This is a genomic window from Enterobacter sp. CGMCC 5087 (assembly GCF_003144775.1).
In the GTDB taxonomy this organism is placed as follows: Bacteria; Pseudomonadota; Gammaproteobacteria; order Enterobacterales; family Enterobacteriaceae; genus Enterobacter; species Enterobacter cloacae_M.
On sequence record NZ_QFXN01000152.1, the window covers coordinates 57,672 to 102,141 of the forward strand.

At 55.6% G+C, this 44,470-nt stretch carries 41 protein-coding genes and 1 riboswitch (1 of these 42 running past the window's edge); of the genes, 14 read left to right on the forward strand and 27 right to left on the reverse strand.

The genetic code is table 11. From position 1 onward, the window contains the following. Positions 1-194 carry the 3' end of a cell division protein ZapD gene (gene zapD / locus DEO48_RS14540; RefSeq protein WP_023310405.1) on the forward strand. 550 nt of this gene lie to the left of the window's left edge, so only the last 194 of its 744 coding nucleotides appear in the window; the start codon falls outside the window, past its left edge; the stop codon is at positions 192-194. A 9-nt stretch (positions 195-203) separates the two neighbouring features. Beyond that, positions 204-398 carry a DNA gyrase inhibitor YacG gene (gene yacG, locus DEO48_RS14545; RefSeq protein WP_023310404.1) on the forward strand — a complete coding sequence of 65 codons (195 nt, stop codon included), beginning with the start codon at positions 204-206 and terminating at the stop codon, positions 396-398. Positions 399-432: 34 nt separating this feature from the next. On the opposite strand, the gene mutT is transcribed toward yacG, so the two are convergent. The 23 genes from mutT to leuO all read right to left on the reverse strand — a co-directional run bounded on the left by mutT (position 433) and on the right by leuO (position 27,610). After that, positions 433-825 (reverse strand): 8-oxo-dGTP diphosphatase MutT, encoded by a 393-nt coding sequence (gene mutT, locus DEO48_RS14550; RefSeq protein WP_023310403.1) that lies wholly within the window; start codon positions 823-825, stop codon positions 433-435. Positions 826-882: 57 nt separating this feature from the next. Next, entirely contained in the window at positions 883-3,588 is a 2,706-nt protein-coding gene (secA, locus tag DEO48_RS14555; protein ID WP_023310402.1) for a preprotein translocase subunit SecA, read from the reverse strand. Positions 3,589-3,646: 58 nt separating this feature from the next. Continuing rightward, the gene (secM, locus tag DEO48_RS14560; protein ID WP_181367015.1) at positions 3,647-4,150 is read right to left on the reverse strand and encodes a secA translation cis-regulator SecM; all 504 of its coding nucleotides are present in this window, start codon (positions 4,148-4,150) and stop codon (positions 3,647-3,649) included. A 279-nt stretch (positions 4,151-4,429) separates the two neighbouring features. Further along, positions 4,430-5,347 carry a UDP-3-O-acyl-N-acetylglucosamine deacetylase gene (lpxC, locus tag DEO48_RS14565; protein ID WP_008501977.1) on the reverse strand — a complete coding sequence of 306 codons (918 nt, stop codon included), beginning with the start codon at positions 5,345-5,347 and terminating at the stop codon, positions 4,430-4,432. Positions 5,348-5,448: 101 nt separating this feature from the next. Next, the gene (ftsZ, locus tag DEO48_RS14570) at positions 5,449-6,600 is read right to left on the reverse strand and encodes a cell division protein FtsZ (RefSeq protein WP_008501978.1); all 1,152 of its coding nucleotides are present in this window, start codon (positions 6,598-6,600) and stop codon (positions 5,449-5,451) included. Between the two features lie 63 nt (positions 6,601-6,663). Beyond that, the gene (ftsA, locus tag DEO48_RS14575; RefSeq protein WP_023334508.1) at positions 6,664-7,920 is read right to left on the reverse strand and encodes a cell division protein FtsA; all 1,257 of its coding nucleotides are present in this window, start codon (positions 7,918-7,920) and stop codon (positions 6,664-6,666) included. After that, entirely contained in the window at positions 7,917-8,759 is an 843-nt protein-coding gene (gene ftsQ, locus DEO48_RS14580; protein ID WP_023310399.1) for a cell division protein FtsQ, read from the reverse strand. Before ftsQ ends, ftsA begins: the two co-directional genes overlap by 4 nt. A 1-nt stretch (position 8,760) precedes the next feature. Continuing rightward, positions 8,761-9,681 carry a D-alanine--D-alanine ligase gene (locus DEO48_RS14585; RefSeq protein ID WP_109845569.1) on the reverse strand — a complete coding sequence of 307 codons (921 nt, stop codon included), beginning with the start codon at positions 9,679-9,681 and terminating at the stop codon, positions 8,761-8,763. Beyond that, positions 9,674-11,149, reverse strand: a complete 1,476-nt coding sequence (gene murC / locus DEO48_RS14590) for a UDP-N-acetylmuramate--L-alanine ligase (protein ID WP_023310397.1) — start codon at positions 11,147-11,149, stop codon at positions 9,674-9,676. Before murC ends, DEO48_RS14585 begins: the two co-directional genes overlap by 8 nt. Positions 11,150-11,205: 56 nt before the next feature. Beyond that, a complete protein-coding gene (gene murG / locus DEO48_RS14595) occupies positions 11,206-12,270 on the reverse strand; it encodes an undecaprenyldiphospho-muramoylpentapeptide beta-N-acetylglucosaminyltransferase (protein WP_039260813.1) in 1,065 nt (354 codons plus the stop codon). Next, on the reverse strand, positions 12,267-13,511 hold the full coding sequence (gene ftsW, locus DEO48_RS14600; RefSeq protein ID WP_023310395.1) for a cell division protein FtsW: 1,245 nt from the start codon (positions 13,509-13,511) through the stop codon (positions 12,267-12,269). Before ftsW ends, murG begins: the two co-directional genes overlap by 4 nt. Further along, positions 13,511-14,827 (reverse strand): UDP-N-acetylmuramoyl-L-alanine--D-glutamate ligase, encoded by a 1,317-nt coding sequence (murD, locus tag DEO48_RS14605; protein ID WP_045355138.1) that lies wholly within the window; start codon positions 14,825-14,827, stop codon positions 13,511-13,513. Before murD ends, ftsW begins: the two co-directional genes overlap by 1 nt. A 2-nt stretch (positions 14,828-14,829) precedes the next feature. Next, a complete protein-coding gene (mraY, locus tag DEO48_RS14610; RefSeq protein WP_008501985.1) occupies positions 14,830-15,912 on the reverse strand; it encodes a phospho-N-acetylmuramoyl-pentapeptide-transferase in 1,083 nt (360 codons plus the stop codon). Then, positions 15,906-17,264, reverse strand: a complete 1,359-nt coding sequence (gene murF, locus DEO48_RS14615; protein WP_109845570.1) for a UDP-N-acetylmuramoyl-tripeptide--D-alanyl-D-alanine ligase — start codon at positions 17,262-17,264, stop codon at positions 15,906-15,908. The genes mraY and murF overlap by 7 nt, the downstream gene beginning before the upstream one ends. Beyond that, positions 17,261-18,748 (reverse strand): UDP-N-acetylmuramoyl-L-alanyl-D-glutamate--2,6-diaminopimelate ligase, encoded by a 1,488-nt coding sequence (gene murE / locus DEO48_RS14620; protein WP_047742825.1) that lies wholly within the window; start codon positions 18,746-18,748, stop codon positions 17,261-17,263. The genes murF and murE overlap by 4 nt, the downstream gene beginning before the upstream one ends. Next, a complete protein-coding gene (locus DEO48_RS14625) occupies positions 18,735-20,501 on the reverse strand; it encodes a peptidoglycan glycosyltransferase FtsI (protein ID WP_109845571.1) in 1,767 nt (588 codons plus the stop codon). The genes murE and DEO48_RS14625 overlap by 14 nt, the downstream gene beginning before the upstream one ends. A gap of 15 nt (positions 20,502-20,516) precedes the next feature. After that, entirely contained in the window at positions 20,517-20,882 is a 366-nt protein-coding gene (gene ftsL / locus DEO48_RS14630; protein WP_008501989.1) for a cell division protein FtsL, read from the reverse strand. After that, positions 20,879-21,820, reverse strand: a complete 942-nt coding sequence (rsmH, locus tag DEO48_RS14635; protein WP_023310390.1) for a 16S rRNA (cytosine(1402)-N(4))-methyltransferase RsmH — start codon at positions 21,818-21,820, stop codon at positions 20,879-20,881. Before rsmH ends, ftsL begins: the two co-directional genes overlap by 4 nt. A gap of 2 nt (positions 21,821-21,822) precedes the next feature. Then, the gene (mraZ, locus tag DEO48_RS14640) at positions 21,823-22,281 is read right to left on the reverse strand and encodes a division/cell wall cluster transcriptional repressor MraZ (RefSeq protein ID WP_021240528.1); all 459 of its coding nucleotides are present in this window, start codon (positions 22,279-22,281) and stop codon (positions 21,823-21,825) included. A gap of 599 nt (positions 22,282-22,880) precedes the next feature. Beyond that, positions 22,881-23,888 carry a catabolite repressor/activator gene (gene cra, locus DEO48_RS14645; RefSeq protein WP_008501993.1) on the reverse strand — a complete coding sequence of 336 codons (1,008 nt, stop codon included), beginning with the start codon at positions 23,886-23,888 and terminating at the stop codon, positions 22,881-22,883. Positions 23,889-24,067: 179 nt separating this feature from the next. Further along, positions 24,068-24,559 (reverse strand): acetolactate synthase small subunit, encoded by a 492-nt coding sequence (gene ilvN / locus DEO48_RS14650; protein WP_023310389.1) that lies wholly within the window; start codon positions 24,557-24,559, stop codon positions 24,068-24,070. A gap of 1 nt (position 24,560) precedes the next feature. Further along, positions 24,561-26,285, reverse strand: coding sequence for an acetolactate synthase 3 large subunit (gene ilvI / locus DEO48_RS14655; protein ID WP_029741224.1), 1,725 nt, complete (start codon positions 26,283-26,285; stop codon positions 24,561-24,563). Positions 26,286-26,665: 380 nt separating this feature from the next. After that, positions 26,666-27,610, reverse strand: a complete 945-nt coding sequence (gene leuO / locus DEO48_RS14660) for a transcriptional regulator LeuO (protein WP_029741223.1) — start codon at positions 27,608-27,610, stop codon at positions 26,666-26,668. A 606-nt stretch (positions 27,611-28,216) separates the two neighbouring features. On the opposite strand from leuO, the gene leuL reads away from it, so the two are divergent. The 7 genes from leuL (at position 28,217) to DEO48_RS14695 (ending at position 34,817) form a co-directional block, all read left to right on the forward strand. Then, positions 28,217-28,303, forward strand: a complete 87-nt coding sequence (gene leuL, locus DEO48_RS27405) for a leu operon leader peptide (protein ID WP_071786497.1) — start codon at positions 28,217-28,219, stop codon at positions 28,301-28,303. A gap of 91 nt (positions 28,304-28,394) precedes the next feature. After that, complete coding sequence (gene leuA, locus DEO48_RS14670; protein ID WP_109845572.1) at positions 28,395-29,966, forward strand: 2-isopropylmalate synthase; 1,572 nt, start codon at positions 28,395-28,397, stop codon at positions 29,964-29,966. Next, the gene (gene leuB, locus DEO48_RS14675) at positions 29,966-31,057 is read left to right on the forward strand and encodes a 3-isopropylmalate dehydrogenase (protein WP_109845573.1); all 1,092 of its coding nucleotides are present in this window, start codon (positions 29,966-29,968) and stop codon (positions 31,055-31,057) included. The genes leuA and leuB overlap by 1 nt, the downstream gene beginning before the upstream one ends. A 2-nt stretch (positions 31,058-31,059) precedes the next feature. After that, entirely contained in the window at positions 31,060-32,460 is a 1,401-nt protein-coding gene (leuC, locus tag DEO48_RS14680) for a 3-isopropylmalate dehydratase large subunit (RefSeq protein ID WP_109845574.1), read from the forward strand. Positions 32,461-32,470: 10 nt separating this feature from the next. After that, a complete protein-coding gene (gene leuD / locus DEO48_RS14685) occupies positions 32,471-33,076 on the forward strand; it encodes a 3-isopropylmalate dehydratase small subunit (protein WP_039260825.1) in 606 nt (201 codons plus the stop codon). 162 nt (positions 33,077-33,238) lie between these two features. Further along, positions 33,239-34,129, forward strand: coding sequence for a cation diffusion facilitator family transporter (locus DEO48_RS14690; protein ID WP_109845575.1), 891 nt, complete (start codon positions 33,239-33,241; stop codon positions 34,127-34,129). A gap of 106 nt (positions 34,130-34,235) precedes the next feature. Beyond that, positions 34,236-34,817 carry a cytochrome b/b6 domain-containing protein gene (locus tag DEO48_RS14695; RefSeq protein WP_045400998.1) on the forward strand — a complete coding sequence of 194 codons (582 nt, stop codon included), beginning with the start codon at positions 34,236-34,238 and terminating at the stop codon, positions 34,815-34,817. Positions 34,818-34,865: 48 nt separating this feature from the next. Here DEO48_RS14695 and DEO48_RS14700 read toward each other — a convergent pair whose 3' ends face one another. Continuing rightward, complete coding sequence (locus DEO48_RS14700; protein ID WP_109845576.1) at positions 34,866-36,044, reverse strand: sugar efflux transporter; 1,179 nt, start codon at positions 36,042-36,044, stop codon at positions 34,866-34,868. 119 nt (positions 36,045-36,163) lie between these two features. After that, positions 36,164-36,316 (reverse strand): glucose uptake inhibitor SgrT, encoded by a 153-nt coding sequence (sgrT, locus tag DEO48_RS14705; RefSeq protein ID WP_023310379.1) that lies wholly within the window; start codon positions 36,314-36,316, stop codon positions 36,164-36,166. 88 nt (positions 36,317-36,404) lie between these two features. Here sgrT and sgrR point away from each other — a divergent pair, with 88 nt between their 5' ends. The 4 genes from sgrR (at position 36,405) to thiQ (ending at position 41,483) form a co-directional block, all read left to right on the forward strand. Then, positions 36,405-38,060, forward strand: a complete 1,656-nt coding sequence (sgrR, locus tag DEO48_RS14710) for an HTH-type transcriptional regulator SgrR (RefSeq protein WP_109845577.1) — start codon at positions 36,405-36,407, stop codon at positions 38,058-38,060. A 36-nt stretch (positions 38,061-38,096) separates the two neighbouring features. Continuing rightward, positions 38,097-38,197: riboswitch (TPP riboswitch) on the forward strand. A gap of 31 nt (positions 38,198-38,228) precedes the next feature. Next, positions 38,229-39,212 (forward strand): thiamine ABC transporter substrate binding subunit, encoded by a 984-nt coding sequence (gene thiB / locus DEO48_RS14715; protein ID WP_109845578.1) that lies wholly within the window; start codon positions 38,229-38,231, stop codon positions 39,210-39,212. Then, entirely contained in the window at positions 39,188-40,798 is a 1,611-nt protein-coding gene (gene thiP / locus DEO48_RS14720; protein WP_045400990.1) for a thiamine/thiamine pyrophosphate ABC transporter permease ThiP, read from the forward strand. The genes thiB and thiP overlap by 25 nt, the downstream gene beginning before the upstream one ends. Further along, on the forward strand, positions 40,782-41,483 hold the full coding sequence (gene thiQ, locus DEO48_RS14725) for a thiamine ABC transporter ATP-binding protein ThiQ (protein ID WP_033144617.1): 702 nt from the start codon (positions 40,782-40,784) through the stop codon (positions 41,481-41,483). The genes thiP and thiQ overlap by 17 nt, the downstream gene beginning before the upstream one ends. Before the next feature lie 32 nt (positions 41,484-41,515). Here thiQ and DEO48_RS14730 read toward each other — a convergent pair whose 3' ends face one another. Continuing rightward, positions 41,516-42,283 (reverse strand): DedA family protein, encoded by a 768-nt coding sequence (locus DEO48_RS14730; protein ID WP_023310374.1) that lies wholly within the window; start codon positions 42,281-42,283, stop codon positions 41,516-41,518. A 128-nt stretch (positions 42,284-42,411) separates the two neighbouring features. Further along, on the reverse strand, positions 42,412-43,257 hold the full coding sequence (araC, locus tag DEO48_RS14735; RefSeq protein ID WP_109845579.1) for an arabinose operon transcriptional regulator AraC: 846 nt from the start codon (positions 43,255-43,257) through the stop codon (positions 42,412-42,414). A gap of 337 nt (positions 43,258-43,594) precedes the next feature. On the opposite strand from araC, the gene DEO48_RS14740 reads away from it, so the two are divergent. Further along, positions 43,595-44,470 (forward strand): ribulokinase (locus tag DEO48_RS14740; protein ID WP_109845580.1); only part of this gene is annotated, 876 nt, incomplete at its 3' end.

Below are 44,470 nucleotides of genomic sequence, written 5' to 3' on the forward strand. Positions count from 1 at the left end.
AAACCAGCCTGAATGGTTTCTTCCAGGATAACGGTGATGATGCCGATCTTCTGCGTCTCAACCTGTCTCTCGGCGAACAGCTTTACCCACAGATTTCCGGGCATAAGAGCCGCTTTGCGATTCGCTTTATGCCGCTGGACAGTGAAAATGGCACCGTGCCGGAACGTCTCGATTTTGAACTGGCCTGTTGTTAAGGAGTGCCGATGTCTGATGTCACCACCGTAAGCTGCCCAACCTGTGGCAAAACCGTTGTCTGGGGCGAAGTCAGTCCGTTCCGCCCATTCTGCTGCAAGCGCTGTCAGCTCATTGACCTGGGAGAATGGGCGGCGGAAGAGAAACGCATTCCAAGCGAAGGCGATCTCTCGGATAGCGATGACTGGAGCGAAACCCAGCAGTAATCTGTAAAGCCTGCTGGCGCTTCGCCTGGCAGGCCTACGGTTGTGCGACTAACCGCAGGATCACGGGCTCATTAGCTGGCGGGAATTTTTCGGCATCACTTGCCTGAAGTTCCACCCAGTTACCCGGCTGTCCCTCTTTTCCCCAGGGTTCACCTTCCCAGTTTTCCACCAGCCAGAACCACAGCGTGATGTGCCTGTCAGGAAACTGGTACTCAAGCTTATCAAACAGCGTTGCGCCAAGCGGCGTGATCCCCACCTCTTCCTGAAGTTCCCGAACCAGCGCCTCTTCCGGCGTTTCACCTGACTCGATTTTACCGCCCGGAAACTCCCACTTGTTCGCCATATGGGCGTCGGCAGCGCGCTGGGTGATAAAGATTTGGTTTTGCGGGTTGCGAATAATCCCGACGGCAATTTGCAGTATTTTCATATTGTCACTTCCATAAAAAAGGCGCAGATATCTGCGCCTTTTTGTTTTTTTATGAATTTAGCTCAGACGGCCGTGGCACGCCTTGTACTTTTTACCGGAACCACACGGGCACGGATCGTTACGACCCACTTTACGATCGCCGGTCTGCGCGGCGATCGCCGCTGCGGCTTCGCTGTCGTCGGTCTGATGACTCAGCTGCTGCATCTGTGCCAGACGCTCGGCTTCTTCACGACGCTGCTGCTCCATCGCTTCCACTTCTTCCGGCATACGCACCTGAACCTTGCTCAGGGTGCTGATTACTTCATACTTCAGTGACTCCAGCATAGACGCAAACATGGAGAAGGATTCACGCTTGTATTCCTGCTTCGGATCTTTCTGCGCATAGCCACGCAGGTGGATACCCTGACGCAGGTAGTCCATCGCCGCCAGGTGCTCTTTCCACAGGGAGTCCAGCGTCTGCAGCATCACGCCTTTTTCGAAGTGACGCATCATTTCAGCGCCAACAACCTCTTCCTTACGCTTGTAGACGTCCAGCGCGGTTTCAAAGATACGTTCACGCAGGGTCTCTTCGTGCAGCTCAGGTTCTTTATCCAGCCACTCTTTGATTGGCAGATCGAGGTCAAAGTCATTTTTCAGACGTTCCTGCAGGCCTTCGATATCCCACATCTCTTCCAGAGACTGCGGTGGAATATGCGCGTCGATGGTGGCTTTAAACACATCTTCACGAATGCTGTTGATGGTTTCGCTCACGTCGGACACGTCCAACAGTTCGTTACGCTGGGTGTAGATCGCGCGACGCTGATCGTTAGCCACATCATCATATTCCAGCAGCTGCTTACGAATATCAAAGTTGCGGCTTTCCACTTTACGCTGTGCGTTAGCGATCGCTTTAGTCACCCACGGGTGCTCGATGGCTTCACCTGGCTTCATCCCCAGCTTACGCATCATGCCGGACACGCGGTCGGAGGCGAAAATACGCATCAGCGCATCTTCCATAGACAGGTAGAAGCGGGATGAACCGGCATCACCCTGACGACCCGCACGGCCACGCAGCTGGTTATCGATACGACGAGACTCGTGACGCTCTGTACCGATGATGTGCAGACCGCCGGACGCCAGAACGGCATCATGACGAACCTGCCAGTCGGCTTTGATCTGCGCAATCTGTTCTGGCGTTGGGTTTTCCAGCTCCGCCACTTCAGCCTGCCAGCTACCACCCAGCATAATATCGGTACCACGGCCCGCCATGTTGGTGGCGATGGTTACGGCAGCCGGATAACCCGCCTGCGCAACAATGTCCGCTTCTTTAGCGTGGAATTTGGCGTTCAGAACGTTGTGTTTGATACCCGCTTTAGTCAGCTCGTGAGAAACCACTTCGGATTTCTCGATGGAGATGGTCCCCACCAGAACCGGCTGGCCATTCGCAGTGCGGTCGCGAATATCTTCGATGATCGCCTGAATTTTTTCCGCTTCGGTCATGTACACCAGGTCCGGCATATCCTTACGGATCATCGGACGGTTGGTTGGAACAACCACGGTATCCAGCTTGTAGATGGAGCTGAATTCAAACGCTTCGGTATCAGCAGTACCGGTCATCCCTGCCAGCTTCTCGTACAGACGGAAGTAGTTCTGGAAGGTAATAGACGCCAGTGTCTGGTTTTCATTCTGAATATCCACACCTTCTTTGGCTTCCACAGCCTGGTGCAGACCGTCAGACCAGCGACGTCCCTGCATGGTACGGCCGGTGTGTTCATCGACAATGATCACTTCGCCGTCTTTAACGATGTAATCGACGTCGCGGGTGAACAGCGCGTGGGCGCGCAGTGCAGCGGTCACGTGGTGCATCAGCATGATGTTGCTCGGAGAGTACAGGGACTCGCCCTCTTCCATGATTCCTTCAGCTACCAGCAGCTCTTCAATTTTCACCAGACCACGTTCGGTCAGGTTCACCTGGCGCGCTTTTTCATCTACGGAGAAGTGGCCTTCACCCTGGAAGGTATCCGAGTCCTCTTTCTCCTGGCGCAGCAGGTGTGGAATGATTTTGTCGACCTTACGGTACATCTCGGAGCTGTCTTCAGCCGGGCCGGAGATGATCAGCGGGGTACGCGCTTCATCGATCAGGATGGAGTCAACCTCATCCACCAGCGCATAGTGCAGTTTACGCTGTACGCGCTCTTCCGGGCTGAACGCCATGTTGTCACGCAGGTAATCGAAGCCGTATTCGTTGTTGGTGCCGTAGGTGATGTCCGCGTTATACGCTTCGCGCTTGGCTGGCGCAGGCAGGCCGGACATGTTGATGCCGACGGTCATACCGAGGAATTCGAACAGTGGACGGTTGTTTTCGGCGTCACGCTGCGCCAGATAGTCGTTGACGGTAACGACGTGAACGCCTTTACCGGTCAGCGCGTTCAGGTAAGCCGGCAGCGTTGCGGTCAGGGTTTTACCTTCACCGGTACGCATTTCCGCGATGCAGCGCTCGTTGAGCACCATACCACCCAGCAGCTGGACGTCGAAGTGACGCATGCCGAATACGCGCTTACTCGCTTCGCGCACGACAGCAAACGCTTCCGGGATCAGGCTTTCTAAGGTTTCACCTTTTTCCAGACGAGCGCGGAATTCCGCCGTTTTCGCTTTCAGCTCGTCATCAGAGAGCTTCTCCATCGCCGGTTCCATACCGTTGATGACGGCAACAGCTTTGCGCATACGGCGCAGGGTACGATCGTTACGACTACCAAAAACTTTAGTTAACAATTTGATTAGCATAATAAATTCTCAAACGCCCCAGTGTGGGCAGATAAATTAAGGTATTGAAAAAGTTAATTTAGCTGAGGCGTTGCGGACCGGCGCGAATGCCGTGGGCCTGGCTAATCCAGGTTGAAACAGAGAATGAAGCAGGTGAAACAAACGCACGCTGCGTTGTCTGACGAACCATGACCGGCGGCTGGCTGTCCTGCGTAAGCAGCGCGTTGAGCGTGTCCAGCAGGGCAAGATGCTGAGCCTGCACCGGCAGCGCCTCTTCCGCAACAGGCATGGCCTGCGGTGCCATCGCGAAGGACAGATGGCGGATAACCGTGCGGATAGCGTGCTGGTGCCAGTAATCGACGGAGAAGTTTGGGCGGCGGTTGGCTTCAAGCCACGCGAGGTTAGTGAAGTTAACCCGCGAGTTGAGATCGTGTTTGGTGGTGGAGGTTTTTGCGGGCGTCGCCGCTTCGGCACTGTTGCTGAGCGCAGGCAAGCCGAAACTCGCCGCGACCATCCCTAATAAGAGATGCGGCCAGAAGTAACGTCTGCCAAATTGTCGCCAGCGCGTCAGTATTCCGCTCACCTGCTCCACCTAATAAGCCAGCCTTGCAGAGGCTGAGTTCAGTTATTCTTTTTAGCGCCCAGATAGTACCACTAAAGCCAATATACATCAGCAGGAATGAGGTGCCGCCGCGGGGAAAAACGGTCAAGAATTCAGCTAACGCACACATTTTCTGCGTGAGACAAACGAGAGATAACGCTGGGGCAAACGAAGAGGGATAAAAATAAAAACGACTGGTCTTCCTGGTCGGAGAGAGTACCAGGTTAACCAGTCGAGTTTTTTACGAAACGGGATAAACCGTTACGCCAGAACCATGCTTGGTGCTTTGAAAGCCAGCGGCAGTTCAGCTTCGTCTTCGAAGGTCACATATTCCCAGGCTTCCTGTTTTGCCAGGACGGCCTGCAACAGTTTGTTGTTCAGCGCATGTCCGGATTTGAACGCGGTAAATGCACCAATGATGTTGTGACCACACATGAACAGGTCGCCGATAGCATCCAGCATTTTGTGACGAACGAATTCATCTTCGAAACGCAGGCCGTCTTCGTTCAGTACGCGATAATCGTCAACAACGATGGCACAATCGAAGCTGCCGCCCAGGCACAGGCCGCGGGACTGCAGATATTCGATATCACGCATGAAGCCAAATGTACGGGCTCGGCTGATCTGACGCATAAATGCATCAGCAGAGAAGTTCATCGCATAGCGTTGAGTGCTGGAATCAATCGCCGGATGGTTAAAGTCGATGGTAAAGTCCAACGAGAAACCATTGTACGGTTTGAATTCAGCCCACTTGTCGCCATCTTCGACGCGAACGGTCTCTTTGATGCGTACAAATTTCTTCGCGCAGTTCAGTTCTTCGATGCCAGCATCCAGCAACAGATAGACGAACGGTGCAGCACTGCCATCCATAATCGGGATTTCTGGCGCATCGACTTCAACAATAATGTTGTCGATACCCAGACCCGCCAGGGCGGCGTTCAGGTGCTCTACGGTAGAAATCCGCACGTCATGCTCGTTCACCAGACAAGTACAGAGCATAGTATCACGCACAGATTTGGCATCGGCCGGAAAATCTACCGGTGGATTCAAGTCGGTGCGACGATAGATGACCCCGGTATTGGCCGGCGCAGGGCGTAACGTCAGCGTGACTTTCTTGCCGGTATGTAAACCGACACCAGTCGCCTGAACGATACGTTTAAGTGTCCTTTGTTTGATCATCGTATAATCTCGCCAAATTAACTATCCAACCGAGAGTGTATATCACTAACGGTGGGCCAGTTTAGCACAAAGAGCGCAAATCCCCAAATTCCAGCCAATTCTTAGTCAGCTTGCTTACGCAGGAACGCCGGGATATCCAGATAATCTGGCTCTTTCGCCGTTTGAGGCGTTGGGTCGTTCACCACTTTCGCGGCCGGTTTCTGCTCCTGAGTCAGAGGAGACATACCGTGCTGCTGGTAACGATCCATTACCGGTTGCTGAGTCTGCTTGTTAGTCACCAGAGTGATTTCTGGGCGCTTGTCCATACCGATACCGGTCGCAACAACGGTAACACGCAGCTCGTCGTTCATTTCAGGGTCAAGAGAAGTACCGATTACCACGGTAGCGTTGTCAGAGGCAAACGCACGGATAGTGTTACCCACGGTTTCGAACTCATCCAGACGCAGGTCAAAGCCAGCGGTAATGTTGACCAGCACGCCGCGCGCACCAGACAGATCGATATCTTCCAGCAGTGGAGAAGAGATAGCCATTTCAGCCGCTTCTTCTGCACGGTCTTCGCCGCTGGCCACGCCAGAGCCCATCATCGCGTAGCCCATTTCGGACATCACGGTACGAACGTCTGCAAAGTCAACGTTCATCAGGCCAGGACGGGTAATCAGTTCAGCGATACCCTGAACCGCGCCTTTCAGCACGTCGTTTGCTGCACCGAATGCGTCCAGCAGGGAAATACCGCGACCCAGAACTTTCAACAGTTTGTCGTTCGGGATGGTGATCAGCGAGTCCACATGCTTGGACAGCTCGGTGATACCCTGCTCCGCGAAGGCCATACGCTTCTTGCCTTCAAAGTTGAAAGGCTTGGTCACGACAGCAACGGTCAGGATACCTAAATCTTTTGCCACTTCAGCCACAACAGGTGCTGCGCCGGTACCGGTACCGCCACCCATGCCTGCTGCGATGAAGACCATGTCCGCACCTTCCAGTGCAGCGCGCAGCGCTTCACGATCTTCTTCAGCCGCATTACGCCCGACTTCCGGGTTAGCCCCTGCTCCCAGCCCTTTGGTGATACCACCGCCGATCTGGATAGTCTGGCCTACAGCCGTCTTACGCAGTGCCTGCGCATCGGTGTTAACTGCGAAGAATTCAACACCTTCAATGCGTTCACGCACCATATGCTCTACGGCGTTACCGCCGCCGCCACCGACGCCGATGACTTTAATCACCGCGTCGTTGGTCAGTTCCATAGGTTCAAACATAATTTCTCTCTCCGTTGTGCCTGTCGCCCGAGACCGCTAATTCTCTCCGGTCTCTTAAAAAAATTAAAACTCTTTTCGCAACCAGTTGTTCAGTCGTTTGACCCACGACCCCACTGAGACGCGTTTTTCCACTTCTGCTTCACCACTGAGATGAGATTCCTTCCCGTAGTGGAGCAGGCCCACAGCCGTTGAATAATACGGCTCCTGAGCATAATCCGTTAAACCGGTGATATTCAGCGGCGCACCAATACGCACCTGCGTATGGAATACGCGCTGAGCGCAGGCCGCAAGACCTTCAATTTGCGCTGCACCGCCGGTTAATACAATCCCCGCCGCAAGATGATGTTTAACGCCCTGCTGACGAAGCTGTTCCTGTAACTGTAAAATCTCTTCGTTGACCAGGTTGAGCAGCTCGGTATAGCGCGGCTCAATGACCTCTGCCAACGTCTGGCGCTGCAGGCTACGCGGTGGACGACCACCGACGCTCGGCACTTCAACGCTCTCATCTTTGCCAACGATAGACCCCAGCGCACAGCCGTGGCGCACTTTAATCGCTTCTGCATCGCTCGGCGGCGTACCAAAAGCGTAAGCAATATCGCTGGTTACAACGTTCCCGGCATAAGGGATCACTTTCGTGTGGCGCAACGCACCGCCGGTATACACGGCGATATCCATTGTACCACCACCAATATCGACCACACAGACACCCAGTTCACGTTCATCTTCGGTCAGTACGGAATAACTTGCCGCCAGACCGGCGAAAATAAGTTGGTCAACTTTCAGGCCACAACGTTCAACGGCTTTTACAATGTTCTTCGCCATATCGTTGTGACATGTGATCAGGTGCACTTTTGCCTGCATACGCACGCCAGAAAGACCGACCGGGTTCTTGATCCCTTCCTGGTAGTCAATCGCATATTCCTGCGGAATGACATGCAGCACGCGATGCTCGTCGCGGACACGCACGGATTTCGCCGTGTGCACGACGTTTTCAACGTCTTCCTGCGTCACTTCTTCTTCGGAAATCGGCACCATACCGATTTCGTTCTGGCAGCTAATATGCTTACCAGAAAGGGCCAGATAGACAGAAGAAATCTGGCAATCTGCCATCAGTTCAGCCTGATCGATGGCGCGCTGAACGCATTTCACCACCGATTCAAGATCGTTTACCCCACCTTTATCCATACCACGGGACGGGCAACTGCCTACGCCAATGATATTGACCATACCGTCGGGCAGAACTTCCCCTACTAAAGCGGCAACCTTCGCGGTGCCAATCTCCAGTCCAACTACCAGTTTTCTGTCCGTCGCCTTGATCATTGTTGTTCTGCCTGTACCTGTGCCTGATTCTGTTGCTGATTAGGTTCCTCGACCGGAGCCGGTACCCAACCGACTGCTGCGCCTGAGTCATAGCGCAAATCAACGTAGCTTATCCGTTTGCCGTCAGTCTGTGCCTGCTGCTGTAAAACCGGGTAAAGTTCGACAAAACGCGCCAGACGCTTCATTGTGTCGCCGCGTCCCAGGTTGAGCTTAATGCCGTTTGTTAACGTCAGCTGCCAGGACCGGCGCGCCGTCATGGCTGCATCTTTTAACGTAAACCTGTCCTTCGCCAGCACCTGACCCATTTCGCGAAAACCCTGTAATACTTCGTTTTCGCTACCTTCCGGGCCATACAACATCGGTAAATTTTGCTTGTTGACACGATCGGCCGGGACGCTGAAGGAATTTCCGTCTGCGTCAACCATGTGCTGATCATTCCAACGCGCAATGGGCACATATTCAACCAGATGAATCTTCAATTCATCAGGCCATTGCTTTCTTACGCTCGCCTGTTTTATCCATGGCAGACGTTCTATCTGGCTCTGAATAATATTGACGTCCTGCGTCATAAAGGTGCCAGGTGAGCCCAGCGCCAGTATTGACTGGCGAATATCGTCGTTACGCGTGTAGTGACGCTCACCGGTGACCACCAGCTTAGAAAGCGGTAACCGCTGCGCATCTTCCATCCAGCCCAGGACCATCCAGCCGCTGATAAACACGGTGCACAGCACCCCGAGCAGGAAAATGATGCCTGCAAGACGCGTTCCATTACTGCGGCGTGAAGAGGCGTATTCGTCCTCGTCATCGCGGTTGCGCGTGTTCAATGCAGCCTGAGACATATCAGCCCGCCTGGTCCAGAATGCGTACGACTAACTGCGAGAAGCTCATCCCCGCCTGACGCGCAGCCATCGGCACAAGGCTGTGGCTGGTCATTCCCGGAGAGGTATTCGCTTCCAGCAGATAAAATTGTCCATCGCTGTCCTGCATCACGTCGATGCGTCCCCAGCCACGGCAACCCAGAACATGCCAGGCTTTAAGCACCAGGGACTGTAAATCGGCTTCACGCTCAGCTTCAAGACCACAAGGGCAGAAATATTGCGTCTCATCAGAGAGATACTTCGCCTCATAATCATAGAAGGTTCCGGCCGGTTGGATACGGATTGACGGTAAAATTTCTTCGCCAAGCATCGCGACGGTAAATTCCGGCCCGCTGAGCCATTTTTCAATCAGAACTTCTTCATCATGTTGAAATGCCAGTGCTAAAGCGGACGAAAGATCTTCAGCTTTGTCGACTTTGGACATTCCCACGCTGGAGCCTTCCCGGCTGGGCTTTACAATAACCGGTAAGCCCAGGTCAGCAATGCGTGTATTAACGCTATCCGGCAGGCCCAATTCAAATTCGCGACGCGTCAGCGCTACCCATGGCGCAACGGGTAACCCCGCGCCCTGCCACAGAAGCTTGCTGCGCAGTTTGTCCATAGAGATAGCGGAGGCCATCACGCCGCTGCCGGTGTAAGGCATGCCGATCAAATCCAGAAGCCCCTGCAGGGTGCCGTCTTCGCCGCCGCGACCATGCAAAGCGATAAAGACTTTATCGAAACCCATGGCTTTTAATTGCGTCACGTCGACCTCTTTTGGGTCGACCAGGTGCGCATTGACGCCACCTTCACGCAGGCCCGCCAGCACAGCAGCGCCGGAATTCAGGGAAACCTCGCGCTCGGCGGAGGTACCGCCGGACAGGACAGCAATCTTATCAGCCATGATGCTCATCCTCCTGTGTTTGCGGCTTCAGTTTGATTTCAGCTAAGGTACGGGCGATTTTGCCGATATTTCCCGCGCCCTGAATCAGAATCAAATCGTTACCCGTCAGGACCGGTGCCAGAATTTCCGCCACCTGTGCAGGGTCAGAAACCAGAATAGGGTCAACTTTACCGCGTCCACGGATGGTACGACACAGGGAACGGCTGTCAGCACCCGGAATCGGCGTCTCGCCTGCGGCGTACACGTCCAGCATTAACAGGGTGTCTACCTGTGACAGGACGCTGGCGAAATCGTCATACAGATCGCGCGTACGCGTGAAGCGGTGCGGCTGGAAGATCATCACCAGATTTTTGTCAGGCCAGCCTGCACGCGCGGCTTTAATGGTGGCGTCCACTTCGGTCGGATGGTGGCCGTAGTCGTCCACCAGCATCGCTGTGCCGGCTTTACCGTTCACGGCGTCCAGCGGGAATTCACCGAGGAAGTCGAAACGACGGCCGGTGCCCTGGAAGCTTTCCAGCGCGCGCAGAATGGCATCATCATCAATGCCTTCTTCCGTCGCAACGGCCACAGCTGCTGCGGCATTGAGGGCGTTATGGCGACCTGGCGCATTCAGCGTGACGTGCAGCAGTTCTTTGTCCTGACGCGCCAGCGTGAAATGCCCCTGCGCACCAATCTGTTTGTACTCTTCCACGCGGACGTCAGCGTCTTCGCTGAAGCCGTAAGTAGTGATTTGACGACCCACGCGCGGCAGCAGCTCGCGGATCACCGGATCGTCAACGCACATCACCGCGCGTCCATAGAACGGCAGGTTGTGCAGGAAGTTGATGAAGGTCTGCTTTAAGTTCTCGAAGTCGCCCTGGTAGGTATCCATATGGTCAGCTTCGATGTTAGTGACAATCGCCACCATCGGCTGCAGGTGCAGGAACGACGCGTCGCTCTCATCCGCTTCGGCAATCAGGTAACGGCTGTGCCCCAGACGCGCATGTACGCCCGCTGCTTTGACCAGACCGCCGTTGACGAACGTCGGGTCGAGACCCGCTTCCGCATAAATACTGGAGACCATCGCCGTGGTCGTGGTTTTACCGTGGGTCCCGGCAATGGCGATGCCGTGACGGAAACGCATCAGTTCCGCCAGCATTTCTGCACGGCGGATCACCGGAATGCGCGCTTCATGCGCGGCAACGATTTCCGGGTTGTCAGAGGAGATAGCGCTCGAGACCACCACCACGCTCGCATCGCGCACGTTTTCCGGGCGATGGTTGAAATAGATAGTCGCCCCAAGCGACGCCAGCTGCTGCGTTACAGGGTTTGGCGCCAGGTCAGACCCGCTGATCTGATAGCCTTCGTTAGCTAACACTTCGGCAATACCGCCCATGCCAGCACCACCGATGCCAACAAAGTGAATGTGCCGGACGCGACGCATCTCGGGCACGATTGAACGCAGTTTTGCCAGTTGTTGTGTATTCATTCTCTAAACGCCATCGACTACTTAAAATTCGTGCAGCGCAACACGCGCTGCGAGGGTTAAGCCTGGGCTGCCAGGCTCACTTCTTTTGCCACCCGTTCCGTCGCATCAGGGATAGCGGCCGCGCGCGCGCGTTGCGCCATCTCCAGCAGTGCGTCTCTGTTCCAGCCCGCCAGGGTGGTGGCGACCGCGTCGGCGGTAAATTGTGGCTGTTCAAAAATCTTCGCGGCACCGGCTTTCTCAAGCGGCAGCGCATTCCAGTACTGCTGTCTGTCTTTGTGCTGGAACGGCACAAACAGGGCCGGCAGACCCGCGGCGGCGATCTCGCTCACCGTCAGCGCGCCTGAACGACAGACCACGACATCGGCCCAGGCATACGCTGCCGCCATGTCGTCGATAAATTCTGTGACTTTATGCTGCGGCTGGCCTTCGTCTGCGTAAGCTTGCTCAACGGTCTGCTGAGCGCCTTTTCCGCTCTGGTGCCAGATGGTCACGGTATCCCCCAGCTTTGCGGCAACCTGCGGCATCGTCTGGTTTAGAATGCGTGCGCCCTGAGAGCCGCCGACGACCAGTACACGAACCGGCCCTTCACGGCCCGTCAGGCGAGCATCCGGCAGCGGCAGCGCCAGCACGTCCACACGCACCGGGTTACCCACCACGTCCGCTTTCGGGAACGCGCCGGGAAACGCCTGCATAACTTTGGTAGCGATTTTCGCCAGCCACTTGTTGGTCAGTCCGGCAATACCGTTCTGTTCATGCAGCACAACGGGAATGCCTAACGACCACGCCGCCAGCCCGCCAGGACCCGAGACATAGCCGCCCATGCCCAGCACCACATCTGGCTTAAAGCGCTTCATGATGGTGCGCGCCTGACGCCAGGCGTTAAAAATACGCACCGGTGCCAGCAGCATTGCCTTGAGGCCCTTGCCCCGAAGGCCGGAAATACGAATAAAGTCGATCTCAATACCGTGCTTCGGTACCAGATCGGCTTCCATGCGGTCTGCGGTTCCCAGCCAGCGTACCTGCCAGCCCTGATCCATTAAATGGTGCGCAACCGCCAGTCCCGGGAACACGTGTCCACCGGTACCGCCTGCCATCACCATTAACCGCTTCGGTTGATTCATCGTGAACCTCGTGTAAACGCCTGGGCTTTTTCCAGACGCGTTTCATAATCTATGCGCAACAAAAACATGATGGCCGTCGACATAATCAACAGACTGGAACCACCATAACTGATCAACGGCAGCGTCAGACCTTTGGTCGGCAGCATACCCGCTGCGGCCCCGACGTTAACCAATGCCTGGAAGCTAAACCAGATACCAATTGAACAGGCTAAGAATCCTGAGAAGCGGTGATCGATCTCCAGCGCTTTCCGCCCGATGGACATGGCACGGAAAGCGACGAAGAATACCATTAATAGCGCTAATACCACACCGATATAACCCAGTTCTTCCGCAATAATGGAGAAGATGAAGTCAGTATGCGCTTCCGGTAAATACTCCAGTTTCTGTACCGAGTTACCCAGCCCCTGCCCCCAGACTTCACCGCGACCAAAGGCCATCAGCGACTGCGTCAGCTGATAACCGCTACCGAACGGATCTTCCCACGGGTTCCAGAACGAGGTCACACGGCGAATACGGTAAGGCTCGGCGAGGATCAGCAGCACAACCGCTGAAATCCCCATCCCGATGATGGCGATGAACTGCCACAGCTTCGCGCCCGCCAGGAACAGCATCGCCAGAGTGGTAACGAACAGCACGACAACGGTACCGAGGTCAGGCTGCGCCAGCAGTAATACCGCCAGCACCAGAATCACGCCCATCGGTTTCAAGAAGCCGCGCAGGTTGTTACGCACTTCATCTACCTTACGCACCAGGTAGTTAGCGAGGTAGCAGAACAGGGAGAGCTTAGTAAATTCCGCAGGCTGAATGCGCAGCGGGCCAAAGGCGATCCAGCGTGATGCGCCGTTAACAGAGCTCCCCACCACCAGTACGATCAGCAGCATAATAATCGAGGCGATCAGCATCGCCGTGCTGTGCCGCTGCCAGAACTCCATCGGCAGACGCAAGGTCACCAGCGCCAGGCAGAACGCCAGGATGATGTAAAGACCATCACGCTTGGCAAACAGGAAAGGATCGTTCGCCAGACGCTGCCCGACGGGCATTGAGGCTGACGTCACCATAATAAAGCCGACCGCCGCCAGCCCCATCGTGAGCCAGAACAGCGTGCGATCGTACATGACCAGGCTGTCGTTATCTTTTTGACGAGAGCCCATCACCCAGCCTTTAAGCGCCGCAAACACCCATGCCAGGATCCCAAATCCTGGCAGGCGCGGCATTTTCAGGCGAGGGAGAGATAAACGCATCAGCCTAACTCCTTCGCCAGGCGGGTAAAGACATCACCACGCTGTTCGAAATTCTTGAATTGATCGAGGCTGGCACAGGCCGGAGAGAGCAGCACCATATCGCCTGGCTTCACGCGAGGGGCAATCAGCCGCATTGCCTGTTCCATGGTTTCGGTTTGCTCGGCAACCTCAGGGCGCAGTTCAGCCAGCTCGCTGCCGTCACGGCCGAAGCAGTACAGGCGGATGTTATCTCCGGCGAGATACGGCTTTAGGGAGGAGAAATCAGCTGATTTACCGTCGCCGCCCAGCAGTAAATGCAGGGTGCCGTCAACGTGCAGACCATTGAGCGCGGCCTCGGTGCTGCCCACGTTGGTGGCTTTGGAGTCGTTGATCCAGCGCACGCCGTTGTGCTCCAGCGCCAGCTGGAAACGGTGCGCCAGACCAGAAAACGTGGTTAACGCTTTCAGGCTGGAGGAGCGCGGCAGCCCTACTGCATCCGCCAGCGCCAGCGCCGCCAGGGCATTGGTATAGTTGTGCTGACCTGAGAGCTTCATCTCTTTCACGTTCAGCACTTTCTCACCCTTCACGCGCAGCCAGGTTTCGCCCAGCTGACGGTTCAGGTGGTAATCGCCCATCGTGATACCGAAGCTAATACAGCGATCGTCTGCGCCACGCACCGGCATGGTTAGCGCGTCATCGGCGTTAACAACGCAGACTTTGGCATTTTCATAAACGCGGAGCTTGGCGGCACGGTACTGCTGAAGACCAAATGGATACCTGTCCATATGATCTTCAGTCACGTTGAGGATCGTCGCAGCCGCAGCATGCAGGCTGGAGGTGGTTTCCAGCTGGAAGCTGGAAAGCTCGAGAACATACAGCTCGCAGCCTTTGTCCAGCAGCATCAGAGCGGGTAAACCAATGTTACCGCCAACGCCGACGTTCATTCCCGCCGCTTTCGCCATTTCACCCACCAGGGTGGTGACGGTGCTTTTACCGTTAGAACCGGTAATGGCGATAACGGGCGCCTGCGCTTCGCGGCAGAACAGCTCGATATCGCCGACAATCTCAACGCCCGCATCCGCGGCAGCGCTCAGCGAAGGATGCGCCAGCGCCATACCTGGGCTGGCGACAATCAGATCGGCTGCCAGCAGCCAGTCATCATTCAGACCACCAAGGTGGCGTTCAACCTGTTCCGGCAGTTTGTCCAGACCCGGCGGAGAGACACGCGTATCCATCACGCGTGGCGTCACGCCGCGTGCGAGGAAAAAGTCCACGCAGGAGAGCCCCGTGAGGCCCAACCCGATGATAACGACTTTTTTGCCCTGGTAATCTGCCATGATTAACGTACCTTCAGCGTTGCCAGGCCAATCAGCACCAGCATCAGCGAAATAATCCAGAAGCGCACAATCACGCGCGGCTCCGGCCAGCCTTTCAGTTCATAATGGTGGTGGATCGGCGCCATACGGAAGATGCGCTGACCGCGCAGCTTGAAGGAACCGACCTGCAAAATCACCGACAGGGTTTCAACCACAAACACGCCGCCCATGATCACCAGCAGGAACTCCTGACGCAGCAGTACGGCGATAATGCCGAGCGCACCGCCCAAAGCCAGAGAACCGACGTCACCCATAAAGACCTGCGCCGGGTAGGTGTTGAACCACAGGAAGCCCAGCCCCGCACCGACGATCGCCGTACAGACGATCACCAGCTCACCCGCGTGGCGCAGATAAGGGATGTGCAGATAATTTGCAAAGTTCATGTTACCGGTCGCCCACGCCACCAGCGCAAAACCGGCGGCCACAAAGACGGTTGGCATAATAGCCAGACCATCCAGACCGTCGGTCAGGTTAACGGCGTTGCCGGTACCAACAATCACAAAGTAGGCCAGCAGGATGTAGAACAGCCCCAGCTGCGGCATCACGTCCTTAAAGAACGGCACGACCAGCTCGGTAGCTGGCGTGTCTTTGCCTGCCAGATACAGCGCGAAAGCAACGCCCAGCGCGATCACCGACATCCAGAAATATTTCCAGCGCGCGATCAGGCCTTTGGTATCTTTGCGAACGACTTTGCGGTAATCATCAACAAAACCGATGATCCCGTAACCCACCAGCACCGTCAGAACGCACCAGACGTACGGGTTGGAGGGATACGCCCACAGCAGCACGGAAACGACGATGGCGGTCAGGATCATGATCCCGCCCATGGTCGGCGTGCCGCGCTTGCTGAAGTGCGATTCCGGACCGTCGTTACGCACAACCTGGCCGAAAGAGAGTTTTTGCAGACGGGCAATCATGCGCGGGCCCATCCACAACGAGATGAACAGCGCAGTCAGCAGGCTGACGATGGCGCGAAACGTCAGATACGAAAAGACGTTAAAGCCTGAATAATATTTGACCAAATGTTCGGCCAGCCAAACTAACATGTCCCGTTCTCCTGTAATGCGTGCACAACCTCTTCCATGGCGGCACTACGTGAACCTTTCACTAACACAGTCACAATTTGTTTTTCTGTAATCAACGCCTTAAGGCGCGCTATCAACGCGGTTTTGTCAGCAAAATGCTCGCCAACGCCGCTGGCATGGCTAATCGCCTGGCTCAGTTTTCCTGTGCTCAGCACGCAGTCCAGCCCCGCCGCTTTCGCCGCTTCACCGACCTGGGTATGGCAGGCTTCGCTTTCGTCGCCCAGCTCTGCCATATCGCCCACCACCATGATGCGGTAGCCCGGCATTTCAGATAACACCTGCACCGCCGCCGTCATTGAGCCAACGTTCGCGTTGTAGGAGTCATCTAGCAGCAGCTTATTTTCCGAAAGCTGAATCGGGAACAGACGCCCCGGCACGGCTTTCAGGTTCGCCAGCCCGGTTTTAATCGCTTCATGCGACGCGCCAACCGCCGTCGACAACGCCGCCGCCGCAAGCGCATTGGCGATGTTATGGCGACCCGGCAGCGGCAGCAGCACATCAACGCCACCCGTTGGGGTGGTGAGGGTGAACTCCGTGCCGTGCGACGTCACGTGGATATTGGTCGCGGTAAAATCACTGTTGGCCGCATTCGGCGAGAAGCGCCAGGTTTTACGCGAACCAATGATGCTTTGCCAGTTCAGCCAGTCGTTGTTGTCGGCGTTCAGGATGGCGATACCGTCATCCGGCAGGCCGGTGTAAATCTCACCTTTGGCTTTCGCTACGCCTTCCAGCGAGCCAAAACCTTCCAGATGCGCCGCCGCGAGGTTATTCACCAGCGCGGCTTCCGGGCGAGTCAGGCTCACGGTCCAGGCGATTTCGCCCTGGTGGTTCGCCCCTAACTCGATCACCGCAAATTCGTGTTCTTTAGTCAGACGGAGTAATGTCATCGGCACGCCGATGTCATTATTGAGGTTGCCCGCGGTATAAAGCGTATTCCCGCACTGGCTGAGGATCGCCGCCGTCATCTCTTTCACCGACGTCTTGCCTGATGAACCGGTCAAGGCGACAACGCGAGTAGGGACCTGCTGACGAACCCAGGCGGCCAGCTCACCGAACGCGAGACGCGTATCTTTCACCACAATTTGTGGCAGATCGATATCGAGCCTGCGGCTGACGAGCAGCGCACCAGCGCCGTTCTCTTTGGCCTGTTCCGCAAAATCATGCGCGTCAAAACGCTCGCCTTTCAGCGCCACAAACAGACAGCCTGCGGTGATTTTGCGGGTGTCCGTCGTTACGGCATCAATGGTCAGGTCTTGCCCGTGGAGGTCGCCCTGCAGAATAGCAGCGGCCTGGCTTAACGTGATGCTAATCATGCCACGACTCCCAGCAGGCGTGCTGCCGTTACGCGGTCCGAGTAGTCCAGACGGCGATTGCCAACGATCTGATAATCTTCATGGCCTTTGCCCGCCAGCAGGACAACATCATTCTCCTGCGCCTGCATGATGGTGTTGGTCACGGCTTCCGCACGCCCTTCCACCACGCGAGCGCGGCCCGCGTCCAGCATGCCCGCCAGAATGTCATTAATGATGGCGCGCGGCTCTTCGGTACGCGGGTTGTCATCGGTCACAACCGGAATATCTGCGAACTGCTCGGCAATAGCCCCCATCAGCGGGCGTTTGCCTTTATCACGATCGCCGCCGCAGCCAAACACGCACCAGAGCTTCCCTGTGCAGTGCAGGCGCGCCGCCTCCAGCGCTTTTTCCAGCGCATCAGGCGTATGGGCATAATCCACCACGACGGTCGGTTTGCCCGGCGCGCTAAACACTTCCATACGGCCACAAACCGGCTGCAGACGCGCTGAGGTTTTCAGCAGTTCAGCCATCGGATAACCCAGCGCCAGCAGCGTTGCCAGCGCCAGCAGCAGGTTGCTGACGTTAAACGCCCCCATCAGGCGGCTTTCAATTTCACCTTCCCCCCAGGAAGAGGCAAAGCGGATTGTCGCCCCGCTGTCGTGATAATTCACCTCAACCGCCTTCAGCCAGCGGCCGTGGCAGTTCGGATTGATATGGTCTTCCATCGACACCGCAACCGCATCCGGCAGCTTCGCCAGCCAGCGGCGGCCCACTTCGTCGTCGGCGTTGATGATAGCTTGTCCGTAATGGTGAGTAGAGAACAGCAGCCATTTCGCGGCTTCGTAATGCTCCATATCACCGTGATAATCAAGATGATCGCGGCTCAGGTTGGTAAACACGGAAGCAGCAAATTTCAGCGCCGCGACGCGGTGCTGAACCAGACCGTGCGAAGAGACTTCCATCGCAGCGAAGGTTGCCCCCTGCCCTGCCAGACCGGCAAGCACATGCTGTACGTCTACCGCCGAGCCGGTAGTGTTTTCCGTCGGGCTCACTTTGCCCAGCAGGCCGTTACCCACGGTACCCATCACCGCACCGGTTTCACCCAGCAGCTGGGCCCACTGCGCCATCAGCTGCGTGGTAGTGGTTTTACCGTTGGTACCCGTGACGCCAACCAGGCGCAGCTGGTCGGAAGGTTCGTGATAAAAACGTCCTGCCAGCGCGGAAAGACGCTCGTTTAACTGGCTGAGATAGATGACCGGCACCCCGTGCATTTCACGGATCTCACCGTCGGTTGCCTCATCTTTGGCCTCAGCAATAATGGCAGCCACACCTTGCGCAATCGCCTGCGGGATATAACGACGCCCGTCCGCCTGATGACCGACCACCGCCACAAAAAGATCGCCAGAAGCAGCCACGCGGCTGTCCAGTACCATCTCTCGCAGTGCTCGCTCCGGTGCATTTGGCACCCACGGAGCGAGAAGGTCGCGCAAATTACGATCTGCCACCTGTACCCTCGCCTTGATTAATTACAAATTCACTTTTTTCGCCCGTCGCCAGCGCATCCGGTTCGATGTTCATGGTGCGTAACACGCCGCCCATGATAGCCCCGAACACAGGCGCGGAGACGGCGCCGCCGTAGTATTTACCCGCCTGTGGATCGTTTATCACGACCACCAGCGCAAAACGCGGATTGCTTGCAGGCGCAACGCCTGCGGTATAGGCAATGTATTTGTTGATATAGCGGCCGTCCGGCCCTACTTTTTTCGCCGTACCGGTCTTGATAGCGATGCGATAACCTTTGATTGCCGCCTTCACGCCGCCGCCGCCGGGCAGCGCTACGCTTTCCATCATATGAACAACAGTACGGACAGTTGATTCCGGGAAGATACGCTCGCCGGGAACCGGTGGATCAACTTTGGTAATCGACAGCGGACGATAAACGCCATAGCTGCCGATCGTTGCGTAGACTCGCGCTAACTGTAACGGTGTCACCATTAGCCCGTAGCCGAAAGAGAAGGTGGCCCTCTCTATGTCAGACCACCGTTGTTTTTGAGGATATAAGCCACTGCGTTCTCCGACCAACCCCAAATTGGTCGCCTTTCCAAGTCCAAAACGAGAGTAAGTCTCTACTAACGCTGAGGACGGCATCGCTAACGCCAGCTTTGAAACACCGACGTTACTCGACTTCTGTAATACCCCGGTCAGGGTCAATTCGCTGTAGCGCGCCACGTCTTTGATTTCGTGGCCGTTAATTCGGTATGGAATGGTATTCAGTACGGTGTTTTCATTGACGATACCGCGCTGAAGTGCAGTCATGACCACCATCGGCTTAACGGTCGAACCCGGTTCGAATACGTCGGTGATGGTACGGTTACGCATAACATCCTTCTGCGTACCGGTGAGATTGTTAGGGTTGTAGGAAGGGCTATTGGCCATCGCCAGCACTTCACCCGTGTTGACGTCGACTAACACGGCACTGCCCGATTCCGCTTTGTTGAAGGCCACGGCGTTGTTCAGCTCGCGGTAAACCAGCGCCTGTAGCCGCTCATCGATACTCAGCGCAAGGTTGTGTGCGGCCTGGCTGTCCGTAGAGGAAATATCCTCGATCACGCGACCGTAGCGGTCTTTACGCACAATGCGTTCGCCCGGCTGGCCGGTTAGCCATTTATCAAAGCTTTTTTCGACGCCTTCAATCCCCTGGCTATCTACGTTAGTAAAGCCAATGAGGTGAGCAGTCACTTCGCCGGAAGGATAGTAACGACGAGATTCTTCACGCAGATGGATCCCCGGCAGCTTCAATTTTTTGATGTAGTCCGCCATGTCAGGGTTCACCTGACGTGCCAGATAGATAAACCGCCCTCGCGGGTTGGTATTCACGCGTGAAGCTAACTGGTCCAGCGGCATCTTCAGCGCATCCGCAAGGGCCTTCCAGCGGTTATCAAGCGTGATCCCGCCAGCATCATGCAGTTCTTTAGGATCGGCCCAGATCGCCTTCACCGGCACGCTCACCGCCAGCGGACGACCCGAACGGTCGGTGATCATCCCGCGGGATGTCGACACTTCCTGGACGCGCAGGGAGCGCATGTCGCCCTGGCGCACCAGCATGTCAGGAGCGACGATTTGCAGCCAGGCCACGCGTCCCAGCAGAAAACCCAGAGCGAGTAAAATGCAGCCGCAAAGCAACGCAAAACGCCAACTGACAAAGTTGGCCTGTTCTTCCTGACGTTTTGGTTTTAGCGTTTTTGCCGCTGCTTTCATGCGTCGCGTTTTCCCTTATTTTTGTACTACGATATTTTCCTGCGAAGGATCAACATGCTGCAGTTGCAGCTTTTCCGTTGCGATCCGTTCAACCCGGCTGTGATCGCCGAGCGCGTTTTCTTCAAGGATCAGATTTCGCCATTCAATATCCAGCGCATCGCGTTCCAGTACCATCTGCTCGCGTTGCGCAGTCAATAAACGTGTATGGTGGGCGGTGGTCACCACCGTAACTGCCGTGACAATGATGCAAATGAACAGACAGAGTGGCAGTTTCCCAAACCGCAAAAGATCGTCGCCGATCACGCCAGGCAAGGCATGGCGCTCGTTGCTTCCTAACGAATCCTTAACTTTGCTTAGGGTCTCTGTCACTCTGCCGATCATGCGTTCGTCCTCTCTGCAACACGCAGCACTGAACTACGGGCGCGTGGATTCTCTGCCACTTCTTCTTCGCCCGGCATCAACTTGCCTAATGCTCGCAACTGACGGCCACCCAGCTTCCTGAGTTGTTCTTCCGTCATCGGCAGCCCCGCAGGCACCTGTGGACCGCGGCTTTGTTCACGCATAAAGCGTTTCACAATACGGTCTTCCAGCGAATGGAAGCTGATGATGGATAACCGCCCACCCGGGGCCAGCACGTCGAGCGAGCTTTTTAGCGCCAGCTCTATTTCCTCCAGTTCACTGTTTACCCAGATGCGAACCGCCTGGAAGGTACGGGTCGCGGGATGTTTGTGCTTATCCTTCACCGGTGTCGCCGCCGCGATCACCTCAGCCAACTCTTTGGTGCGGGTCATTGGCTCAATGCGATTGCGCTCAACAATGGCGCGCGCAATACGTTTGCCAAAGCGCTCTTCGCCAAACGTTTTGATGACCCATGCAATGTCTGCTTCGTCAGCGGTCTGTAACCACTCAGCGGCAGACTGACCGCGCGTCGGGTCCATCCGCATGTCCAGCGGACCATCACGCATAAAGGAGAAACCACGTTCAGCATCATCAAGTTGGGGTGAAGAGACGCCAAGATCGAGAAGAATCCCGTCGATCTTGCCCGTCAGGCCGCGCTCGGCAACATATTCCGCGAGCGCAGAGAAAGGTCCATGCACGATGGAAAAGCGTGGATCATTGATGGTCTGTGCAACGGCAATTGCCTGCGGATCGCGATCGATTGCCAGCAGACGTCCTTCCTCTCCAAGCTGGGAGAGAATCAAACGCGAGTGACCACCGCGACCAAACGTGCCATCAATGTAGATGCCATCCGGACGAATATTCAGACCGTTAACGGCCTCGTCCAGTAACACCGTTTTATGTTTATAATTTTCCATCATATTTATAGAGACAAGTCCTGCAGCCGTTCCGATAATGTCGCGGAATCAGACTGCTCAGCGTCGATATCTTCCTTGACCTGTTGATACCAGGTCGTTTCATCCCACAGTTCAAACTTGTTGAACTGCCCGACCAGCATCACTTCTTTGGTCAGACCGGCATGTTGCCGCAACACAGGCGCAATCAGTAATCGCCCTGCGTTATCCATCTGACATTCACTGGCATGTCCCAATAAAAGCCGCTGCACGCGGCGTTCCTGCGGGTTCATGCTCGACAGTCGCGACAGCTTTTGCTCAATAATTTCCCATTCAGGCAAGGGGTAAAGCAGCAGGCAGGGGGAGTTAATGTCAATGGTGCAAACCATTTGACCCGCAGCGTTCTCAATCAGCTGGTCGCGGTATCGGGTTGGCACCGATAAACGCCCTTTGCTGTCGAGATTGACTAACGTAGCTCCACGGAACATGCCAGTCTCACCCCTCCTCACCACTTTAACCCACAAATTCCCACCTAAAGGAGTTTACGGAGCGAGGGAAAAGCTTGTCAAGCCAGGACTCTCCCTATAAGGACCCGAAAGCCCTCTATTTACAGAGATAAACAGTCCTGGTTAATAACTGCACAACTGGCGAGGCAAAATTAACGTTATGAATATTTGTAAGAAAAAAACCGAATATGCACACTAGCGTTAAAGCTCACTCAATATCATCGCAGATAAATATAAAGTGTCAGTTTGCGACGCGGGCAGCATTTTATGACAGATTCTCAGGGGATAACAGCGCCAGATTCACTCGGGCACCCGGTAAGCGCGGCGGTTGGCACGTGAGCTGACAAAGGAGGAAGAAAAACGTCTGAATATTCATCGGCCGAAGAGGGTTTGTAACAAATTAATACAAAGATGGCTGTTTAAAATCGCCCGGACGTTCTTTAAAGGGCCAATTTAAAAGCAGGAATGAATTAAGAAAATAGGCGATTAGGATTTCTCAAGAATTATCCTAATTTCTCTCCGGGAATTATGCGCACGAATTATCGCAACAAAATGGGGCAGATTTCGCCGCCCCAGTCATTTCATTTTTGGCGGCTTAAAATTCCGCGATGGTAGAGATTACGTTTGATCCGCGTCAGGCCCGGCTTCGGTTTGCGCGGCTCATCCAGGCTTGCCAGCACAATCTCCAGCACGCGTTCAGCCACATCGCGGTGACGCTGTGCTACCGCCAGCACCGGGCACTGGAGGAAGTCGAGCAGTTCGTTATCCCCGAACGTGGCAATCGCCAGATCGGAGGGCAGTTTACCTTCACGGCGTAAGGTCACATCCATGACGCCCTGCAACAGCGCAAACGAGGTGGTGAACAGCGCCTGAGGCATTGGGTGCGTTTCCAGCCATTTTTCGAACAGTTGTGCCGCGGCTTCACGCTCGTAGCTATTGGCATAGAGGTAGTGGACCTCGCGCGGATCGTCTTTCCAGGCGGTTCTGAATCCCTGTTCGCGCAGGAAGCTCACAGAAAGCTCGGGCAACGCGCCAAGATACAGCACTGTCTCAGCGGGGAAAGTTCTCAGCTCTGCGGCCAGCATTTCTGCATCATCCTGATCCGCACCCACGACGCTGGTGAAATGCTCGCGATCGAGCGCGCGATCCAGCGCAACGATTGGGAACGGGTCGTTCGCCCAGCGCTGGTAGAACGGATGCTCTGGCGGCAAGGAGGTCGACACGATGATTGCATCCACCTGGCGCTGGAGCAGATGCTCAATGCAGCGCATCTCGTTGTCGGGCTGGTCTTCCGAGCAGGCAATCAGCAGTTGATAGCCGCGCTGGCGCGCCTGACGTTCAAGATAGTTGGCGATACGGGTATAACTGGTGTTTTCCAGGTCAGGGATCACCAGACCAATAGAGCGGGTACGCCCGGCACGCAGACCGGCTGCGACAGCATTCGGATGGTAGTTATGCTCACGAACCACCGCCATAACTTTTTCAACGGTCTTGTCGCTGACACGGTACTGCTTTGCTTTACCGTTAATCACATAGCTGGCCGTTGTTCGTGACACGCCGGCTAGCCGGGCGATTTCATCCAGTTTCACAATTGCCCCTTAAAAAAAGAAAAGAGTCCATGGCCCTGTCAAGGTTATGGTTAAATCTTTTAACATCTAAACGCAGAAAAGCCTTCGCGGCAACCGCTTTTATCTGCGTTGTCGGCTGATTACGCAAAAAAAAGCCCGGCTTTGGTGACCGGGCAGAAAGAGGCGAACCTTTTTGACAACTAACGCATGATTTTCTCGCCGCGTGACAGACCCACAACACCCGATCTTGCGACCTCAACAATTTTTGCGACATCCCGCACGGACGCCAGGAAAGCATCCAGCTTGTCGCTTGTACCGACCAGCTGAACCGTATAAAGAGAAGGCGTGACGTCGATAATCTGTCCGCGGAAAATATCCGCATTGCGTTTGACTTCATCACGCCCGTAGCCGCTGGCCTGGATTTTCACCAGCATGACCTCACGTTCAACGTAGGCCCCCTGCCCCAGCTCGCTCACGCGCAGTACGTCAACCAGCTTATGCAGCTGTTTTTCAATTTGCTCAAGCACTTTGGCATCGCCGACGGTTTGGATCGTCATGCGCGACAGCGTCGGGTCTTCCGTCGGGGCAACGGTCAGGCTTTCAATGTTATAGCCGCGCTGCGCGAAAAGGCCAATGACGCGCGACAGTGCGCCAGACTCGTTTTCCAGTAAAACAGATAATATCCGGCGCATATCAGGTTCTCTCCGTTTTGCTTAACCACATTTCATCCATACCACCACCACGAATATGCATCGGATAAACGTGCTCGGTTCCATCAACAATCACATCCATAAAGACGAGGCGGTTGTTTTTAACGTGCTCAAGCGCTTGTGCGAGCTTCGTTTCCAGCTCGGCCGGATCGGTCACCCGCATGCCTACGTGGCCATAAGCTTCAGCAAGACGAACAAAATCCGGCAGCGATTTCATATAGGACTGTGAGTGGCGGCCAGAGTAGATCATATCCTGCCACTGCTTGACCATACCGAGATACCCGTTATTCAGGTTCAGCACCAGTACCGGCAGTTCATATTGCAGCGCGGTAGACAGCTCCTGAATATTCATCTGAATACTGCCGTCCCCCGTCACGCAGACGACGGTTTCATTCGGCAGCGCCAGCTTCACGCCCAGCGCGGCAGGCAGACCAAATCCCATGGTTCCTAAACCACCGGAGTTGATCCAGTGTCGCGGTTTATCAAACGGGTAATACAGGGCGGCAAACATCTGATGCTGCCCCACGTCTGAAGTCACGTACGCCTCACCTTTCGTCAGTCGCCACACCGCTTCAATGACCGCCTGCGGCTTAATGTTTTCACTTTGCGTGTCATATTTCAGGCACTGACGCGCGCGCCACTGTTCAATCTGCTGCCACCAGTCGCGGATCTCATCCAGCGGCTGGGTTGCACTCTCCTGAGTCAGCAGGTCCAGCATTTGCTCCAGAACCTGACGGGCATCGCCGACGATCGGCACATCAGCCGACACCGTTTTTGAAATTGACGTTGGATCGATATCAATGTGCAGCACGGTGGCGTTCGGACAATACTTCGCCAGGTTGTTGGTGGTGCGATCGTCAAAGCGCACGCCGACGGCAAAGATCACATCGGAATGATGCATTGTCATATTGGCTTCATAGGTACCGTGCATACCCAGCATCCCCAGCGCCTGACGATGGGTGGCAGGGAACGCCCCCAGCCCCATCAGCGACGACGCAACGGGAAGGTTAAGCTTTTCAATCAGTTCACGAAGCTGGGCTTCACAGGCAGAGTTGATCGCCCCGCCACCGACATAGACCACCGGTTTTTTGGCGGCCAGAAGCGTTTGCAACGCTCGCTTGATCTGACCTTTATGCCCCTGCGTTGTGGGGTTATAAGAGCGCATGCTGACCGATTCCGGCCAGACATAAGGCAGCTTGTTTGCCGGGTTGAGAATATCTTTAGGCAGATCGACCACCACCGGTCCCGGGCGTCCGCTCGCCGCCAGCCAGAAGGCTTTTTTCAGTATGCCGGGAATGTCTTCTGTTTGCTTGACCAGGAAGCTGTGCTTCACAACGGGACGCGAAATCCCGACCATGTCGCACTCCTGAAACGCATCGTAGCCAATCAGTGAGGTTGCCACCTGCCCGGAGAGGATCACCAGCGGAATGGAGTCCATATAGGCCGTCGCAATGCCGGTAATGGCGTTTGTCGCGCCGGGGCCGGACGTGACTAACACCACGCCCACTTCACCCGTCGCACGTGCCAGGCCGTCAGCCATGTGTACCGCCGCCTGCTCGTGACGTACCAGAACATGGTCAATGCCCCCAACCGTATGCAGCGCATCATAAATATCGAGGACCGCACCGCCAGGGTAGCCGAACACTTGCTTTACGCCCTGATCGATCAGCGACCGAACGACCATTTCCGCGCCAGACAACATCTCCATGCTTTGCCTCCAGGCATTTTGTTATAGACGGACTGCCGAATTCATTTCCGCACCGTCTTACGATTGGGATAAACCAATCTTATATTTTGCAGAGTGTTCTTTACCTTAACCGCTCGTTATGAGGCAGGCAATTAGCAAACCCGGTGAGATAAACGGTGCGTAAAGCAGAAAAAGCAGCCGTTATCAGAAGATATGGTTAATTCCTCTGGGAATAGAGGATGGTGTGATAAATCATCGCTGAAAACCGCGACAATGCAGGAAATCATCTATTTTTGCGCGCCGGAGAGCAGCCCGAAAAAAAGATTCACAGAACAAAATAGCAAGTATCTATAAAAACTCAGGATAAATCACATAAACCGATGCGATTTATCCTGATGCGTTTACCGCCGGCAGATGCCAACCAGCAACTCTTCCATCCACTGATGCCCTTTATCCCGGCCCGCCGCTTCATGCCAGGAAAGATAACATGTACGGCTATTTAGCTTGAGCGGCAGAGGCAAAATTTGCAGATTTAAAGGATCAGAAAACTCTTCTGCCAGCCAGCGCGGCGCAATTGCCACCAACTGTGTCTGGGAAACCACGTTTAATACGCTGACCATGGCCATGCCCTGATAAGCCACGCTCGCCTGTTTATCCGCAGTGTCATACCACGGCAGGCTAAAGGAAGCATATCTGTCAAGCGCAACAACGGCGTGCTGCTCGTTATAAACATCGTTTTCTCGCAGCGGGGAATTGAGGCGCGGGTGTTTTTTACTGGCGACCAGAACCATTTCATCTTTAAACAGCGGCACGCAGGAAAATTCCGGACGACGGAACTCTTCATATCCCAGAACGAATTCGATCTCCTGATAGCGTAACTGATGTTCCGTGTTTTGATTCAGAGATGATTTAAAAACAAGATGGATATTTGGTGCGATCTCTTCAACTTTATTATAGATAATTGACGTTAAATAATTATCTAATGGGCTGCAGACACAAAGATGAAATACGCGCTCGCTGCTTAAAGGTTCAAAACCCGATCCCGGCAGCTCATTTTGGACCAGTTGCAACGCCTGGCGGATGGAGCCGAACAGCTGGAATGCGCGTGCCGTAGGCTGGATCCCCCTCCCGTAGCGAACAAATAATTCGTCGTTAAACATGAGTTTAAGTCTGGCAACGGCATTACTCACCGCAGGTTGTGACATCCCCAACGCTTGAGCCGCGCGGGTGATATTCTGTTCCTGCATGACCGCATCAAACACCGTCAGAAGATTCAGATCCACCGTGCGTAACTGCGGTTTAATCCCATCAGTAGCTTGAGACTGTTTAATATTATTTTCTGGCACTTCTGACTCCACTGTCACGCTACACTCCTTTGCCAACGTACTGCAATAATCTCGGAAAATATGATTTATCATGCAAATACGATCAGCGAAAGAGAATTATTTAAAATTCGGAATATATAAAGACTCTATATTAACGAAAATTAATGAGCAAAAAAGATATGTTTGACTTTAGGATCTGAATGAAACCATAAACCAAACAAATATACAATTGCCATCAGGTTAATGATGACTTAAGCATTATTAAACTGTTATTGCTATCTCCCTACAGTTAGTTAACAACCTGTTATCTCTGTTCGTTTTTTAGCACTCAAAAATAGATTCACTGCATTTATAACTTAATGATATCCAAACTCTTTAAGCACAAAGCATCCTCTTCAAGACATTTCACTCATTTTTAAACAATTATATTTATTTGTTTCTGCAACTCTTTTCTTAAGTCCAAAATTAGACAATTAATCGGGTAGGTAAAGCTAAAACCAGCACAATTAGCTAAAGTGAATATCCTGTTGATTCCGTCTGTCGGGCCCGTTTTCATCCTCAGGGGTTGACATGAACAGCCGTATCCAGTACCACTAAAAGCATATTGAATTTAACGGAGCACGATTCATGACACGCACCATTCGTTTCACCGGTCTACTACTACTAAACGCATCCACTGTGCGCGGTAGACTGGCGGGCGAAATTCAGCGTTGAATCGTCACCAGTAAGACTAAAAACCCGCGCCACTGCGCGGGTTTTTTTATGCTCGTAGCAAGGCGCCCTAAGACTGACAAGGACCTAACCCATGAGCCAGCAAGTCATTATTTTCGATACTACTTTACGTGACGGTGAACAGGCATTACAGGCAAGCCTGAGTGTAAAAGAGAAACTGCAGATCGCGCTGGCTCTCGAACGTATGGGTGTCGACGTGATGGAAGTCGGTTTCCCTGTCTCTTCCCCGGGTGATTTCGAATCCGTACAGACCATTGCGCGCACCATTAAAAACAGCCGCGTCTGTGCCCTGGCGCGCTGCGTAGAAAAAGACATCGACGTTGCTGCCGAGTCATTGAAAGTCGCCGAAGCGTTCCGTATCCACACCTTTATTGCGACCTCACCTATGCACATCGCCACCAAGCTGCGCAGCACGCTGGATGAGGTGATTGAGCGCGCGGTGTATATGGTGAAACGCGCACGCAACTACACCGATGACGTTGAATTCTCCTGTGAAGATGCGGGCCGTACGCCAATCGAAGACCTGGCGCGCGTTGTGGAAGCCGCCATCAACGCGGGCGCGAAAACCATCAACATCCCTGACACCGTCGGCTATACCATGCCGTTTGAGTTCTCCAACATCATTACCGGACTGTACGACCGCGTACCCAATATTGATAAGGCAATTATCTCCGTCCACACCCACGATGATTTGGGTCTGGCCGTGGGTAATGCCATCGCCGCCGTCCACGCCGGTGCGCGTCAGGTAGAAGGCGCGATGAACGGTATCGGCGAACGCGCGGGCAACTGTTCGCTGGAAGAAGTGATCATGGCGATCAAAGTGCGCAAAGACATCATGGACGTGCACACCCGCATCAATCACAACGAAATCTGGCGCACCAGCCAGACCGTCAGCCAGATTTGCAACATGCCCATTCCGGCTAACAAAGCGATTGTCGGCACTGGCGCCTTCGCGCACTCCTCCGGTATTCACCAGGATGGCGTCCTGAAGAACCGTGAAAACTACGAAATCATGACCCCGGAATCCATCGGCCTGAACCAGGTGCAGCTGAACCTGACCTCCCGTTCCGGTCGCGCAGCGGTTAAACACCGTATGGAAGAGATGGGCTATAAGGACAGCGATTACAATATGGATCAGCTGTACGACGCGTTCCTGAAGCTGGCCGACAAAAAAGGTCAGGTGTTCGACTACGACCTGGAAGCGCTGGCCTTTATTAACAAGCAGCAGGAAGAGCCAGAGCACTTCCGTCTGGATTACTTCAACGTGCAGTCCGGCTCCAGCAACATCGCCACCGCCTCGGTCAAACTGGCCTGCGGCGATGAAATTAAAGCAGAGGCCGCTAACGGTAACGGCCCTGTCGATGCCATCTACCAGGCGATTAATCGCGTCACCGAGTACGACGTTGAGCTGGTGAAGTATGACCTGACGGCCAAGGGCCACGGCAAAGATGCACTGGGTCAGGTCGACATTGTAGTTACCCACAATGGCCGCCGCTTCCATGGCGTGGGCCTGGCGACCGATATCGTTGAATCCTCCGCGAAAGCGATGGTGCATGTTCTGAACAACATCTGGCGCGCCGCCGAAGTCGAAAAAGAGTTGCAACGCAAAGCTCAGAATAAAGAGAACAAAAAGGAAACCGTGTAATGTCGAAGAATTACCATATTGCTGTGTTGCCGGGCGACGGTATTGGTCCGGAAGTGATGGCACAGGCGCTGAAAGTACTGGAAGCCGTTCGCGCGCGTTTTGCGATGAAAATCACCACCAGCCACTACGACGTGGGCGGTATTGCAATTGATAACCACGGTACGCCGCTGCCAAAAGCGACCGTGGAAGGCTGCGAAAATGCCGATGCCGTGCTGTTTGGTTCCGTCGGTGGCCCGAAATGGGAACACCTGCCGCCAGCAGAGCAGCCAGAGCGCGGCGCGCTGCTGCCGCTGCGTAAACATTTCAAGCTGTTCAGCAACCTGCGTCCGGCGAAGCTGTATCAGGGTCTGGAAGAGTTCTGCCCGCTGCGCGCGGATATCGCCGCCAACGGTTTCGACATTCTGTGCGTGCGTGAACTGACCGGCGGGATCTACTTCGGTCAGCCAAAAGGCCGCGAAGGCAGCGGACAACACGAGAAAGCGTTCGACACCGAGGTGTATCACCGTTTCGAAATCGAACGTATCGCCCACATCGCGTTCGAGTCGGCGCGCAAACGCCGCCATAAAGTGACCTCCATTGATAAAGCGAACGTGCTGCAGTCCTCCATTTTGTGGCGCGAGATCGTCAGTGAAGTTGCTAAGCAGTACCCGGACGTCGCGCTGTCGCACATGTACATCGACAACGCGACCATGCAGCTGATTAAAGATCCGTCCCAGTTTGACGTGCTGCTGTGCTCCAACCTGTTCGGCGATATCCTCTCTGACGAGTGCGCAATGATCACCGGCTCGATGGGCATGCTGCCCTCCGCAAGCCTGAATGAAGAAGGCTTTGGCCTGTACGAGCCTGCAGGCGGCTCCGCGCCAGATATCGCAGGCAAAAACATTGCCAACCCTATTGCGCAGATCCTCTCCCTGGCCCTGCTGCTGCGCTACAGCCTGGATGCAGGCGATGCGGCAACCGCAATTGAAAACGCCATTAACCGGGCGTTAGAAGAAGGCGTCCGTACCGGCGATTTAGCACGCGGCACGGCGGAAGTCAGTACCGATGAAATGGGCGACATTATTGCCCGCTATGTCGCTGAAGGGGTGTAATCATGGCTAAGACGTTATATGAAAAGTTGTTTGATGCGCACGTTGTTTACGAGGCACCGAACGAAACCCCGCTGCTGTACATTGACCGTCATCTGGTGCACGAAGTGACCTCTCCTCAGGCCTTTGACGGCCTTCGCGCGCACAAGCGTCCGGTACGTCAGCCGGGTAAAACCTTCGCAACGATGGATCACAACGTTTCCACCCAGACCAAAGACATTAATGCCTCGGGTGAGATGGCGCGTATCCAGATGCAGGAGCTGATTAAGAACTGCAACGAGTTTGGCGTTGAGCTTTACGACCTGAACCATCCTTATCAGGGCATCGTCCACGTGATGGGGCCTGAGCAAGGGATCACCCTGCCGGGCATGACCATCGTCTGCGGGGACTCCCATACCGCGACCCACGGCGCGTTTGGCGCTCTGGCGTTCGGGATTGGCACTTCCGAGGTGGAACATGTGCTGGCAACGCAGACCCTGAAACAGGGCCGCGCCAAAACCATGAAGATTGAAGTGAAAGGTAAAGCCGCACCGGGTATTACCGCAAAAGACATCGTGCTGGCCATCATCGGTGAAACCGGCAGCGCGGGCGGCACCGGTCATGTTGTTGAGTTCTGCGGGGAAGCCATCCAGGCGCTGAGCATGGAGGGGCGCATGACCCTGTGCAATATGGCCATTGAGATGGGCGCAAAAGCCGGTCTGGTCGCGCCGGACGAAACCACTTTCAACTACGTGAAGGGTCGTCTGCACGCGCCGAAAGATCAGGATTTTGACGACGCGGTAGCGTACTGGAAAACCCTGAAAACCGACGATGGGGCAACGTTTGACACAGTCGTCACGCTGCAGGCAGAAGAGATTGCGCCTCAGGTGACCTGGGGCACCAACCCGGGCCAGGTGATTTCCGTTAACGACAATGTCCCTGACCCGGCATCCTTTACCGATCCGGTCGAGCGCGCCAGTGCCGAAAAAGCGCTGGCCTATATGGGACTGAAGCCAGGCGTGCCGTTGACCGATGTCGCCATTGATAAAGTCTTTATCGGTTCCTGCACCAACTCCCGTATTGAGGATTTGCGTGCCGCCGCCGAGATTGCCAAAGGCCGCAAAGTGGCACCAGGCGTGCAGGCGCTGGTGGTACCTGGCTCCGGTCCGGTGAAAGCCCAGGCGGAAGCCGAAGGTTTGGATAAGATCTTTATCGAAGCGGGCTTCGAGTGGCGCCTGCCCGGCTGCTCCATGTGTCTGGCCATGAACAACGATCGCCTGAATCCGGGCGAGCGCTGCGCCTCTACCAGCAACCGCAACTTTGAAGGCCGTCAGGGCCGCGGTGGGCGCACCCATCTGGTCAGCCCGGCAATGGCCGCCGCTGCGGCAGTTACCGGCCATTTCGCCGATATTCGCAGCCTGAAATAAGGAGACAATCATGGCAGAGAAATTTACCCAACATACGGGCCGGGTTGTCCCGCTGGACGCCGCTAACGTCGATACTGACGCTATTATTCCTAAACAGTTTCTGCAGAAAGTAACGCGTACCGGTTTCGGCGCACATCTGTTTAACGACTGGCGTTTCCTGGACGATAAGGGCGAAGTGCCTAATCCGGAATTCGTTCTGAACTTCCCGGAATATAAAGGCGCCTCCATTTTGCTGGCACGCGAAAACTTTGGCTGCGGATCATCCCGTGAACACGCGCCGTGGGCGCTCACCGACTACGGTTTTAAAGTGGTCATTGCCCCTAGCTTCGCGGATATCTTCTACGGCAACAGCTTCAACAATCAGCTTCTGCCGGTGACGCTGAGCGATGAACAGGTCGATGAGTTGTTCGCGCTGGTTAAGGCGAATCCGGGCATTTCGTTTGAAGTGGATCTGGAAGCCGAAGTGGTGAAAGCCGGGGATAAGACCTACAGCTTCAGCATTGATGCCTTCCGTCGTCACTGCATGCTGAACGGTCTGGACAGCATTGGTTTAACTCTCCAGCACGACGCGGCGATTGCCGCTTACGAAAACAAACAACCTGCATTTATGAAATAATTCTCCGGCCTGCAGTCCACTCTGCAGGCCGCGTTTTATCTTGATATCCGCCTCCTTCTGTAAATACTTCCCAAACCCAGCCACTAATGACGTTATATTTAATGTCAATTTAATATTTCCTGCGCAGAATAACCGCTCAATCAGCTGGCAGCGGAAATAATCATGGAAAAGAAAAATGGCAATGAGTCTCATATCCGTTCTCGGAAAATACATAAATGCACATTAGTAAGCGTGATAATAAATAGTTTACTCACCGCCTTTCAGATAGTTGCAGGAATATTTTCCAGTTCGCAAGGTTTAATTGCTGATGGGATTCATTCTCTTTCCGATTTATCCTCCGACTTTGTCGTTTTGATTGCGAATAAAAAGAGTCAGAAAGCTTCTGATATCGATCATCATTACGGTCATCTGCGTTTCGAAAACGGTGCAAAGCTCATTATTGGCGCTATTCTGCTGCTTGTGGGGGTCGGGATGCTCTGGTCCGCAGGGAATAAACTGCTTCACCCTGAGACGCATCAGCTGGTGAAAGGGGCCGCGTTGTGGGTGGCAATACTGGCGCTGGTGGTAAAGGAAAGCCTGTTCAGATACATGTTTGCCACGGGGAAACGTATTCAGTCCTCGCTGCTGATAGCCAATGCCTGGCACGCCCGTTCTGACGCAGCGTCGTCAGTGGTTGTCGCCATCGGCATTGCCGGGAATTTAGTGGGTTTTCACGCGATGGACCTGATTGCGGCCCTGATTGTCGGGATTTTCATCGCCCATATGGGTTACAAATTCTCTGCCGATGCCCTGCACGACCTGATGGACCGCTCGCTGGAGCCCGAACTGGAGCACGACATCAAAACGTGTCTTCTCGCAACCGAGGGCGTCACCGGACTCCATGATTTAAAAACCCGCAAGATGGGTGATTTAGCCCTTGTCGATGTTCATCTGGAAGTAAACGGCGAATTAAGCGTAAAAGAAGGACATCAGATTGCTGTGAATGCCAGAAATAATGTGATGCAAAAATTCAATGTGCTGAACGTGATGACGCATATTGATCCTGCCCGCTAATCGAAGCGCATAAATACAGTGTGACGCAACCGACCGTTAAGGTTTCGTTAATTAATCTGCGTCACACTGCATCGCATCAGCTCTCTCATTATTGAGGTAAAAAGCGATGAAACCAACATTGCGCGATACGCTTCCCCATAAAGAAACGCCTTTTCTTCGCATACTACACATTCTCGTGGCCGTACTGGTCCTGGCTCAGATTATCAATTCTAATTTCACCGAAAGTGAGGCCCTCCACGAATCCGGGCTGAACGGAATTGTCACTTGGATCCATGTTATCTCTGGATTTGGTTTAATTTTTTGTGGCATTGCCATGATGGCATGGATGTTAACCCAGCGCGGATTTAAGTATTACTTCGCCTGGCTGGCGCTGGATTTTCGCGGAATTGTTGACGATATTCGCACCCTCGCGCAGCGTCAGCTTCCTGACGCGCATGCCGGCGGTATGGCGGCAACGGTGCAAGGCCTGGGCGTGCTGGCGCTGCTGGGCGTTGCACTCTGCGGCGCGGCCTGGTTCGTGCTGAACGCCACGCTCGGGCCAGTTTCGTCCGTCACGGAATCCGTCTTAGATTTGCATAAATTCCTGACGGTCTTTATTGAGACATATTTCTGGGCACACGGCTTCATGGGCCTCGTTCATATGTACCTGACGCTACGCGCGCAGCGTAAATATCAGTATTCAGAATAAAACGGTTCACGGAGCCCGACGTTCCCGGGCTCCGTTTCATTCATCCGATCACACGTCTTTTACGCGGCAGGTCAGCAAAAGCGTCACGACGGACAGCGCCGCAATCATCCAGTAGACAGACGCATGCCCATAGCTTTGCGCCAGCGCCCCCTGAATCACGCCCGCCAGGATCACCCCGGTTGAAATACTGTTGGTAAAAAGCGTGGTCGCCGAGCCGGCACGGCCGGGCATGAGATCCTGAAACCAGAGCATGCCAATCCCGGCAACAATCCCAATAAACACGGCGTTAAATAGCTGCAGCGCCAGCAACGCTTCCCGCGAATGGAAAAGGATCAGCCCCACGTAGAACAGCACCCCGGCCGCCACGGCGACGATCATCATCCTGCGCTTTCCAAAGCGCTTAACGTAGTAACCCGCCAGAATCATTGCCGGGATTTCCAGCCCGGCGGCAGTGCCCATTAAGATCCCCGCAAGCTTGTCCGGAAGGCCCAGATCGCTGCTGATCCACAGCGGCATATCGATGATGTACATGGTGTTGCAGGTCCACATCAGCGTGGAGGCAATAAACAGCATGCGGACGTTTTTGTCCTGCCAGCCGCTCACTTCGGTGACAGGTTTATCCGTCGTCTGTTCGACGCGCGCCACGGACGGCAGCGCGAAGGCAATAAGCGCCAGGCTGATGACAAAAATCCCGGCGGCGATGGAAAACATGGTGGTAAAGCCGTAGTTCAACGCCAGCATGAAGGCCAGCGGCGGACCAATGACCCACGCCAGCGAAAGCTGGGCGCGCATCACCGAGCTGAACATCACCACTTCACGCGCCGAGTTATCCGCATATTCACGGGCCAGCGCGAACAGCTGCGGCATGGCGGTGTTCGCCAGCGACGCCAGCAGCACGCCGCAGGTAATAAGCGTCAGATAATGACGGTTGAAGGCAAAGAGCAGCGCGTTACCCACGGCCATGGCGCAGCAAAAGAGGATCAGCCTGCGGCGATCGCCCTGGCTGTCCGATCGTTTCGCCAGCGCGAGGCTGACCAGGATCCCGGCAATGGCGTTAACGGTGTAAAACAGGCCGACCCAAAACGGCTGCGCCCCCACCTCGCGGCTGAGAAACAGGCTCAGCGTCGGCGCCTGCAGCGCCCCCGCCACGCCCATCATAAAGGCCACCAGCATAAAAGCGGCATACACGCCGTTCAGGCGTCGCCCCATCGTCATCAACCACAGCATGCGCAAGTCCTTGTGAAAGCGAATCGAAATTGGGTGAATAGTAAACGAAAAAAGCCAGCAAAAACATTTTGCTGGCGGGTGATAAGCACCAATACTCAGTCACACATGATCGAGGCGAGTTAGCGGGAAGAGGTCGGGGCTGTAACGTCCCACTGCATCAATTCTTCTAACGTTTTCAGCCGTTGCTCTGCACACCGGCGGGCCAGCCAGGACGCTCCCTTCGTCGCTGAAAAGTACTGCTGATAGAACTGACGTGCGGTAGACCTCTTCATAATTTACCTCCTCGCTTCATCGGGGAGAATTATTGGCCTAATATAGGGATAAATAAATTGCTGTTTTTTTGTCAGGAGTTCCCCTTTTATGCCTTCCGGTCGTCTGCAACAACAGTTTATCCGCCTCTGGCAGTGCTGCGAGGGGCAATCGCAGGAGACCACGCTCAACGAGCTGGCTGACCTGCTTAGCTGCTCCCGCCGCCATATGCGCACGCTGCTTAACACCATGCAGCAGCAGGGTTGGTTAAGCTGGGAGGCGGAGGCGGGACGCGGCAAACGCTCGCGGCTGACTTTCCTCTATACCGGGCTGGCGCTGCAGCAGCAGCGCGCGGAAGATCTGCTCGAGCAGGATCGCATCGACCAGCTCGTACAGCTGGTGGGCGACAAAGCCGCCGTGCGCCAGATGCTGGTTTCCCATCTCGGGCGCAGCTTTCGTCAGGGCCGACACATTCTGCGGGTGCTCTACTATCGTCCAATGAAAAATCTGTTGCCCGGCACGGCCTTACGCCGCTCTGAAACCCACATGGCCCGGCAAATCTTCAGCGGCCTGACGCGGATAAATGAGGAAAACGGGGAACTGGAAGCGGATATCGCGCACCACTGGCAGCAGCTTTCTCCGCGCCACTGGCGCTTCTTTTTACGCCCCGGCATTCACTTTCACCACGGCCGCGAGCTGGAAATGCACGACGTCATCGCCTCTCTGGAACGTGCCCGCCAGCTACCGCTCTACTCGCATATCTCCCGCGTCCACTCCCCCACGGCCTGGACGCTGGATATTGAGCTGTCGCAGCAGGATAAGTGGCTTCCCTGGCTGCTGGGCTATGTGCCGTCGATGATTTTGCCCGGCGAGTGGGAATCAATGAACAACTTTGCCAGCCTGCCGATTGGCACCGGGCCTTACTCCGTGTCCCGCAATAACAGCAACCAGCTGAAAATCCGCGCGTTCGACGACTACTTTGGCTATCGGGCGCTGATCGACGAAGTGAACGTCTGGGTATTGCCGGATCTCAATGAAGACCTGAGCTGCGGGCTGACGCTGGAAGGCCCCACTACGGGAGAAAAAGCCGTGGAGAGTCGCCTGGAGGAAGGGTGTTACTATCTCCTGTTTGACCGCCGCACCCACCGTGGGGCAAACCAGGCCGTCCGCAAGTGGGTTAGCCACGTTTTGTCCCCTTCCAATCTGATTTACCATGCGGAAGAGCAGTACCAGACATACTGGTTCCCGGCGTACGGCCTGCTTCCGCGCTGGCACCACGCCCGCCCGGTTCACTGCGACAAACCCGCAGGGCTGGAGTCCATCACCCTGACCTACTACCGCGAGCACGTGGAGCATCGTTTTATCGCCAGAATCATGACCCGGCTGCTGGCAGCCGAGGGGGTCAGGTTAGAGGTCAGGGAAGTGGACTATGACGAATGGCATCAGGGGGAGATCGCCAGTGATATCTGGCTCAACAGCGCCAACTTTACCCTGCCGCTCGATTTTTCCCTTTTCTCGCATTTGTATGAAGTCCCGCTGATCCAGCACTGCATCGACCGTGACTGGCAGCAGGACGCCGCCCTGTGGCGCGCGGGCGAAATGAATCTTGCAGCGTGGTGCCAGCAGCTGCTGGCCGAGCAGGCGATCGTACCGTTGATCCACCACTGGCTGATGATCCAGGGCCAGCGCAGCATGCGCGGCCTCCGGATGAATACCCTGGGCTGGTTTGATTTTAAATCCGCCTGGTTTGCGCCGCCGGAGCCATAACGCTTTCGTAATATTCACCAAATCATTACAATAGCGCCGTTCTCAACGGGGTGCTGCATCACAGATGTGCGCTGAGATAATACCCGTCGAACCTGATCCGGATAACGCCGGCGAAGGGATTTGAGGCTGTCGCTCAAAATCCTTTGCCACTCAACTTTGAGGTGCAAAGTGTTAAAAAAAGTTCTTCCCCTGCTGGCGCTGTTTGCGCTGCCTGCTTTTGCGAAGCCCGTCCTGACGGTCTACACCTATGACTCCTTCTCTGCCGACTGGGGCCCTGGCCCGGTGGTTAAAAAAGCCTTTGAAGCGGACTGTAACTGCGAACTGAAGTTCGTGGCGCTGGAAGATGGCGTGTCGCTGCTCAACCGTCTGCGCATGGAAGGGAAAAACAGCAAGGCCGACGTGGTGCTCGGGCTGGATAACAACCTGCTGGAAGCCGCCTCGCAAACCAAACTGTTTGCCAAAAGCGGCGTAGCGGCAGATGCCGTTAACGTGCCGGGCGGCTGGAAAAACGACACCTTTGTGCCGTTCGACTATGGCTACTTTGCTTTTGTTTACGACAAAAATAAGCTGAAAAACCCGCCGAAGAGCCTGAAAGAGCTGGTGGAAAGTGACCAGAAATGGCGCGTGATTTATGAAGATCCGCGCACCAGTACGCCAGGCCTGGGCCTGCTGCTGTGGATGCAAAAGGTTTACGGGGATAAAGCGCCGGAGGCGTGGCAGAAACTGGCCGCCAAAACCGTCACCGTCACCAAAGGCTGGAGCGAAGCCTATGGCCTGTTCCTGAAAGGCGAAAGCGACCTGGTGCTGAGCTACACCACCTCTCCGGCCTACCACATCATCGCCGAGAAGAAAGATAACTATGCTGCCGCTGATTTTGCTGAAGGGCACTATCTGCAGGTGGAAGTCGCCGCTCGTACCGCCGCCAGCAAACAGCCGGAGCTGGCCGAGAAGTTCCTGAAGTTTATGGTCTCACCGGCGTTCCAGAATGCCATCCCGGCTGGTAACTGGATGTATCCGGTCACTAACGTTACCCTGCCCGCAGGTTTCGAGCAGCTGACCAAACCAAACACCTCGCTGGAGTTTACGCCGCAGCAGGTCGCCGCGCAGCGTGCAGCATGGGTAAGTGAATGGCAACGCGCCGTCAGCCGTTGATTCCCGGCTGGTTACTTCCCGGGCTGCTCGCCGCCACAGTGATGGTGGCGGTCAGCCTGGGGGCTTTTCTTGCACTGTGGTTCAACGCGCCAGAGAGCGACCTGCTCGCCCTCTGGCACGACAGCTACCTCTGGCACGTTATCCGGTTCTCCTTCTGGCAGGCGTCGCTTTCAGCCCTGCTGTCGGTGATTCCGGCCATTTTTCTGGCGCGCGCCCTGTATCGGCGGCGTTTTCCCGGCAGGCTGGCACTGCTGCGCCTGTGCGCCATGACGCTGATCCTGCCCGTGCTGGTGGCGGTATTTGGCATCCTCAGCGTTTACGGTCGCCAGGGCTGGCTGGCTTCGCTGTTCGACCAGCTTGGTCTGGAATGGTCATTCTCTCCTTACGGCCTGCAGGGCATTCTGCTCGCGCACGTGTTTTTCAATATGCCAATGGCGACGCGCCTCTTTTTGCAGGCGCTGGAGAACATTCCCGGCGAGCAGCGTCAGGTTGCCGCCCAGCTCGGCATGCGCGGCGTGTCGTTCTTCCGCTTTGTCGAATGGCCGTGGCTACGCCGCCAGATCCCGCCCGTCGCGGCGTTAATCTTTATGCTCTGCTTTGCCAGCTTTGCCACCGTGCTGTCGCTCGGTGGCGGGCCGCAGGCCACCACTATTGAGCTGGCGATTTACCAGGCGCTGAGTTACGACTACGATCCCGGTCGCGCCGCGCTGCTGGCGATGGTGCAGATGGCGTGCTGCCTTGTGCTGGTGCTGGTGAGCCAGCGGCTGAGTAAAGCCATTCCCGCTGGCAGTAATCAAATAACCGGCTGGCGCGATCCGCAGGACAGCCTGCACAGCCGCGTTATCGATTTTATCCTGATCGCGCTGGCGCTCCTGCTTCTGCTGCCGCCGCTGATGGCCGTTATCGTTGACGGACTGAACCTCAATCTCATCTCCGTCCTGCAACAGCCCATCCTCTGGCAGGCGACATGGACCTCGCTGCGTATCGCGCTGGCGGCAGGGTTACTGTGCGTCATGCTGACCATGATGCTGCTGTGGAGCAGCCGCGAACTCTACGCGCGGCAGGCCCGTAAGGCCGGGCAAATGCTGGAGCTGACGGGCATGCTGATTCTGGCGATGCCGGGCATCGTGCTGGCGACGGGCTTCTTTTTACTGTTCAACAGCACCATCGGCCTGCCGGAAAGCGCCGATGGCATTGTGATTTTTACCAACGCCTTAATGGCCATCCCCTACGCGCTTAAGGTGCTGGAAAACCCGATGCGCGACGTCAACAGCCGCTACGGTTTGCTGTGCCAGTCGCTGGGTATGCAGGGCTGGCAGCGGCTGAGGGTGGTCGAACTCCGCGCGCTAAAACGCCCGCTGGCGCAGGCGCTGGCGTTTGCCTGCGTGTTGTCGATTGGGGATTTTGGCGTGGTGGCTCTCTTTGGCAATGACGATTTCCGCACGCTGCCATACTGGCTCTATCAGCAGATCGGCTCTTATCGCAGTCAGGACGGCGCGGTCACCGCGCTGCTGCTGCTGCTGCTGTGCTTTGCCTTATTTACCGTTATCGAAAAACTTCCGGGGCGTGATGTTAAAACTGACTGATGTAACCTGGCTTTACCAGCATCTGCCGATGCGCTTCACGCTCTCCGTGCGCCAGGGGGAGATGATCGCCGTGCTTGGCCCAAGCGGCGCGGGAAAAAGCACGCTGCTTAATCTGATTGCGGGTTTTCTGCAGCCGGCAAGCGGTGCGATCGTCATTAACAATCAAGATCATACCCACACGCCGCCCGCAAAACGTCCGGTCTCAATGCTGTTTCAGGAAAACAACCTGTTTACCCACCTGACGGTGCGGCAAAACATCGCGCTGGGAATGCATCCGGGACTCAGGCTGAACGATGCCCAGCGCCAGAAGCTGGAGATCATTGCCGCCCAGATGGGGATCAACGAGTTCATCGACAGGCTGCCGGGCGAGCTTTCCGGCGGCCAGCGTCAGCGCGTGGCGCTGGCGCGATGTCTGGTCCGCGAGCAGCCGATCCTGCTGCTGGATGAGCCGTTCTCGGCGCTCGATCCCGCGCTGCGCCAGGAGATGCTCGCCCTGGTGCAGGACGTCTGTCAGCGCCAGCAGCTGACGATGCTGATGGTTTCACACAGTATTGAGGATGCTGCCCGCATCGCCCCGCGATCGGTGGTGATTGCCGAAGGGCGTATTTTGTGGGATGGAAAAACAGAAGAACTGCTGAGCGGTAAGGCGGGGGCGTCTTCACTGTTGGGCATTCGTGCCGTCTGATGCCCTCTCCCACAGGGAGAGGGAAATCGTCGTTAACGGCTCACCACTTTTAATAAAATCTCGCCGTACACCGGCATCAGCGGGTGGCGGATCAGCGCGACCAGCGCCACCACGGCCACACCCAGCGTCAGCGGGGCCAGCCAGAGCAGGCGAGTGCGCGGAAGATAGCGCGTCAGACGATCGACGCTGGCTTTCGCGCTGCGCCACAGCCGCCAGCAGAGCCATGCCGCCAGCCACAGCAGCACAGCCGTGCCCAGCAGCAGCCACTTAAACTCGCCGCTTTGCATACCGTCAGGAATATCGATGGCCGCGCCCGCGAGGATCCCCGGCAAGAAATAGAATGGCGGCCAGAAGACGCAGCCAATAATGTTCGGCACCACGAATTTCGCGACGGGCAGATCCAGCATTCCCGCCACCATCGGCACCAGCGGACGCGTTGGCCCGACAAAGCGGCCGACGAGGATGGTAAACATGCTGTGCTGATGCAGCGCATGCTCGGTTTTATCCAGCAAGGCTTTGTTCTTTTTCATGAACGACCAGCGGTGCAGCGGCTTCTTAAAGCGCCAGCCCAGCCAGAAGGAGATCCAGTCGCCGAGCAGGCAGCCGATAATCCCGGCCAGCCACGCCTGCCAGAAATTAACCTCGCCGCTGCCAATCAGCGCCCCAAGCCCGGCCATCATCACGGTGCCGGGCAGGATCAGCCCAACCAGCGCCAGCGATTCCAGAAACGCCACCAGCGCCACGGCGATGAGCGAGTACATAACGGACTGGGTAATAAAGTGTTCCAGCAATGCCTGCATAACTATTCCGGTCAGAAAACGAATCAGCGATTCTGCTTAGCGCCCCGCACCGCGTCAAGGCAACAATTGTCTGAATAGTTTACAGGTTGCTTTCTGCATTCACCTGTTTGTTTATCTTTTTTTACCGTTTATTCACATCCCGCGCGGAATTCGCTCGGGCTGGCACCGGTGCATTTTTTAAATACCCGGGAGAAATAGAGCTGATCCTCGAAGCCCACGTTGCGTCCGACGGTGGCAATCGGCATCCGGGTGGTGCTGAGCAGTAGCTTTGCCTGGCTGATGCGCTGATCCTCGCGCCAGCTCAATACGCTGACGCCCAACTGCTGGCGGAACAGATGCGACAGCCGCGACGGCGACAGGCAGACGTGCTGGGCAACGCTGGCGATATCAAACTGGCTATCGGCCAGGTGGTCGCTGATGTACTGGCAGGCGTCGCGCACGCGGTTGTCCAGCGGGGGGTTAAGCGACTCGTTAATCGCCTCCATCCGTCGCAGCAGCAGCTGTTCAAGCAGGTTAATCGCCAGCAGTTCAGCGTAACGACCGCCGGCCTGTCCCGCCTCGATAATCTGCGCAAAAAGCTCGCGAAACTGCGCCAGATGAACCTCACCCGGGCGATAAAAACCGGTGTGCGCAAAAATAGCTGGCCACGAAAGCCACTCCTGCCAGTAGGCGCGCGGACGGAAATAGACCCACTGGTGATACCACTCTTTGGCATCCGGATGACGGCCATAGTGGTGGATCTCCCCCGGCGGGAACAGCAGGATATCGCCGGGGCGGCAGACAAACTGCTGGTCACCGTTTTTGATGATCCCTTCTCCTCGCACGGTCAGATTGAGGATATACCCTTTCATGCCGAGCGGTCGGTCGACGTAAAAGTCGAGGTATCCCTCAGCCTCGATAGGGGTCAGTCCCGCCACAAGGTGCGCGTTAAACGAGTATCCCGGCAGCAGGGGATCGTTTTGCGTTTCGGCCATAGATTCAGTTCTCCCAAGGGTCCTGAAGGAAACCAATTGTCCATATCACTAAAAGCAGCTTTAAAATGGCCTGCGAAAAGATCCAAAAAGCATCACGCCGCTTTTACGTCCGCCATGTTTCAGCCTTTCCCCCTGATTTCTCCGCCAGAGCAGGCAGATAACCAGTAACAAAAGTGTCTATAAGTGCGGCAGAAATGTCCACATTGAATATTTGCACGGCGTCACACTTTCCGTTGTAACAGCAATTTAGTCCATAAGATTAGCGGATCCTGCCTGACGACTTTTTTCCCCAGTCTCTAATGTTCTTCCATACCTGTTTTTTCGATGGAGCAACACCATGGCAATTGCGATTGGCCTCGATTTTGGCAGCGATTCGGTTCGCGCGCTGGCAGTGGACTGTACGTCCGGCCAGGAGATAGCAACCAGCGTTGAGTGGTACCCGCGCTGGCAAGAGGGGCGCTACTGCGATGCGCCTAACAACCAGTTCCGTCACCACCCGCGTGACTATATCGAGTCTATGGAAGCGTCGATCAAAACCGTCCTGGCCGAACTGACCGACGCCCAGCGGTCTGAAATTGTAGGGATTGGCGTCGACAGCACCGGCTCCACGCCGGCCCCTGTGGATGCCGAAGGCCGCGTGCTGGCGCTGCGCCCGGAGTTTGCCGACAACCCGAACGCCATGTTTGTGCTGTGGAAAGACCACACCGCCGTAGAAGAGGCTGAAGCCATTACGCGCCTGTGCCATCAGCCGGGCAAAACGGACTACTCGCGCTACATCGGCGGGATTTACTCCAGCGAATGGTTCTGGGCCAAGATCCTCCACGTCACCCGTGCCGACGCAGCCGTTGCGCAGGCTGCGGCGTCATGGGTTGAGCTGTGCGACTGGGTGCCTGCCCTGCTCTCCGGCACCACTCGCCCGCAGGATATCCGCCGCGGCCGCTGCAGCGCCGGGCATAAATCCCTGTGGCACGAAAGCTGGGGCGGTCTGCCTCCGGCCACGTTCTTCGACGAGCTCGATCTGATCATCAACAAGAGCCTGACGTACCCGCTGTTTACCGACACCTTCACCGCTGATATTCCGGTCGGCACCCTCTGCGAAGAGTGGGCGACGCGCCTCGGCCTGCCTCAGAACGTGGCCATCTCCGGCGGCGCCTTTGACTGCCATATGGGCGCCGTGGGTGCGGGCGCACAGCCAAACACGCTGGTCAAAGTC

Bases quoted from the DNA above. Each gene is read 5' to 3' on its own strand.
- thiP (WP_045400990.1), top strand. From the start codon at position 39,188: ATGGCAACGCGCCGTCAGCCGTTGATTCCCGGCTGGTTACTTCCCGGG.
- yacG (WP_023310404.1), top strand. From the start codon at position 204: ATGTCTGATGTCACCACCGTAAGCTGCCCAACCTGTGGCAAAACCGTT.
- murF (WP_109845570.1), bottom strand. From the start codon at position 17,264: ATGATTAGCATCACGTTAAGCCAGGCCGCTGCTATTCTGCAGGGCGAC.
- DEO48_RS14730 (WP_023310374.1), bottom strand. From the start codon at position 42,283: ATGCAGGCATTGCTGGAACACTTTATTACCCAGTCCGTTATGTACTCG.
- ftsW (WP_023310395.1), bottom strand. From the start codon at position 13,511: ATGCGTTTATCTCTCCCTCGCCTGAAAATGCCGCGCCTGCCAGGATTT.
- mraZ (WP_021240528.1), bottom strand. From the start codon at position 22,281: ATGTTCCGTGGAGCTACGTTAGTCAATCTCGACAGCAAAGGGCGTTTA.
- DEO48_RS14585 (WP_109845569.1), bottom strand. From the start codon at position 9,681: ATGGCTGATAAGATTGCTGTCCTGTCCGGCGGTACCTCCGCCGAGCGC.
- mutT (WP_023310403.1), bottom strand. From the start codon at position 825: ATGAAAATACTGCAAATTGCCGTCGGGATTATTCGCAACCCGCAAAAC.
- sgrT (WP_023310379.1), bottom strand. From the start codon at position 36,316: ATGAAGAGGTCTACCGCACGTCAGTTCTATCAGCAGTACTTTTCAGCG.
- murD (WP_045355138.1), bottom strand. From the start codon at position 14,827: ATGGCAGATTACCAGGGCAAAAAAGTCGTTATCATCGGGTTGGGCCTC.
- secA (WP_023310402.1), bottom strand. From the start codon at position 3,588: ATGCTAATCAAATTGTTAACTAAAGTTTTTGGTAGTCGTAACGATCGT.
- leuD (WP_039260825.1), top strand. From the start codon at position 32,471: ATGGCAGAGAAATTTACCCAACATACGGGCCGGGTTGTCCCGCTGGAC.
- lpxC (WP_008501977.1), bottom strand. From the start codon at position 5,347: ATGATCAAACAAAGGACACTTAAACGTATCGTTCAGGCGACTGGTGTC.
- leuC (WP_109845574.1), top strand. From the start codon at position 31,060: ATGGCTAAGACGTTATATGAAAAGTTGTTTGATGCGCACGTTGTTTAC.
- DEO48_RS14690 (WP_109845575.1), top strand. From the start codon at position 33,239: ATGGAAAAGAAAAATGGCAATGAGTCTCATATCCGTTCTCGGAAAATA.
- ilvI (WP_029741224.1), bottom strand. From the start codon at position 26,285: ATGGAGATGTTGTCTGGCGCGGAAATGGTCGTTCGGTCGCTGATCGAT.
- murG (WP_039260813.1), bottom strand. From the start codon at position 12,270: ATGAATCAACCGAAGCGGTTAATGGTGATGGCAGGCGGTACCGGTGGA.
- ftsQ (WP_023310399.1), bottom strand. From the start codon at position 8,759: ATGTCTCAGGCTGCATTGAACACGCGCAACCGCGATGACGAGGACGAA.
- leuL (WP_071786497.1), top strand. From the start codon at position 28,217: ATGACACGCACCATTCGTTTCACCGGTCTACTACTACTAAACGCATCC.
- murC (WP_023310397.1), bottom strand. From the start codon at position 11,149: ATGAATACACAACAACTGGCAAAACTGCGTTCAATCGTGCCCGAGATG.
- DEO48_RS14700 (WP_109845576.1), bottom strand. From the start codon at position 36,044: ATGCTGTGGTTGATGACGATGGGGCGACGCCTGAACGGCGTGTATGCC.
- ftsZ (WP_008501978.1), bottom strand. From the start codon at position 6,600: ATGTTTGAACCTATGGAACTGACCAACGACGCGGTGATTAAAGTCATC.
- araC (WP_109845579.1), bottom strand. From the start codon at position 43,257: ATGGCCGAAACGCAAAACGATCCCCTGCTGCCGGGATACTCGTTTAAC.
- thiQ (WP_033144617.1), top strand. From the start codon at position 40,782: ATGTTAAAACTGACTGATGTAACCTGGCTTTACCAGCATCTGCCGATG.
- ftsA (WP_023334508.1), bottom strand. From the start codon at position 7,920: ATGATCAAGGCGACGGACAGAAAACTGGTAGTTGGACTGGAGATTGGC.
- mraY (WP_008501985.1), bottom strand. From the start codon at position 15,912: ATGTTAGTTTGGCTGGCCGAACATTTGGTCAAATATTATTCAGGCTTT.
- ftsL (WP_008501989.1), bottom strand. From the start codon at position 20,882: ATGATCGGCAGAGTGACAGAGACCCTAAGCAAAGTTAAGGATTCGTTA.
- leuB (WP_109845573.1), top strand. From the start codon at position 29,966: ATGTCGAAGAATTACCATATTGCTGTGTTGCCGGGCGACGGTATTGGT.
- DEO48_RS14625 (WP_109845571.1), bottom strand. From the start codon at position 20,501: ATGAAAGCAGCGGCAAAAACGCTAAAACCAAAACGTCAGGAAGAACAG.
- rsmH (WP_023310390.1), bottom strand. From the start codon at position 21,820: ATGATGGAAAATTATAAACATAAAACGGTGTTACTGGACGAGGCCGTT.
- sgrR (WP_109845577.1), top strand. From the start codon at position 36,405: ATGCCTTCCGGTCGTCTGCAACAACAGTTTATCCGCCTCTGGCAGTGC.
- leuA (WP_109845572.1), top strand. From the start codon at position 28,395: ATGAGCCAGCAAGTCATTATTTTCGATACTACTTTACGTGACGGTGAA.
- DEO48_RS14695 (WP_045400998.1), top strand. From the start codon at position 34,236: ATGAAACCAACATTGCGCGATACGCTTCCCCATAAAGAAACGCCTTTT.
- ilvN (WP_023310389.1), bottom strand. From the start codon at position 24,559: ATGCGCCGGATATTATCTGTTTTACTGGAAAACGAGTCTGGCGCACTG.